The organism is Zongyangia sp., from assembly GCF_965361945.1.
On record NZ_CBDTOK010000066.1, the window covers coordinates 1 to 54301 of the forward strand.

At 52.9% G+C, this 54301-nt stretch carries 58 protein-coding genes; 23 read left to right on the forward strand and 35 right to left on the reverse strand.

Going from position 1 to position 54301, the window contains the following annotated elements:
- Positions 1–169: 169 nt before the first annotated feature.
- The 13 genes from ACZ25G_RS04110 to ACZ25G_RS04170 all read right to left on the reverse strand — a co-directional run bounded on the left by ACZ25G_RS04110 (position 170) and on the right by ACZ25G_RS04170 (position 12472).
- On the reverse strand, positions 170–487 hold the full coding sequence (locus tag ACZ25G_RS04110; RefSeq protein ID WP_463681639.1) for a hypothetical protein: 318 nt from the start codon (positions 485–487) through the stop codon (positions 170–172).
- 130 nt (positions 488–617) lie between these two features.
- Positions 618–2735, reverse strand: coding sequence for a polyribonucleotide nucleotidyltransferase (locus tag ACZ25G_RS04115; protein ID WP_191481884.1), 2118 nt, complete (start codon positions 2733–2735; stop codon positions 618–620).
- A 221-nt stretch (positions 2736–2956) separates the two neighbouring features.
- On the reverse strand, positions 2957–3220 hold the full coding sequence (gene rpsO, locus ACZ25G_RS04120) for a 30S ribosomal protein S15 (RefSeq protein WP_191481934.1): 264 nt from the start codon (positions 3218–3220) through the stop codon (positions 2957–2959).
- Positions 3221–3389: 169 nt separating this feature from the next.
- Positions 3390–4346: a bifunctional riboflavin kinase/FAD synthetase gene (locus ACZ25G_RS04125; protein ID WP_463681640.1), complete on the reverse strand. Its 957-nt coding sequence runs from the start codon at positions 4344–4346 to the stop codon at positions 3390–3392.
- A 1-nt stretch (position 4347) separates the two neighbouring features.
- Entirely contained in the window at positions 4348–5241 is an 894-nt protein-coding gene (truB, locus tag ACZ25G_RS04130) for a tRNA pseudouridine(55) synthase TruB (RefSeq protein ID WP_463681641.1), read from the reverse strand.
- Positions 5242–5244: 3 nt separating this feature from the next.
- Positions 5245–6216, reverse strand: a complete 972-nt coding sequence (locus ACZ25G_RS04135) for a DHH family phosphoesterase (protein ID WP_463681642.1) — start codon at positions 6214–6216, stop codon at positions 5245–5247.
- Positions 6217–6237: 21 nt separating this feature from the next.
- Positions 6238–6582, reverse strand: a complete 345-nt coding sequence (gene rbfA / locus ACZ25G_RS04140) for a 30S ribosome-binding factor RbfA (RefSeq protein WP_191481888.1) — start codon at positions 6580–6582, stop codon at positions 6238–6240.
- An 82-nt stretch (positions 6583–6664) separates the two neighbouring features.
- Positions 6665–9454, reverse strand: a complete 2790-nt coding sequence (gene infB / locus ACZ25G_RS04145) for a translation initiation factor IF-2 (protein ID WP_463681643.1) — start codon at positions 9452–9454, stop codon at positions 6665–6667.
- 72 nt (positions 9455–9526) lie between these two features.
- A complete protein-coding gene (locus tag ACZ25G_RS04150; RefSeq protein ID WP_463681644.1) occupies positions 9527–9838 on the reverse strand; it encodes a L7Ae/L30e/S12e/Gadd45 family ribosomal protein in 312 nt (103 codons plus the stop codon).
- Positions 9831–10100 (reverse strand): RNase P modulator RnpM, encoded by a 270-nt coding sequence (gene rnpM, locus ACZ25G_RS04155; RefSeq protein ID WP_191481891.1) that lies wholly within the window; start codon positions 10098–10100, stop codon positions 9831–9833. Before rnpM ends, ACZ25G_RS04150 begins: the two co-directional genes overlap by 8 nt.
- A gap of 87 nt (positions 10101–10187) precedes the next feature.
- A complete protein-coding gene (gene nusA, locus ACZ25G_RS04160) occupies positions 10188–11261 on the reverse strand; it encodes a transcription termination factor NusA (RefSeq protein ID WP_463681645.1) in 1074 nt (357 codons plus the stop codon).
- Positions 11258–11755, reverse strand: coding sequence for a ribosome maturation factor RimP (locus tag ACZ25G_RS04165; RefSeq protein WP_191481893.1), 498 nt, complete (start codon positions 11753–11755; stop codon positions 11258–11260). The genes nusA and ACZ25G_RS04165 overlap by 4 nt, the downstream gene beginning before the upstream one ends.
- A 174-nt stretch (positions 11756–11929) precedes the next feature.
- Positions 11930–12472, reverse strand: a complete 543-nt coding sequence (locus ACZ25G_RS04170) for a stage V sporulation T C-terminal domain-containing protein (RefSeq protein ID WP_191481894.1) — start codon at positions 12470–12472, stop codon at positions 11930–11932.
- Between the two features lie 550 nt (positions 12473–13022).
- Between ACZ25G_RS04170 and ACZ25G_RS04175 the strand changes: the two genes are divergently transcribed.
- From ACZ25G_RS04175 to ACZ25G_RS04240, 14 genes are all read left to right on the forward strand, one after another.
- Positions 13023–13721 (forward strand): redox-sensing transcriptional repressor Rex, encoded by a 699-nt coding sequence (locus tag ACZ25G_RS04175; RefSeq protein ID WP_191481895.1) that lies wholly within the window; start codon positions 13023–13025, stop codon positions 13719–13721.
- Positions 13714–14661 (forward strand): L-lactate dehydrogenase, encoded by a 948-nt coding sequence (locus tag ACZ25G_RS04180; RefSeq protein ID WP_191481896.1) that lies wholly within the window; start codon positions 13714–13716, stop codon positions 14659–14661. The genes ACZ25G_RS04175 and ACZ25G_RS04180 overlap by 8 nt, the downstream gene beginning before the upstream one ends.
- A gap of 97 nt (positions 14662–14758) precedes the next feature.
- The gene (gene fumC, locus ACZ25G_RS04185) at positions 14759–16150 is read left to right on the forward strand and encodes a class II fumarate hydratase (protein WP_191481897.1); all 1392 of its coding nucleotides are present in this window, start codon (positions 14759–14761) and stop codon (positions 16148–16150) included.
- 43 nt (positions 16151–16193) lie between these two features.
- Entirely contained in the window at positions 16194–16982 is a 789-nt protein-coding gene (locus ACZ25G_RS04190) for a CoB--CoM heterodisulfide reductase iron-sulfur subunit B family protein (protein WP_191481898.1), read from the forward strand.
- A gap of 16 nt (positions 16983–16998) precedes the next feature.
- Positions 16999–17382, forward strand: a complete 384-nt coding sequence (locus ACZ25G_RS04195) for a 4Fe-4S dicluster domain-containing protein (protein WP_342680556.1) — start codon at positions 16999–17001, stop codon at positions 17380–17382.
- Between the two features lie 12 nt (positions 17383–17394).
- Positions 17395–19392, forward strand: a complete 1998-nt coding sequence (locus ACZ25G_RS04200; RefSeq protein WP_191481900.1) for a 4Fe-4S binding protein — start codon at positions 17395–17397, stop codon at positions 19390–19392.
- Entirely contained in the window at positions 19377–19817 is a 441-nt protein-coding gene (locus ACZ25G_RS04205) for a hydrogenase iron-sulfur subunit (RefSeq protein ID WP_191481901.1), read from the forward strand. Before ACZ25G_RS04200 ends, ACZ25G_RS04205 begins: the two co-directional genes overlap by 16 nt.
- Positions 19805–20776 (forward strand): 4Fe-4S dicluster domain-containing protein, encoded by a 972-nt coding sequence (locus ACZ25G_RS04210; protein WP_191481902.1) that lies wholly within the window; start codon positions 19805–19807, stop codon positions 20774–20776. The genes ACZ25G_RS04205 and ACZ25G_RS04210 overlap by 13 nt, the downstream gene beginning before the upstream one ends.
- A gap of 3 nt (positions 20777–20779) precedes the next feature.
- Positions 20780–21805: a 4Fe-4S dicluster domain-containing protein gene (locus ACZ25G_RS04215; protein ID WP_191481903.1), complete on the forward strand. Its 1026-nt coding sequence runs from the start codon at positions 20780–20782 to the stop codon at positions 21803–21805.
- Positions 21802–22629, forward strand: coding sequence for an FAD/NAD(P)-binding protein (locus ACZ25G_RS04220; RefSeq protein WP_463681646.1), 828 nt, complete (start codon positions 21802–21804; stop codon positions 22627–22629). Before ACZ25G_RS04215 ends, ACZ25G_RS04220 begins: the two co-directional genes overlap by 4 nt.
- A 16-nt stretch (positions 22630–22645) precedes the next feature.
- The gene (locus ACZ25G_RS04225) at positions 22646–23320 is read left to right on the forward strand and encodes a 4Fe-4S dicluster domain-containing protein (protein ID WP_191481905.1); all 675 of its coding nucleotides are present in this window, start codon (positions 22646–22648) and stop codon (positions 23318–23320) included.
- Positions 23321–23333: 13 nt separating this feature from the next.
- Positions 23334–24929 carry an FAD-dependent oxidoreductase gene (locus ACZ25G_RS04230; RefSeq protein ID WP_191481906.1) on the forward strand — a complete coding sequence of 532 codons (1596 nt, stop codon included), beginning with the start codon at positions 23334–23336 and terminating at the stop codon, positions 24927–24929.
- Between the two features lie 24 nt (positions 24930–24953).
- On the forward strand, positions 24954–25241 hold the full coding sequence (locus ACZ25G_RS04235) for a hypothetical protein (protein WP_224771561.1): 288 nt from the start codon (positions 24954–24956) through the stop codon (positions 25239–25241).
- A 27-nt stretch (positions 25242–25268) separates the two neighbouring features.
- Complete coding sequence (locus tag ACZ25G_RS04240) at positions 25269–25511, forward strand: NAD(P)H-dependent oxidoreductase subunit E (protein WP_191481907.1); 243 nt, start codon at positions 25269–25271, stop codon at positions 25509–25511.
- Between the two features lie 181 nt (positions 25512–25692).
- Here the strand turns inward: ACZ25G_RS04240 and ACZ25G_RS04245 are convergent, their stop codons facing one another.
- The 12 genes from ACZ25G_RS04245 to ACZ25G_RS04300 form a co-directional block, all read right to left on the reverse strand.
- Positions 25693–26475, reverse strand: coding sequence for a Cof-type HAD-IIB family hydrolase (locus ACZ25G_RS04245; protein WP_463681647.1), 783 nt, complete (start codon positions 26473–26475; stop codon positions 25693–25695).
- A 47-nt stretch (positions 26476–26522) separates the two neighbouring features.
- Positions 26523–26918: a D-ribose pyranase gene (rbsD, locus tag ACZ25G_RS04250; protein ID WP_463681648.1), complete on the reverse strand. Its 396-nt coding sequence runs from the start codon at positions 26916–26918 to the stop codon at positions 26523–26525.
- 98 nt (positions 26919–27016) lie between these two features.
- Positions 27017–28498, reverse strand: a complete 1482-nt coding sequence (locus ACZ25G_RS04255; RefSeq protein ID WP_463681649.1) for an FGGY-family carbohydrate kinase — start codon at positions 28496–28498, stop codon at positions 27017–27019.
- 51 nt (positions 28499–28549) lie between these two features.
- Positions 28550–29485: a transketolase family protein gene (locus ACZ25G_RS04260; RefSeq protein WP_463681650.1), complete on the reverse strand. Its 936-nt coding sequence runs from the start codon at positions 29483–29485 to the stop codon at positions 28550–28552.
- Positions 29482–30303, reverse strand: coding sequence for a transketolase (locus ACZ25G_RS04265; RefSeq protein WP_342680561.1), 822 nt, complete (start codon positions 30301–30303; stop codon positions 29482–29484). Before ACZ25G_RS04265 ends, ACZ25G_RS04260 begins: the two co-directional genes overlap by 4 nt.
- A gap of 62 nt (positions 30304–30365) precedes the next feature.
- The gene (locus ACZ25G_RS04270; protein WP_463681651.1) at positions 30366–31373 is read right to left on the reverse strand and encodes a LacI family DNA-binding transcriptional regulator; all 1008 of its coding nucleotides are present in this window, start codon (positions 31371–31373) and stop codon (positions 30366–30368) included.
- Between the two features lie 224 nt (positions 31374–31597).
- The gene (locus tag ACZ25G_RS04275; protein ID WP_463681652.1) at positions 31598–32482 is read right to left on the reverse strand and encodes a DUF362 domain-containing protein; all 885 of its coding nucleotides are present in this window, start codon (positions 32480–32482) and stop codon (positions 31598–31600) included.
- A gap of 122 nt (positions 32483–32604) precedes the next feature.
- The gene (locus tag ACZ25G_RS04280; protein ID WP_463681653.1) at positions 32605–33855 is read right to left on the reverse strand and encodes a putative glycoside hydrolase; all 1251 of its coding nucleotides are present in this window, start codon (positions 33853–33855) and stop codon (positions 32605–32607) included.
- Between the two features lie 47 nt (positions 33856–33902).
- On the reverse strand, positions 33903–34496 hold the full coding sequence (locus ACZ25G_RS04285) for an Rnf-Nqr domain containing protein (RefSeq protein ID WP_463681654.1): 594 nt from the start codon (positions 34494–34496) through the stop codon (positions 33903–33905).
- Entirely contained in the window at positions 34497–35153 is a 657-nt protein-coding gene (locus ACZ25G_RS04290; RefSeq protein ID WP_463681655.1) for an Rnf-Nqr domain containing protein, read from the reverse strand.
- The gene (locus ACZ25G_RS04295) at positions 35140–36117 is read right to left on the reverse strand and encodes an RnfABCDGE type electron transport complex subunit D (protein WP_191481922.1); all 978 of its coding nucleotides are present in this window, start codon (positions 36115–36117) and stop codon (positions 35140–35142) included. Before ACZ25G_RS04295 ends, ACZ25G_RS04290 begins: the two co-directional genes overlap by 14 nt.
- Complete coding sequence (locus ACZ25G_RS04300; protein ID WP_463681656.1) at positions 36114–37349, reverse strand: 4Fe-4S dicluster domain-containing protein; 1236 nt, start codon at positions 37347–37349, stop codon at positions 36114–36116. The genes ACZ25G_RS04295 and ACZ25G_RS04300 overlap by 4 nt, the downstream gene beginning before the upstream one ends.
- A 196-nt stretch (positions 37350–37545) precedes the next feature.
- On the opposite strand from ACZ25G_RS04300, the gene ACZ25G_RS04305 reads away from it, so the two are divergent.
- A complete protein-coding gene (locus ACZ25G_RS04305; protein WP_342680569.1) occupies positions 37546–38127 on the forward strand; it encodes an adaptor protein MecA in 582 nt (193 codons plus the stop codon).
- On the opposite strand, the gene rpe is transcribed toward ACZ25G_RS04305, so the two are convergent.
- Entirely contained in the window at positions 38115–38786 is a 672-nt protein-coding gene (rpe, locus tag ACZ25G_RS04310; protein WP_463681657.1) for a ribulose-phosphate 3-epimerase, read from the reverse strand. The genes ACZ25G_RS04305 and rpe overlap by 13 nt on opposite strands.
- 286 nt (positions 38787–39072) lie before the next feature.
- Here rpe and ACZ25G_RS04315 point away from each other — a divergent pair, with 286 nt between their 5' ends.
- On the forward strand, positions 39073–40203 hold the full coding sequence (locus ACZ25G_RS04315) for an aldo/keto reductase (RefSeq protein ID WP_463681658.1): 1131 nt from the start codon (positions 39073–39075) through the stop codon (positions 40201–40203).
- Positions 40204–40502: 299 nt separating this feature from the next.
- Complete coding sequence (locus tag ACZ25G_RS04320; protein ID WP_463681659.1) at positions 40503–40763, forward strand: hypothetical protein; 261 nt, start codon at positions 40503–40505, stop codon at positions 40761–40763.
- On the opposite strand, the gene ACZ25G_RS04325 is transcribed toward ACZ25G_RS04320, so the two are convergent.
- The 4 genes from ACZ25G_RS04325 to ACZ25G_RS04340 all read right to left on the reverse strand — a co-directional run bounded on the left by ACZ25G_RS04325 (position 40751) and on the right by ACZ25G_RS04340 (position 45915).
- Positions 40751–41689 carry an AEC family transporter gene (locus tag ACZ25G_RS04325; protein ID WP_463681660.1) on the reverse strand — a complete coding sequence of 313 codons (939 nt, stop codon included), beginning with the start codon at positions 41687–41689 and terminating at the stop codon, positions 40751–40753. The two genes, ACZ25G_RS04320 and ACZ25G_RS04325, sit on opposite strands and share 13 nt — an antisense overlap.
- A gap of 177 nt (positions 41690–41866) precedes the next feature.
- On the reverse strand, positions 41867–43543 hold the full coding sequence (locus ACZ25G_RS04330) for a S1C family serine protease (RefSeq protein WP_463681661.1): 1677 nt from the start codon (positions 43541–43543) through the stop codon (positions 41867–41869).
- Positions 43544–43655: 112 nt separating this feature from the next.
- A complete protein-coding gene (locus ACZ25G_RS04335; RefSeq protein ID WP_463681662.1) occupies positions 43656–45116 on the reverse strand; it encodes a sensor histidine kinase in 1461 nt (486 codons plus the stop codon).
- A 106-nt stretch (positions 45117–45222) separates the two neighbouring features.
- The gene (locus ACZ25G_RS04340) at positions 45223–45915 is read right to left on the reverse strand and encodes a response regulator transcription factor (RefSeq protein ID WP_463681663.1); all 693 of its coding nucleotides are present in this window, start codon (positions 45913–45915) and stop codon (positions 45223–45225) included.
- Positions 45916–46284: 369 nt separating this feature from the next.
- On the opposite strand from ACZ25G_RS04340, the gene ychF reads away from it, so the two are divergent.
- Positions 46285–47379 (forward strand): redox-regulated ATPase YchF, encoded by a 1095-nt coding sequence (gene ychF, locus ACZ25G_RS04345; RefSeq protein WP_191482128.1) that lies wholly within the window; start codon positions 46285–46287, stop codon positions 47377–47379.
- A gap of 49 nt (positions 47380–47428) precedes the next feature.
- On the opposite strand, the gene ACZ25G_RS04350 is transcribed toward ychF, so the two are convergent.
- A complete protein-coding gene (locus tag ACZ25G_RS04350) occupies positions 47429–47968 on the reverse strand; it encodes a zinc ribbon domain-containing protein (RefSeq protein WP_463681671.1) in 540 nt (179 codons plus the stop codon).
- A 121-nt stretch (positions 47969–48089) separates the two neighbouring features.
- Positions 48090–48863 carry a hypothetical protein gene (locus ACZ25G_RS04355; protein ID WP_463681664.1) on the reverse strand — a complete coding sequence of 258 codons (774 nt, stop codon included), beginning with the start codon at positions 48861–48863 and terminating at the stop codon, positions 48090–48092.
- 260 nt (positions 48864–49123) lie between these two features.
- Between ACZ25G_RS04355 and ACZ25G_RS04360 the strand changes: the two genes are divergently transcribed.
- The 4 genes from ACZ25G_RS04360 (at position 49124) to ACZ25G_RS04375 (ending at position 51993) form a co-directional block, all read left to right on the forward strand.
- Positions 49124–50287 carry an iron-containing alcohol dehydrogenase gene (locus ACZ25G_RS04360; RefSeq protein ID WP_191482125.1) on the forward strand — a complete coding sequence of 388 codons (1164 nt, stop codon included), beginning with the start codon at positions 49124–49126 and terminating at the stop codon, positions 50285–50287.
- An 80-nt stretch (positions 50288–50367) separates the two neighbouring features.
- Positions 50368–50700: a CGGC domain-containing protein gene (locus ACZ25G_RS04365; protein ID WP_463681665.1), complete on the forward strand. Its 333-nt coding sequence runs from the start codon at positions 50368–50370 to the stop codon at positions 50698–50700.
- Positions 50701–50731: 31 nt separating this feature from the next.
- The gene (locus tag ACZ25G_RS04370; protein WP_463681666.1) at positions 50732–51439 is read left to right on the forward strand and encodes a DNA-3-methyladenine glycosylase family protein; all 708 of its coding nucleotides are present in this window, start codon (positions 50732–50734) and stop codon (positions 51437–51439) included.
- Between the two features lie 20 nt (positions 51440–51459).
- Positions 51460–51993: a methylated-DNA--[protein]-cysteine S-methyltransferase gene (locus tag ACZ25G_RS04375; protein WP_463681667.1), complete on the forward strand. Its 534-nt coding sequence runs from the start codon at positions 51460–51462 to the stop codon at positions 51991–51993.
- A gap of 44 nt (positions 51994–52037) precedes the next feature.
- Here the strand turns inward: ACZ25G_RS04375 and ACZ25G_RS04380 are convergent, their stop codons facing one another.
- A complete protein-coding gene (locus ACZ25G_RS04380; protein WP_463681668.1) occupies positions 52038–52610 on the reverse strand; it encodes a class I SAM-dependent methyltransferase in 573 nt (190 codons plus the stop codon).
- Positions 52603–53124, reverse strand: a complete 522-nt coding sequence (locus ACZ25G_RS04385) for an ECF transporter S component (protein WP_463681669.1) — start codon at positions 53122–53124, stop codon at positions 52603–52605. Before ACZ25G_RS04385 ends, ACZ25G_RS04380 begins: the two co-directional genes overlap by 8 nt.
- Positions 53125–53277: 153 nt before the next feature.
- On the opposite strand from ACZ25G_RS04385, the gene rbr reads away from it, so the two are divergent.
- Entirely contained in the window at positions 53278–53820 is a 543-nt protein-coding gene (gene rbr / locus ACZ25G_RS04390; protein WP_191482119.1) for a rubrerythrin, read from the forward strand.
- Positions 53821–53890: 70 nt separating this feature from the next.
- On the opposite strand, the gene ACZ25G_RS04395 is transcribed toward rbr, so the two are convergent.
- Positions 53891–54301 (reverse strand): sodium:solute symporter family transporter (locus ACZ25G_RS04395; RefSeq protein WP_463681670.1); only part of this gene is annotated, 411 nt, incomplete at its 5' end.

Below are 54301 nucleotides of genomic sequence, written 5' to 3' on the forward strand. Positions count from 1 at the left end.
GTATCATAGGTCAGGGTAGAAGTTCCCACCTTGACTACAACCCGTTTTGCTTGTTCAAAACAGTTCACCATTTCATCTCCTCAACTGTCAAGTATACTATTATATATAAATAAGTAGAAGGGCAATTATTCTCTGTGATCAAACAGGATCAGAAGTTTAGGACAAAGCGTCATTTTCCTTTTTGGTTGACGAATGAGTCTCTCCGCAAGGGGCCCCGCTTATTTTTTCTGGCCTTCTCTGCCAGGCCAAGGGCCACCCCGCCTATGGCCAGCAGGGAGAAAAATATAACAGCGATGTCCTGTTCCCTGGTCAGCTTAATCGTTCCGTCACTGTTGGTCTCGATGGCGGAGGTCGTTGTGGTCTGGGGCGCCGTAGTGGATACGGGAGCAGTTTCCTCCTCATATCGAACTGGAGCTGCTAAAGCGGTCTGCGCACCGCCCAAAACCAGCATTATACATAATATGATTCCAATCAATCGCTTTTTCATGATCTTTCCCCTTTTTTGCACTTCGTGTAGACATCATTATAGCACAAATACCCGCTCACGAAAAGAAAATTTATAAGAAAGGCCCCGAAACTTCCTGGTTCCGGGGCCTTTTTTCAGCAACTGCTGCTTATTATTCTTTCTCTTTGTTTTTCTTGGCCTGAATTTCCATCAAGGCGTCCTTCCGGGACAGGTTAATTCTGCCCTGGGAATCAATTTCCGTTACCTTGACAATAATCTCATCCCCCACGGTGACCACATCTTCTACCTTCTCTACCCGCTTGAGATCCAGCTTGGAGATATGGACCAAGCCCTCTTTACCAGGAGCAATTTCCACAAAGGCGCCAAAATTCATCAGCCGGGTTACCCTTCCTTTATAGAGGGCGCCCACCTCCGGATCGTTGGCAATGGTTTCAATGACCTGGACGGCACGGCGGGCATCGTCAATATCTACACCAGAGACAAAGACTTTGCCGTCGTCCTCAATGTCAATCTTGACATTGCACTCCGCGCAGATTCTCTGAATCACCTTGCCGCCGGAACCAATAACCTCACGAATCTTTTCAGGATCAATGGTGAGGGTAAGCATCTTCGGTGCGTATTTGGACAGCTCTGCCCGAGGCTCAGGAATGCACTTGAGCATTACTTCGTTGAGGATATACATTCTGGCCTTCCGAGTTTTCTCAAAGGCTTCTTTTATAATAGGAAGCGTCAGGCCGTCGACCTTGATATCCACCTGGATGGCGGTAATACCTTTCTCGGTACCGCCTACCTTAAAGTCCATGTCACCGTAGAAGTCCTCTAAGCCCTGGATGTCTACCATGGTCATCCAGTCATCGCCGTCGGTAATCAAACCACAGGAGATACCTGCCACCGGCGCCTTGATGGGCACACCGGCATCCATCAGAGCCAGGGTAGAGCCGCAGATGGAGCCCTGGGAGGTAGAACCGTTGGAGGAGAGAACCTCAGACACCAGACGATAAGCATAGGGGAATTCCTCCACCGAGGGGATCACCGGCTCCAACGCACGCTCTGCCAGGGCGCCGTGACCGATTTCGCGGCGGCCAGGACCGCGGCTGGGCCGGGTCTCACCTACCGAGTAGGAGGGGAAGTTATACTGATGCATATATCTCTTGGAATCCTCGCCGTCGATGCCGTCGAGGATCTGAGCATCGCTGACCGGGCCCAGGGTGACAATGGTGAGCACCTGGGTCTGTCCACGGGTGAACATACCGGAGCCGTGGACTCTGGGGATGAGCCCGACTTCGGCATTCAGCGGGCGGATTTCATCCAGGCCTCTGCCGTCCACACGTTTGCCCTGTTTGAGCCATGCCCGGACAATCTGCTTCTGCAGCTGGTACATACACTCATCCACCGTGTCGACCAGCTCTGGATATTCCTCATCAAACTTGGCGTGAATATCTTCAACAATGGGAGCCAATCTGGCATCCCGCTCGTTTTTATCGTCGGTATCCAGTGCCTCTTTGACACGCTCTTCCGCAAATTCTTTGATCTTTTCAAAGAAGTCGTGGTCTACTTCCATAGACTCAAAGGTAAACTTCTCTTTTCCGATCTCCGCCTGGACACCGGCGATAAAGTCTACCATCTTCTTAATTTCCTCATGGCCTTGGGCGATGGCATCCAGCATGACATCCTCAGGCACCTGGTTGGCGCCCGCCTCGATCATGACGATCTTATCTTTGGAACCCGCCACAGTTACCGCCATATCGGAAACCTTTCTCTGCTCCTCATCGGGGCAGATAACCACCTTGCCGTCCACCAGGCCCAGGGCGACGCCGGAAATGGGGCCGTTCCAGGGGATATCGGAAATGGACAGGGCGAAGGAGGTGCCGATCATACCGGCGATCTCCGGAGAGCAGTCCGGGTCAACGGACAACACCGTCATCACAACGGAAACATCGTTTCTCATATATTTGGGGAAGAGGGGACGAATGGGGCGGTCCACCAAACGGGAAGCCAAAATGGCTTTCTGGGACGGACGGCCTTCCCTCTTCAGGAAGGAACCAGGGATTTTACCTACAGCATAAAGCTTTTCCTCAAAGTCCACCGACAGGGGGAAGAAATCGATCCCCTCTCTGGGCTTTTTTGACGCTGTGACGTTCACCAGCACTGTGGTCTCGCCATAGCGCACCAGGACGGACGCGTTGGAAAGGCAGCACATCTTACCGGTTTCAAAGGAAATCTTCTTTCCGGCCAGCTCGGTTTCAAACACGCGGAAATTTTCGAACATGACATGACCTCCATTTTCTGCGAGGCAATCCACCCTGGTTTAGCAATTCATCCGTTACGCAAACCTCCGCTTGCGTCCCCGATGCACTGCTAAAACCATACGCTTAAAAAGCAGGCAACCGCCTCGGATATTCTATTTTCTGCCCCCGGCATCACCGGGAATGCAAAAGGTAAATATGCGTTTGAAGGCAGGTGCAATAAACACCTGCCTTCAAAGCAAAATTACTTACGGATACCCAGTTTTGCAATGATTGCACGATAACGGTTGATATCTTTTTTGATCAGGTAGTTGAGAAGATTTCTTCTCTTACCAACCATTTTCAGAAGGCCTCTCCGGGAATGATGGTCTTTTTTGTTGACCTTCAGATGCTCGGTGAGCTCGTTGATTCTCTTGGTCAGAATAGCGATCTGCACCTCAGGAGAACCGGTGTCACCCTCATGGGTGGCGTTGTCTGCGATGATCTGGGCTTTGACTGCTTTGTCCAGCATAGAAATGCACCTCTTTTTAAAATATTTACCGGTACCATAGAAAAGGGCAGGCACTTCCCCTCAGGGGCTTACTCCCTATTCCATGCATACGGTAGGGCTGTGAGTATAGATAGACTTTCTCCTATCCCACTAACTAGTATAGGATACCATAGAGATGATTTTTTGTCTATATTTTTTGTAAATTTCTTTCCTCTATTCTCCGGTTTTTCAGGTAGGCGCCGGAAATGCGCCGGGCGGCCTCACTGTCCTGGCTGATCTGCTCCTTCAGCTGTTCGATGGAGTCGAATTTTCTCTCCGGCCGCAGGAAGGAAAGCAGCGCTACCTCCACACTTTTTCCATATAAATCCCCATCAAAGTCCAGAATATAGGTTTCAGCCAGGGGATCTTTGACCTCTACCGTGGGCTTGATTCCCACATTGGTGACTCCGGGGCGCCATGCCCCATCCACATAAGCGATGGAGGCGTAAACTCCGAACCGCGGAATAATATGCCCCTTCTCAAAGGGCTGGTTAATGGTGGGAAAATCCAGCTTCCTTCCCAACCGACGGCCGTGGATTACCTTGGTATCCACTGTGAAAAGGCTTTCCAGCAGCCGGTTGGCTTCTTCCATCTCCCCGTCTAAAATCAGGCTCCGGATCCGGGTGGAGCTGACCGGACATCCTCCATCGTCAATATGATCTACCACGCAGACCTCTACCCCGTACTCTCCGCACAGCTGACGAAGGGTGCCGACATCTCCGGCAGCCCCCTTGCCAAAGCGGAAATCATAGCCACAGGCCACATACTTGGCCTGCAGTCCCTTTACCAGAATTTTCTCTACGTATTCTCTGGGGGTGAGATCTCGGAATTGGTCAAAATCAGGACAGAGCTCTATTGCAATGCCCAATTGCGCAAAAATTTCGCTTTTGCGGCGGCCTGACATGATCTCCAAATATCCTTTTTTAGAGGCAGGCTTTTCCCCATGGACCGTAAAGGTAAAGACGCAGGGGGTGAGACCGGCGGATTTTTGTTCCACCACTTTCTGGATCACCGCCCGATGGCCCTTATGAACCCCGTCAAACAGACCCAGGGCCACCGCTGTTGGCGTCTCTATCTGATATTGTAATGTATAGGAAGTAACCAAATTATTGCCTCCCCCAAAATAGCTTTCTGATCCGCAGCTTTCCTTCCTCCTCATCCCGATAGGCAAGTCCGCCAAAGGCGCCGTCTTCCCCGGTAACCCGCAGGTTGCCCTTGGCCTCAGGGCAGGAAATCCTTTCTAAATCCAGTTTGACACCGTTGACAAACTGGCCAAATTGGCGGTTTCCCAACCGCACCTCCGGAAGCTCTTTGAAGGCAGATTCCACCGGCAAAAGCGCCTCTTCCAGTTTCCCCGTGTCAGCCAGTGCCTGGATCTCTTCCAAAGTCAGGCACTGGTCGATGGAGATGCCGCAGGCCATGGTTCGCTCCAGGGAAACCATAGCCGCCCCGCATCCCAGCTTCTCGCCGATGTCGTGGCAAAGAGTGCGCACATAGGTGCCTTTGGAACAGTGGACGTCAAAATCCACCTCATCGCCCTCCATGGAGAGGACAGAAATACCATACACGGTAATAGGCCGTGGAGGGCGTTCTACCGTAATGCCCTCCCGGGCCAGATCGCACAGCTTCCGGCCGCCGATCTTAATGGCGGAATACATGGGTGGAATCTGCATCCCTTCCCCCCGAAAGCTTTCCACCGCTTGCAGAATCTCCGCCCGCGTCGGCCGGGCGTCCCTTTGGGCAAGGATGTTCCCCGTCATATCCTGGGTGTCGGTGGTAACCCCCAGCCGCAGCCGGGCCCGGTATTTTTTATCCTGATCCGGCATCAGGTCGCAGGCTTTGGTGGCTGTGCCGATAAGCACCGGCAGCACCCCTGTGGCCATGGGATCCAGGGTGCCGCTGTGGCCAATGCGCCGGGTCTTGGTCATCCCCCGCAGCTTCGCCACCACATCAAAGGAGGTGAAGCCCTGAGGTTTGTTCACACAGAGGATTCCGTCCATTGACTATCTGCCCTCCATCACTGGGGCCAGGGCCAACAGGACCATCTCTTTGGCATGGGCCAAATCCTCCGCAATAAAGCAGCCGGCAGCCCGGGCATGGCCGCCGCCCCCTAATTTGCCGCATAGTTGGGATGCATCAATTTCCTCCGATGTGCGAACGGAAATTTTGTAGCCGCCTTCCTTTTCCCGGAAGGTGACCCCAACCTGTACCCCTTCAATCTGACGGGGAATGGCGGATATACCGTCCAGTTCGCTGTCACTGATCCCCGTCTGCCGAATCGCATCCAGGGATACGACGATGAAAGCACACCGGTTGTTAAAGTGATACTCCATAGAGGAAAGGGTCATCTGCTCCATCCGGATACGGCTCAGGCTCTTGGTGTCAAACATGATCCGGTTGATCATCCCCGCCATGGCCCCTTTATCATAAAGGTCCGCCGCGATCCGATGGCTGCGGGCAGTCACGTTGGTATAGCGGAAACAGCCGGTATCGGTGGAAATCCCGGTATAGATGGCCGATGCCATCACCGGGTCCCATGCTACCCCCATTGCTTCGATGACCTCATAGATCACCTCAGCGGTGGCGGCGCTTTGGTCTTCCAAAAGGACACGCTCCGCATAAAATATGTTGGAGGGGTGGTGATCGATGCACAAATCCACCCGGTCTTTATAGGGAAGAAGTTTTTCCCCAAAGAGCTGGGTATCGGCAATATCCACCGCCACAATCATACCGGGGGCAAACTCTTCTTCCAGGTAGTCCTTGGTCATGTAGCCGTACCGCTCCGAGATCGGGTCAGAACACAAAACCTTTGCCCGCTTTCCCAGTTTTTTCAGCGCGTAGTAAAGCCCGAAGGCGGAACCCAAGGTATCCCCGTCAGGATGCTGATGGCAGAGAATGTAAAAATCCTCCCCCTGCCTGAGCATCGACGCTACATCTTCCACCGAAATTCTCTTTTGATCCTTTGTCTTTGTCATGGCTGTCCTTCCCTCCGGCAATTACTCATGATCCAGCTCCCGCAGCAGGCTGGAGATGTGGGCGCTGTGCTCTATGGAGTCATCCGGGATAAACTTAAATTCCGGGGAGCAGCGCAGCTTCAGCCGGAGATTGATCTCCCGGCGGATAAAGCCTGCTGCGCTCTTGAGGCCTTTGACGGCCTCCTTGGCCCCTTCTATCCCATCCATAGAGCTGACGTAAACCTTCACCTGGGACATATCCTTGCTCATTTCAGTACGGACAATGGTAATCAGTCCGCTGATGCGGGGATCCTTGAGGGAACGCATAATATCGGTCAGCTCTCTCTTGACATCCTCACTGATTCTGTCCACTTTGTATCCTGCCATCTCTTTCACTTCCTTACTGGCCCATAGAGAGCCGATGAGAAATTACCAGCAGGCAAACTGCCTGCTGGTAACCAGTTCCTTGTTATTCTCTGTATTCTTCCACGACATATGCTTCAAATATGTCGCCTTCTTTGATGTCGTTGAATTTCTCCAGGCTCATACCGCACTCGTAACCGGAAGCAACCTCTTTGACGTCGTCTTTAAACCGCTTGAGGCTGTCGAGCTTATCGTCGGCGATGATGATGCCATCCCGGACGATACGGATGTTGGCGCTGCGGGTAATCTTGCCCTCCAACACATAACATCCGGCCACGGCGCCAACATTGGAGATCTTGTACACCTGGCGCACCTCTGCACGGCCCAGATCCACATCCTTGTATTTGGGGGCCAGCATGCCTTTCATGGCGGATTTAATCTCCTCAATGGCATCGTAGATAATACGGTAGAGACGGATTTCCACCCCATCCCGTTCCGCTGCGTCCTTGGCTACCGGGTCGGGACGGACGTTGAAGCCTACGATAATGGCGTTGGATGCATCGGCCAGCATAACATCAGATTCGCTGACCGCGCCCACAGCGCCGTGGATCACCTTGACCCGCACCTCGTCATTGGAAAGCTTCTCCAAAGATTGGCGGACTGCTTCCACCGAGCCCTGGACGTCGGCTTTGATGATGATGGGCAGCTCCTTGACCTCGCCCTGCTCGATCTGGGAGAAGAGATTGTCAAGGGTGACCTTCTGATAGGTGCTAAACTGTTCTTCCTTCAGCTCATGCTTACGCTGTTCCACCAGTTCCTTGGCCAGTTTTTCGTCCTCAACGCAGTTGAAGATGTCTCCGGCAGACGGCACCTCAGAAAGGCCGGTAATCTCCACCGGAACAGAGGGGCCGGCTTCGGTCACCTTGCGATGGCGGTCATCCAGCATAACCCGGACATGGCCCAGGGCTGTGCCCGCGATGATGACATCGCCGGTGTGAAGGGTGCCGTTTTGCACCAATACCGTGGCTACAGGACCCCGGCCCTTATCCAGCTTTGCCTCAATCACAGTACCCTTGGCAAGGCGGTCGGGATTGGCCTTCAGCTCTTTCATATCGGCAACCAGCTGGACCATTTCCAGCAGGGTATCGATGTTTTCGTGGGTTTTAGCAGAAACCGGGACACAGATGACGTCGCCGCCCCACTCCTCTGGCACCAGCTCGTACTCTGTCAGCTCCTGTTTCACCTTTTCGGGATTGGCTTCCGGTTTATCCATCTTGTTAATGGCCACAATGATGGAAACTCCCGCCGCTTTGGCATGGTTGATGGCCTCCACCGTCTGAGGCATGATGCCGTCATCAGCGGCTACCACCAGGATGGCAATATCGGTAACCTGGGCGCCGCGGGCACGCATAGAGGTAAAAGCCTCATGGCCGGGGGTATCCAGGAAGGTGATGTATTTATCGTTAATCTTCACCCGATAAGCACCGATGTGCTGGGTGATACCACCGGCCTCGGTGGCGGTGACATCAGAATGACGGATAGCGTCGAGAAGGCTGGTCTTTCCGTGGTCAACATGGCCCATAACCACCACAACCGGGCTTCTCTCCTGGAGGGAATCGGTGTCGTCCTCGCTGTCGTCGATCAGACGTTCCTCAATGGTGATGACTACCTCTTTTTCTACCTTGGCCCCGAAATCCATGGCCACTAGGGCAGCGGTGTCGTAATCAATGGTTTCGGTGACAGTGGCCATGACCCCAAGGCCCATCAGTTTTTTGATGACCTGGGCCGCCGGCACCATCAGCTTGGAAGCAAGCTCTCCCACCACAATGGCTTCGGGAAGAACCAGATGCATCTGAGGCCGTTTCGCCCGTTCAGCCTCGATGCGGCGGAGCTTCTCTGCCTCCGTCTCCTTTTTGCGTCCGTATTTTCCACGCTGGGCACTGCGCTGGTTGATCTTCTGCTTTTTCTGCACATTATCCCGTGTGATGGCGGAAGCAGGAGCAATCTGCTCATAGTGCTCGTTGTATTTATCTAGGTTGACCTGGGCTGCCCGCATATCTACATAGCGGACATTCTTATCCTTATCAATGGTAGAGACATTGGAGTTGGTTCCCGCAGTGGTCGGAGCCTGACGCTGGGGCAGCTGCTTATTCTGCGCCGGGCGCTTGGTTCCCTGCTCCCCTTTCTGGAAGGGGCGGCCATTGCCTTGATGGGCCGGACGTCCGCCCTGGCGGCCATCCTGAGAAGGCCGGCCACCCTGGTAATTGGGACGGCCACCCTGCTGACCGCCTTGGAAGGAGCCGCGGTTGTTCTGCCGGTCACCCTGATAGGCTGGGCGTCCACCTTGCTGATTTCCTTGATAAGGCGGGCGGCTTCCCTGCTGGCCACCTTGGAAGGAACCGCGGTTGTTCTGCTGGCCGCCCTGATAAGTTGGACGGCTCCCCTGCTGATTTCCCTGATAGGGGGCGCGAGGCCGTTCCTGCGCATCGGAGCGGGGAGAAGCTGGCTGCTGGGCACGGGGTGCCGGAGCCGGCTTTTCCTCCTGGGTCTTCTGGGGAGCCGGCTGAGCTGGGGCGGCAGATTTCTCCTCCGCCTTGGCCGGAGCCTTTGCCTCCGCTGGTTCTGATTTTGCCGGGGCGGGAGCCGGCGCCTTTACTGCCGGTTTTGCCGGGGCCTTCGGCGCTTCCTTTTTAATGCCGGATGCAAAATAGGCATTAAAGTCCTTCACCTGATTTTTCTGTGTAAAATACTCAAAAACAAGATTTAGCTCCTGTTCTGTCAACGCTGTCATATGTTTTTTAGGGGTATCGAAATGTTCACCGAGCAGATCGATGACATCCTTGCTGGGGACATTCAGGTCTTTTGCGACCTCGTGGACTCTGTACTTTATGATCACTGGGCGTTACCTCCTTGTCATTGCGGCCACCGTTTTACATCTTCTATCTCTCTCCTGGCAAAGGCCAGCATCCTAGCCATCCAACGGCTTTAACATCTGCCGGATACGGTCCGCCATTCCCTGGTCCAACACTGCCAACACGCCGGAACGCTTGGAAACGGAAAACCAGATTTCATCCATCGTCGCCGGAATCGTTCTTCGCTCAACGCCTGCCCGGCTGCAAATCAAGTTGATTTCCTTCTCTGTCTTCGGGGACAGATCGGATGCACATAGGACAAGCCCTGTCCGCTGTTTCAGGACCGCTTCTTTTACTACATCAAACCCGAGAGCTAACCTGCCCGCTCTTTTGGTCAGCGAGAGGAAGGATAGCAGTTGTTCATTCACTTGCCTGCAGTTCCTCCTCCATCTTTTGGTACACTTCATCGGGAATGGCGCAGGAGAAGGCTCTTTCAAAGCCCTTTTGCTTCCGGGCTTTCTGGAAGCACTCCAGGTTTCTGCAAACATAGGCGCCCCGTCCCGATTTCTTTCCGGTGAGGTCGAGGAAGATTTCGCCCGCATTGGTTTTGACCACCCGGACCAATTCCTTTTTGGGCTTCATCTCCCTGCACCCGGTACACATACGCATGGGAACTTTTCTGGCCTGCATAACATCCTCCATCCTTTGACATCCATCAAAAGCTTTCGTTTTTCTTTGCTCTCTATCGCATCGCCGGAAAACCGGCGGAATTCTCCTTTATTCCTCCTCTACCGGAGCCGCGGGTTCTGGCACCGGGGCGCTTTCGCTGCGGATGTCGATTTTCCATCCGGTGAGCCGGGCAGCCAAACGGGCATTCTGCCCCTTGTTGCCGATCGCCAGGGAAAGCTGGTTGTCAGGCACCACCACATGGCAGATCTTCTGCTCCTCGTCCTCTATTTCCACACTGATGACATCAGCAGGAGAAAGGGCAGCGGCAATAAACTCTGTGGGATCTTCGCTGTATTTGATGACGTCGATCTTCTCGCCGCCCAGTTCGTCGACAATCTTGGCCACCCGCACGCCTCTCTGTCCGATACAGGCGCCTACGGCGTCCACATTGGGATCTTTGGTGTGGACCGCAATTTTGGTCCGGGAGCCAGCCTCTCTGGAAATGGCCTTGACCTCCACCACGCCGTCGTAAATTTCGGGAACCTCCATCTCAAAGAGCCGTTTGACCAGCCCTGGATGGCTCCTGGAAATCATGACCCGGGGGCCTCTGTCGGAATCGGCCACTTCCACCACGTAAACCTTGATCCGGTCTCCTTCGTGAAGTTCCTCTCCCGGCACCTGCTCGGATTTGGGCAGGACCGCCTCATTTCTGCCGATTTCCAGGGTAGCAGTCCCTCTGCGCTGATCGATGCGCTGGACAATGGCGGTGACAATCTCCTGCTCCTTGTTCTGGAACTCCTGGAGCATCTGTCCCCGCTCCGCCTCTCGGATGCCCTGACGGATGACGTGCTTGGCGGTCTGGGCGGCGATACGGCCAAACTGCTTGGTCTCCAGGGGAATATTGACTACCGATCCCACCTGAGCCTTTTTATCATACTGGATTGCATTCTCCAAAAGGATTTCATTGGCGTCGTCTTCCACCTGGTCCACTACGTTTTTGACGATGGCCACATCAAAGACACCTTTGTCGGGATTGATGTCAACCAGCACATTTTCCACCCCAGCGTGGTCTCTCTTGACGGCGATAACGATGGCATTGCTGATCTTTTCCAGCAAATAATCCGCCGGTATGCCCTTTTCCCTCTCCAAAAGCGACAGGGCCTCAAAAAACTCGGTGTTCATTCTCCGCTTCCTCCCATATCAAAATCGTCATAAAGTCGTATAAATGCCGTATCCGCCTTTTTGACGGAAAAAACAGTCTCGTTCTCTAACCGCATGGTCACAGTCCCATCCTCATAGGACATCAGTTCTCCTGTGAAATCCCGCTGGCCATCCACCGGACGGATCAGTCTAACATTAATTTTATGTCCCAGGAACTGCTTAAAATGCCAATCCTTGACAAGATCCCGCTCCACGCCGGGAGAGGAAACCTCCAGATAATAACTTTGGGAGATAGGATCCGCATCGTCAAGGAGCTTGTCGATCCCCCTGCTGACCCGCTCGCAGTCGTCAATGTCAACTCCGCCCTCTTTGTCGATAAAGATGCGCAGGTACCAATAGGCCCCCTCTTTTTCAAAGCGGACATCCCACAAAGTCAGTCCCATATCCCGGATTACCGGCTCTACAATACCGGTGACAATCTGGACGGTCCCACCGCCCGAACTTCCCTTCGCCAAAAAAATCACTCCAACATAAAGCAAAGAGTGGGAAAACCCACTCTTCACCTTCACTCTATTCTTACTTTAAATAGAATACACTGAAAAACGCCTACTGTCAAGGTTTTTTCACCCTTGGAATCCCCATTTCCGCCGTTTTTTACCCCGTTTTTACCGAAACTGAGCTATTTTTGCCTATTCCTCCATTTGTTTGCCCAAAAATGCAGCCGCCGCCTGGATGAGTTTGATCTCGCTGTCCCCTACGGCCGCTGCCGGTTCGCTGGCCAAAAACATGACGGTGCCCGATACATCCCCTCCAGAGAGGATGGGGATGGCGACGCTGGCATAGCGCTCCACCCCTTCTACCGGCTGCAGCCGCTTCTGTTCCTTAGAGGTATAGATATACCCCCGTCTTTGTTCCATAATATCCTCCAGGGAGGCGGAGACACGGCGCTCGATCATCTCCTTCTTGGGGATACCGGAGACGGCAACCACGTGATCCCGATCGCTGACGATGACAGGGTGGCCGCCAATTTTATAGAGCACGTCCGCGTACTGCCCCGCAAAGGAGGCCAGCTCTCCGATAGGCGAATACTTCTTAAAGATGACCTCTCCGTCGTTGTCTGTATAAATTTCAAGGGGATCCCCTTCCCTGATCCGCATGGTTCTGCGGATTTCTTTGGGGATGACCACCCGGCCTAAATCGTCGATCCTTCTCACAATACCTGTTGCCTTCAATTTATTTTACCTCCTGAAGATTTATTTTTATGATTCTGTGGTTAGTATCCTCCATTTGGAATTTTCTATGCATCCCCAAAAAGAAATTTCCACATCGGATTACGATTTAAAAATCAGGAGAAATTCTTTCCATTGCTATCTACCTTATTATATAGTAAAATCTATGAGCGGCAGTTATCCTTAACTGCTCCCAGGGATTTTATTGCAAAACCCATTATTTTTACCTCATTTTCCATACTTTAAAAATCTTTGTGAAAAAATCGACAAAAATAATGGTGTTTTCTCCACTTTTTTCTTTTTCTACGTAGATGTAGTTTTTTTCGAAACCACTTTTCATCCGGCAGAATCTATGTTATAGTATGAATATACGAAATTCGATGCTTTTTGTTCCCTTTCATAGCTTTCGCTTGATTTCCCATGAAGTGGTTTTTCAGCTCATGCGGAAGATTTTTTTGCTTTTTATCGATATTTATTTATCGATAAAAAGCGTGCTGATTTCCAATTGGCGAACAAGGGCATCTGAAATTCGCGGAAGGAAAGGAGTGTGTCCATGGCTTCCAGCAGCATTTCCCGGCTGACGCTGCAGAGGCTTCCCACCTATCTGTCATACCTAAAAGGTCTTCCCGAAAGCAGTCCGCCCAACATTTCCGCGGCGGCAATTGCGGCAGGGCTAGGCCTAGGAGAAGTTCAAGTCCGGAAAGATCTCGCTTCGGTCAGCGACGCCGGAAAGCCACGAATCGGTTACCTGGTTTCTGATCTAATCCGGGATCTTGAGCAGTTTCTAGGGTATGGCACCTGTAACCGCACCGTCCTGGTGGGGGTGGGAAATTTAGGGCTCGCCCTTCTCTCTTACTCCGGCTTCGCGGAATACGGTCTTCATATTGTCGCAGCCTTTGATGTTAACAAAGCACTGATTGGCAATACGGTGGACCAAAAGCCGATTCTGCCGGTGGAAGATCTTCCCGCTTTTTGCCGGGAGTCTGGTATCCAAATTGGTGTGCTGACCGTGCCGGCTGCGGCCGCCCAATCCTGCTGTAATGCCCTGGTGGCTGGCGGGGTGCGGGCGATATGGAATTTTGCCCCTGTCCATTTGCAGGCCCCTCCCGGCGTACTGGTCCAGCGGGAAAACATGGCTTCCTCCCTGGCGCTGCTCTCCTACCACTTAAAAACACAGAGCGGTTATCCGGGAGAAACAAGAAGAAACGGCCGTCAGTCTGAAAAGGAAATAGGAGGAAAAAGAAATGGGTAAAAAAGTAACTATTATCGGCGCTGGTAGCGTCGGCTCGACCATCGCCTACACCATGGCAGTAAATGGCATTGCCACTGAGGTGGTCATGATCGATATCAACGAGTCGAAATCTATGGGTGAGGCTCTGGATATCCGGCAGGGCGTTCCCTTCTGCCCCCCAATTTCGATTTATGCCGGCAGCTATCCTGACGCAGTAGACTCCGATATTGTCATCCTGACATCCGGTATCGCCAGAAAGCCCGGTCAATCCCGCCTGGAACTGGCCCAGGTCAACGTTGACATTACCAAATCCATTGTGGCCGAAATCGTAAAGTATGCCCCCAATGCGGTGTATATCATCGTCAGCAACCCGGTTGATATTCTTACCTATGTATTTACCAAAGTCTCCGGTCTGCCTGAAAAACAGATCATTGGTTCCGGCACTATTCTAGATACTGCCCGTCTCCGCGCCCGTTTGGCTGAGTATTTTTCCATCAATCAGCAGAATGTTCATGCCTATGTTTTCGGTGAGCACGGCGATTCTTCCTTTGTCCCCTGGTCCGTAGGCAGTGTCTCTAATATTCCCATTGATAAGTACAGCGAATGTCTCACAGAGAAAGACGTCGTTATTCCCAAGCTGGTACATAGCGAAGTTGAAAATTACATCCGTAAGTCCGGAGCTAAGATCATCGAGCGCAAAGGCGCTACCTTCTATGCCGTGGCAGTTTCCGTATGTCATATCTGCAAATGCATCTTCAGCGGCGCTGACACCACCATGACCGTATCCAGCATGATGCATGGCGAGTACGGTATTGATGATGTATGTCTAAGCACCCTGAGCATTGTCGGAGCAGGCGGACTGGCCGGAAAATTGATGATCCCCCTGACCGATGAGGAAACCGCGCTGCTTCACAAGAGCGCCGACAACCTGAAGGCTGTCCTGAAAAATATCAACATCTAAACTTTCAGAAAGACCGGCAAACGGGCGGCCACCTGCCGCCCGCTGGCCGGTACTGTAAGTTTTGTTCTGATTTTATATAGGAAAGCGAGCGATAGAAATGGAACAGAAAAAACAGGAGTACCGGATCGAGCACGATTCCATGGGCGAAGTCAAGGTGCCTGCGGATAAATATTGGGCAGCACAGACCGAACGCAGCCATGAGAATTTCCTCATCGGCGTAGGAATCGAAACGATGCCCCGGGAGATTACCCATGCCTTTGGCATCCTGAAAAAGGCTGCCGCTCAGGCCAATCACGCCCTGAAGCCGGAGAAGATGACCGACGAAAAATTGGCGGCGATTTCCCAGGCTTGCGACGAGGTCATCAGCGGCGCTTTGAACGACCACTTCCCTCTGGTCGTCTGGCAGACCGGCAGCGGCACCCAGTCCAACATGAACGCCAACGAGGTCATTGCCAACCGCGGCAATGAAATTGCCGGCAAAAAGCTGCTGCATCCCAATGATGACATCAATATGAGCCAGTCTTCCAATGACACTTTCCCCACCGCCATGCATATTTCGGCGGTCCTTGCCATTGAAGACAAGCTCTTCCCGGCCATTGACCTGCTGGTTTCCACCTTCCGCCGTTTGGAAGAGGAAAACCGCGGCATTGTCAAAAGCGGCCGCACCCATCTCCAGGACGCCACCCCCATCCAGTTCTCCCAAGAGATCAGCGGCTGGCGCTCCTCTTTGGAAAAGGACAAAAAGATGCTGGAACTGGCCCTGCCCGAACTCAAGGAACTGGCCTTGGGCGGCACGGCTGTCGGCACCGGGCTCAATGCCCCTGCCGGATTTGACGTAAAGGTGGCAGAAGCTGTGTCCGCTCTGACCGGCAAGGACTTTATCACCGCACCTAACAAGTTCCACGCCCTCACCAGCAAGGACGAGCTGGTCTTCGCCCACGGGGCTCTGAAAGCCCTGGCGGCTGATCTGATGAAGATTGCCAACGATGTGCGCTGGCTGGCCAGCGGACCCAGGGACGGCCTCGGCGAGATTTTCATTCCGGAAAACGAGCCCGGCTCCTCCATCATGCCCGGCAAGGTCAATCCGACCCAGTGTGAAGCTGTCACCATGGTTGCTGTCCAGGTCATGGGCAATGACGTAGCTGTGGGGATGGCCGCATCTCAGGGTAACTTTGAGCTCAACGTATTCATGCCGGTGTGCATTTATAATTTCCTTCAGTCGGCCAGACTGCTGGCGGAGTGCATGGTTTCCTTTAACAACAACTGTGCTGTGGGCATTACCGCCAACCGGGAAAAGATGCATCACAACCTGCATAATTCCCTGATGCTGGTCACCGCGCTGAATCCTTACATCGGCTATGAAAACGCTGCCAAAACGGCGAAGAAAGCCTATAAGGACAACATCTCCCTCAAAGAGGCCTGTGTTGAGCTGGGCTTCCTGACGGCAGAAAAATTTGACGAGGTATTCCATCCGGAAGAGATGGCCTAACACCCTCGTCCAGTAAACTTTCACGATAAGGGAAGGGAATCGTATGATATTCAGTTATTATCCTGGCTGCACGTTGAAAAACAAGGCCCAGGATTTGGACCGGTATGCCCGCCGTTCGGCGGAAGCCCTGGGCTTTACGCTGGAGGAACTGCCGGAGTGGCAGTGCTGCGGCGGCGCCTATTCCATGGCGCAGGACGAGATTGCCAGCAAACTGGCAGCCGTTCGGGCTCTCAATACCGCCAAAGAACAGGGCCGCACCCTGGTCACCCTGTGCTCAGCGTGCCACAACGTGCTCAAACAGGCCAACCATGACATGAAGGAAAACGAAGAGTTTTCCCAAAAGGCCAACAACTATATGCAGCTGGATGAGCCCTATCAAGGGGAAGCCGAGGTGCTTCATTATCTGGAAGTGCTGCGTGATGTGGTCGGCTTTGACAAACTGGCCCAAGCGGTGAAAAATCCGCTGACCGGCAAACGGATCGGCGCCTATTATGGCTGCCTGCTGCTTCGTCCCGGCAAGGTGCTGCAGATGGATAACCCGGAAAACCCAAAGATCATGGAAGATCTTATCCGTGCTTTGGGAGGCGAGCCGGTTATCTATGCCAACCGGAATGAATGCTGCGGCGGCTATGTGACCATGGAGGACAAGGCCCTTGCCAGCAAAAAGAGCACAGCGGTGATGGAAAACGCCGCTGAGATGAAGGCCGACATGCTGATCACCGCATGTCCCCTGTGCCTATACAACCTGACCAAGAATACGCCGGAGCAAAACCGGTTGCCGGTGTTGTACTTCACCGAGCTTTTGGCGGAAGCCTTAGGCGTAAAAGACTGAGAAGGGAGCGCGAAATATGAGCAAATATGATAAAGAACAAGTTCTCCGCTCCAGCGGCGTCAACGTTTTGAAGTGTATGCGCTGCGGCAAATGTTCCGCCACCTGCCCTTCTTACGATGAGATGGAATACCATCCCCATGAGTTTGTCTATATGGTGGAAAAAGGCCAGATCGACAAGCTGATGGCTTCCCCATCCATTTACAAATGTCTTTCCTGCTACGCATGTCTGGAGCGTTGTCCCCGCGGCGTGGAACCCGCTAAGCTTGTGGAAGCGGTACGCCTGCTGGTCATCCGCCAGCAGGGGCAAAACCATTTGAAGGCCGATGATATCCCTGCGCTGCTGGACGAAGATCTGCCGCAGCAGGCCATCGTAACCGCCCTTCGCAAGTACAGCAAATAAGGAGGAAACAAAATGCAAAGAATTGGCGTGTTTGTCTGCTGGTGCGGTAGTAATATTGCCGGCACTGTAGACGTCAACGCGGTTTCAGAGGCCTTGGCTCACGAGCCCGGTGTCGTTTACTCCATCAACTACCAATATATGTGTTCGGAAGCGGGACAGAATCTGGTCAAAGATGCCATCAAGGAGCATCAGCTCACCGGTGTAGTCATCTGCTCTTGCTCCCCCCGTATGCATGAGGCGACCTTCCGGAAGGCGGCAGCCTCTGCCGGACTCAACCCCTATATGGTCGAAATCGCTAACATCCGCGAGCAGTGCTCCTGGATTCATAAAGATATGCCCACCGCAACAGAAAAAGCCATTATCCTGGGCCGTGCAGCCATTGCGAAGGTACAGCTGAACACCCCCCTCATCGCTGGGGAAAGCCCGGTTACCAAGCGTGCGCTGGTCATCGGCGGCGGTATCGCAGGCATCCAGACCGCGCTGGATATCGCCGATGCCGGCTTTGAGGTGGACATTGTAGAGAAACAGCCCACCATCGGCGGCAAGATGACCCAGCTGGATAAAACATTCCCCACCTTGGACTGTGCCGCTTGTATCCTGACCCCCAAAATGGTGGATTGCGCCCAGAACGATAACATCAACATCTACGCCTTCAGCGAGGTGGAAGAGGTCAAGGGCTTTGTGGGCAACTTCACGGTGAAGATCCGGAAGAAAGCCCGGTATGTGGACGAGACCAAGTGCACCGGCTGCGGCCTCTGCACCGAAAAATGTCCTCAGAAACGGGTTCCCAACGAGTTTAACCTGGGAATGGATAACCGCAGGGCTGTCTATATTCCCTTTGCCCAGGCCGTTCCCAAAATTGCCACCATTGACCCTGACTACTGTAACATGCTCAAAAACGGCAAGTGCGGCGTCTGCGCCAAGGTATGTACCGCTGGGGCCATCGACTATAAACAGAAAGATCAGATCGTAGAGCGGGAATACGGCGCCATCGTTGTGGCCACCGGATATAATCCCATCCAGCTGGATCAGTTTGAGGAATATGCCTACTCCCAGAGCAAGGATGTTGTCACCTCCCTGGAGTTTGAGCGTCTGACCAACGCGGCAGGTCCTACCAACGGCACCCTGCTTCGTCCCTCCGACGGCAAGCATCCTCACACCATTGTATTTGTCCAGTGTGTTGGCTCCCGTGACACATCCGGTTGCGGCAAGCCCTACTGCTCCAAAATCTGCTGCATGTACACGGCCAAGCATGCCATGCTGACCCGTGAAAAATACCCGGATACCGATGTCTATGTATTCTACATTGATGTGCGTACCCCTGGTAAGAACTTTGATGAGTTCTATCGCCGGGCGGTGGAAGAATATGGCGTCCATTACATCAAAGGTATGGTAGGAAAGGTAACGCCCCGTGCCGACGGCAAATTGTCGGTACAGGCTTCCGACCTGATCTCCAACGAACAGCTTCATATTGACGCCGATATGGTGGTGTTGGCCGCCGCTATTGAGCCCGATAAGAGCGCCCGTTCCCTGGGGACCATGCTCACAGCCAGCATGGATACCAACGACTTCTTTACCGAAGCTCATCCCAAGCTGCGTCCGGTAGAAAGCCCCACCGCTGGTATCTTCCTTTCCGGCACTTGCCAGGGTCCCAAGGATATTCCGGAGACCGTTTCCCAAGCTGGCGCGGCTGCGGCCAAGGTCATCGGACTTCTGGCCAAGAACAAGCTGACCTGCAACCCCTGTGTGGCTCATTCCGACGAATTGATGTGCAATGGCTGCTCGTCCTGCGAAAAGGTTTGCCCCTACGGCGCTATTACCTATTTGGATAAAGAGTTTGTCATGCCCGACCGGACCACGGCAATCCGCCGCGTAGCTTCGGTCAACGAGGCTGTCTGCCAGGGATGCGGCGCTTGTACCGTAGCCTGCCCGTCTGGTGCAATGGATCTGAAAGGCTTCTCGAATAGCCAAATTATGGCGGAGGTGGATGCAATATGCAACATGAAGTAAAAGAATTCAAGCCCAAAATCGTCGCATTTTGCTGCAACTGGTGTTCCTATGCAGGCGCGGACCTGGCGGGAACCAACCGCCTCAACTATCCCGCTGATGTCAAGATCATCCGGGTTCCCTGCTCCTGCCGGGTCAACCCCATGTTTATCCTTCGCGCTTTCCAGCGGGGTGCTGATGGTGTAATCCTCTGCGGTTGCCATCCCGGCGACTGCCATTACACCACCGGCAACTACTATGCCCGCCGCCGCATGACCCTGCTGTTCTCCATGCTGGACTATCTGGGCATTGAGAAAGAGCGCACCCGTGTGGAATGGGTTTCCGCTGCGGAAGGCGCCAAGTTTGCTCAGACTATGAATGAATTTGTTGCCGCCGTGACCAAACTGGGCGAGAATAAGAGATTGGAGGATCTGAGATGCAAGAAGTAATCATTGCAAAAGCCAAGGAACTGCTCCAGAACTCCACCGTCGACCGTGTGTTGGGCTGGAAAACCGGCGAGTTTGTCTATGACGTAACCCCTGCTGTCTTTGAGAGCGTAGAGGAGATCGACAACGGCTTTGTCGCCAACGATTTCTGCGGAAACAACCTTTCCAAATATCTGATCAAGGAGTCCCGCAAGCCGGGTAAGGTCCTGGTCTTTTTGAAGCCCTGTGATACATACAGCTTTAACCAGCTGATCAAGGAACACCGCATTGTGCGGGAAAATGTGTATGCAGTGGGCATTCCCTGCGACGGAAAAACCGACGGAGAAGCCCTCAAAGCCAAGGGCATCAAAGGCATTCTGGGCATCTCCTCCGAGGGCGACCAGTTTGTGGTAGATACCCTCTACGGTGAGCAAACAGTGGCCAAGAAAGACGTGCTGCCGGAGCGCTGCCTCAACTGCAAGAGCAAAAAACATGTAGCTTACGATGAGCTCATCGGAGAAGATGGTGAGGTACTGGACAGCCATCGCTTCGATATGGTAGCCAAGCTGGAGGCTATGACTCCCGACGAGCGCTTTGAGTTCTGGCGGGGCGAGCTTTCCCGCTGCATCCGCTGCAACGCCTGCCGCAATGTATGTCCCGCCTGCTCCTGTGAAAAATGCGTGTTCGACAACGACGCTTCCGGCATTGCTCAAAAGGCTGCGGCTGATAGCTTTGAAGAAAACATGTTCCACATTATCCGCGCCTTCCATGTGGCGGGCCGCTGCACCGACTGCGGAGAATGTTCCCGTGTCTGCCCTCAGAATATCCCGCTGCACCTGCTCAACCGGAAATTTATCAAGGATATTGACACCTTCTACGGCGATTACCAAGCCGGCGCCGATACCGACAGCCGTGCTCCCCTCACCAATTATACCGAGGGCGATGTAGAGCCCGGCATTGTATATGAAAGGGAGGGAAAATAAGCCATGCTGAAACTTTCCCTTGCAAAATTAGACGACCTGTTTGCCGCTATTTCTGCTGACCGGGCCCTTTACCTGCCGGTGGACGATGCAAGCGGTCAGGCCAAATATCAAAAATGGACCGAGGGCGCAAAACTGAGCCAGGCCCTCAACACCGTGCGCAGCGCCAAAGATTTCTTCTTCCCCCAGACCGAAAACTTAGTTGACTTTAAGGTCAAGGGCAAGGAAATCGAGATCATCGACCCCCGCACAGAGCATGACGATTTTGTCATCTTCGGGGTTCGCGCCTGTGACGCCCGCAGCTTTTCCATCCTGGACAAAGTCTTCCTGGCCGATCCGGTGGACACCTACTACCAGTCCCGTCGGGAACACGGTATTGTGGTCAGCATGGCCTGTACCCGTCCTGAGGAAACCTGCTTCTGCACCAGCTTTGGCATTGATCCCACCCGTCCTGAAGGGGATGTCAGCTGCTGGATGGATGAGGAGAACCTCTACCTCTCCGTTTTGACGGAAAAGGGCCAGCAATTTGTCGATCTGGCTGCCGGCCTGCTGGAAGAAGGCGGCGATGAAGCGGTAGCAAGTCAGCAGGAAGCCACTTCTGCATTGATGAAAAAACTGCCTCTGGCCAGCTTCTCTACCCAGAGCTATGGCGGCGACGTCCTTCTCAAGGTTTTCGATTCTCCCAAGTGGGCCGAGCTTTCAGAAAGCTGCCTGGGCTGCGGTACCTGTACCTTTGTTTGTCCCACCTGCCAGTGTTATGACATCCGGGACTTCAACACCGGAAACGGAATTACCCGCTTCCGCTGCTGGGATTCCTGCATGTATTCCGATTTCACCAAAATGGCCCACGGAAATCCCCGCTTGACCCAGCTGGAACGTTTCCGCCAGCGCTTTATGCATAAGCTGGTCTACTTCCCCGCCAACAATGACGGCGAGTATGGCTGCGTCGGCTGCGGCCGCTGCCTTGCCAAATGCCCGATCTCCATGAATATTGTGAAGGTCGCGAAAACACTGGAGGGAGATACCAAATGAACGCTGAAACTTTAATTCCCAAGATTGGCGTCGTGACCGATATCCGCATCGATACACCTGACGTCAAAACTTTCCGCGTTGTTGGCCTGGACGGCAAAAAGGTCTTTGACCACATGCCCGGCCAATGCGCTATGCTCTCCATCCCTGGGGTAGGCGAAGCAATGTTCTCCATCACCTCTTCCCCTACCAACACGGAATTTATGGAGTTTAGTATTAAAAAATGCGGTTGCCTGACCAATTGGCTCCACGCCATGGACGTTGGCCAACAGATTACCATCCGCGGGCCTTACGGTAACAGCTTCCCGGTAGAAACCGCCCTCAAGGGGAAGGACCTTCTCTTTATCGCCGGCGGTATCGGCTTGGCCCCCCTGCGCTCCGTTATCAACTATGTGCGCGATAACCGTGCCAATTACGGCAGCATTCAGATCGTTTACGGTTCCCGCTCTAAGGATGACCTGGTAGACTATCGGGAAATCCTGGACGAATGGATGGCCGACGAGGGCGTTGAGGTCAACCTGACCATCGACCGTCCCCAAGAAGGCTGGGATGGACATGTGGGATTTGTCCCCAACTATGTCAAGGAGCTCCAGCCGGATCTAAACAAAACGGTGCTCATGTGCGGTCCTCCGGTAATGATTAAATTTACCCTGCAGGGCCTGAAGGAGCTCGGCTTCCAGGAAACACAGGTATACACCACCATGGAGCTGCGTATGAAGTGCGGCGTTGGCAAGTGTGGTCGCTGCAACATCGGCAGCAAGTATGTGTGCAAAGACGGTCCGGTATTCCGCTTTGACCAGCTGGACGAGCTTCCCAACGAGTATTAAAAAGGAGAGTAGCGCAATGGAAACAATGGTTCATATTTTTCTCATGGGAAAACAATATGAAGTTCCCTCCAATCTGACCATTATGAAAGCGATGGAATACGCAGGCTACCAGCTGATCCGCGGATGTGGATGCCGCAACGGCTTCTGCGGCGCCTGCGCCACCATCTATCGTATTAAGGGCGACCGGGAGCTGAAAGCCTGTCTGGCCTGCCAGACCAAGGTAGAAGATAACATGTATGTCGCTACCCTGCCCTTCTTCCCCCTGGTCAAGCAGGTGTACGATATCGAAAAGGTATCTCCCACCCAGCAGATTATGATGCAGCTGTATCCTGAAATCTATGCGTGTATCGGCTGCAATGCCTGCACCAAGAGCTGCACCCAAGATCTTAACGTTATGCAGTATATCGCCTATGCTCAGCGCGGCGACTTTGAAAAATGTGCCGAGGAGTCCTTTGACTGCGTCATGTGCGGTGTCTGCTCCTCCCGCTGTCCGGCCGGAATCTCCCATCCGCAGGTAGCCATGCTGGCCCGCCGTCTCAACGGTAAATACCTGGCTCCCAAGTCGGAGCATCTGGAAAACCGGGTCCGCGAGATCAAAAACGGCGACTTCAAAGAGCTGCTGGAAGGCCTGATGCAGAAGCCGTTGGAAGAAATGCAGGAACTTTACAACCACAGAGATATCGAGAAATAAGGAGGGCCAGTTCATGTATACAAAAGAAATGCTGGAATCCATGAAAAAGGTGGAGGCCAACCGCGAGGCCAACGCTGTGCTGGAGCCCAGAAGAATGACTGCGGAAGAAAAGGACACCCTCCTGAAAACCTATCATCCCGACTACAGACAGGAAGAGTTTGATGTCCTGGCCATCGGCCCCAATAAAGGGGAAAAGGTGCCTAAGGAACTGGCTGCCCTGCTGCAGGCCAACAGCCGAATCCAGCCGGATCAAATTGATCTAAGCCATGTGGATTACGACGTGGATGTGCTGATCATCGGCGGCGGCGGCGCCGGCGCATCTGCTGCCATCGAGGCTGACAACGCCGGCGCGAAGGCGATGATTGTTACCAAGCTGCGGATTGGCGACGCCAACACCATGATGGCAGAAGGCGGCATCCAGGCGGCTGATAAGCCCAATGACAGCCCGGCTGTCCACTATCTTGACGCATTCGGCGGCGGCCATTTTGCCGCTAAACCGGAACTGCTCTATAAACTGGTCACCGAAGCACCTGAGGCTATCCAGTGGCTCAATGACCTGGGTGTGGAATTTGACAAAGCACCTGACGGCACCATGATTACCACCCACGGCGGCGGCACTTCCCGCAAGAGAATGCATGCAGCTAAGGACTATTCCGGTGCAGAAATCATGCGTACCCTCCGGGATGAAGTGCTCAACCGTGAGATCCCTGTTGTGGACTTTACCGCTGCCATCGAGCTGATCCTGGATGAAAACGGCAAAGCGGCTGGTGCTGTTCTGCTGAACATGGAAACGCAGGAGATCCTGATCGCCCGGGCAAAGACAGTGGTCATTGCCACCGGCGGCGCTGGACGCCTGCATTACCAGGGCTTCCCCACCTCCAACCACTATGGTGCAACCGCTGACGGCCTGGTACTGGCCTATCGTGCCGGAGCCAAACTGCTGTATCCGGATACCCTGCAGTATCATCCCACCGGCGCGGCCTATCCGGAGCAGATCTTCGGCGCTCTGGTTACGGAAAAGGTGCGTTCCCTGGGAGCGAAACTCATCAATGTAGACGGCGAGGTCTTTATGCATCCCCTGGAAACCCGCGATGTGTCGGCGGCCTCCATCATCCGTGAATGCTCTGACCGCGGCAAAGGTGTTGCCACACCGGAAGGTACCGGCGTATGGCTGGACACTCCTATGATCGAGCTCAAAGGCGGCGAAGGCACCATCGAAAAACGCATTCCGGCTATGATGCGTATGTTTGCAAAATACGATATTGATATCCGCAAAGAGCCTATTCTGGTTTACCCCACCCTGCACTATCAAAACGGCGGTATCGATATCTCCAGCAACGGCCAGAGCAGCATCGAAAACCTGTTTGTGGCAGGCGAGGCTGTCGGCGGTATCCATGGCCGCAACCGGCTGATGGGCAATTCCCTGCTGGACATCATTGTATTCGGCCGTAACGCAGGCCGCAACGCTTCTGCCAAAGCGAAAGAAACCACGGTAGGCGCCTTGACCCTGGCCCACGTGGACGCTTACGCCAAGGAAATGAAGGAAGCTGGTATTACCAGCGATATGGTCTCTCCGAAACTCCTGCCGGATTATCGGAGAAATAAATAATTTAACTACTGGGAGGAAGCAGTTATGCCTTCTGTTGCAGAAATTTTTGAAACGATTATGATTATCAGCTTTGGAATTTCCTGGCCTCTGTCCATTGTCCGTTCGGTCCGTTCCAAATCTACCAAGGGTAAAAGTTTGCTCTTTATGTGTTTTATCGCCTTCGGTTACGTTTGCGGCATTATCGCCAAGTGCATGACCCAGACCTACAACCTGGCATTCTGGTTCTATTTCCCCAACGTCATCCTGGTCTGCACCGATATCGGCTTGTACTTCCGCAACCGGGCCATTGAACGCCGTGAGGAAAAACACTAATTTTCTTTTAGGGGAGGCACTATCCTAATGACAGTTACAGTATGCTTAGGAAGCGCTTGTCACGTAAAAGGTTCCCATTATGTATTGGAGACGTTGCAGCGCTTGGTCAAAGAAAATCATCTGGAGGACCAGGTCCATATGGCTGGGACCTTCTGCACAGGGAATTGCCAGAAAGGTGTCTGCGTCACCATTGACGACACCCTCTTCTCCTTTTCCCCGGATACCACAGAAGAGCTTTTTAAAAAAGAAATCCTTTCCAAGTTGAAGTAACACAACGAGGAAATGCCGTCTCGCCCAGGGATGGATGGTAGAGGTAAGGCGGCAAGCGTTTTGGCCATCTATACTTTATTGTGTCATACGCCATCAGACAATCACAAAAAGCCTGGAGAAATCGTAATGATTTCTCCAGGCTTTTGTTCTATAAGAATCCTTATTCAAAGTCCCAGTTCCTCTAAGGCATAGTAGATGCCATCGTGATCGTTGTCCTTCGTAACCCGTCCGACCTTTTTCCGGATATCCTCCGGGCATTTCCCATGGCGGTGCCGTAACCGGCGGCCTCCAGCATCTCCAGGTCATTGTAGTTGTCCCCGAAAGCGATGGCCTCCCGAATGTCTACCCCCCAGAAACCGCAGAGCCAGCGGACAGCCTTGGCCTTGTTGACCCCTCCGGCCATGACCTCCAGAAGGATTTCGGAGGATTTGACAATGGAAAGCTCCGGGAAAGCCTTTTTGAGCTGCTGCTCAATCCCCAGGATCTTCCCCGGCCCGCACATGCACAGGATTTTGTGTACCATAGCGTCCTTGGGTAGGGAGTCCATGGTTCCCTCCCTGGCCTGGGCCTTTACCGCGTCCTCCTCCGTTTTTACCCGGGGGTCGTCCTTGACCTTGACAATCCAGTCATCCACCGAGTAGACACCCCAGCTTGCATCCAGCCTGTGGCCCTCTATGTAGTCTAGGACGGCTTTTGCCTGGCCATAGGTCATGGCATGCTGATGGAGAGGTTTCCGTTCCTCATCCAAAATCAGCGCCCCACTGTATGCAATAATGGGGCTGCGAAAATCATTTTCTTCCAGGATGTGATAGATACCAGATGGGCTCCTTGCCGAAACAATGACGAAGGGGATCTTCCGCTCTTTCAGCCTCCCGATGGCCTTTCGGGTCAGCTGGGTCAGTTCGTTCTCCGTATTCAGCAAAGTCCCATCCACATCAGAAAAAACAACCTTGTATTGGGCCACTAAGTTCCCGCCTTTCCGGTTTTTAATTGACGGGGATTCCGTCACCTCTAGAATACCACACCTGCCCGCAAAATAACATTGGCAAAAGAAGAAAATTCTCCGGTGCGGATGGCAAATTTCACATTCTGGCTCATGGCCTTTAGTTCCTCGTGAGGCATGGTGTCATAGGAAAGTCCCGAAAGGGTATTTTGCAGCAGGGACCAGATAGCGGGATTTGCCCCCTGGGTTTCCTCGGCGACAAAGTAATGCTCAGCGCACATTTCTTCCATGACCGCTTCAAACACCTGGGCAAAGGTGGGGACCCCCTTGGTCACCGCCAAATCCACAATGGGCACCCCCTTGGGGATGGGCATCCCGGCGTCGCCGATCATCACCAGGTCCTTGTGGCCCAGCGCCGCAATCATACCAGACAGCTGGCTGTTGAGTATACCTGTTTTTTTCATCTGTATGACCCCTCTCTTTTCTGACAGTAATACATGGGGGCCGCAGACAGCGGCCCCGCTTTATTCAAGCTATTTGGTCTTTCTTTTCCAGCGGGCGGTTATTTCGTCAGGACGACAGAAAGGGCTTTGTCCCAGCCGGCCCGCTTTTTCGCCCGGGTGGCGGCATCCATTTGCGGCAGGTAATCCTGCCGGGTCATCCGCTCAAAGACCTCCTTGGTGTAGACGCCCAAAGCGAGGCCGGCGGTATAAGCCGCGCCCACGCCGGAAAGTTCCTCTACACTGGCCACCCGCACCGGGATGCCTAAAATGTCGCTTTGAAACTGCATGAGATAATGATCCCGGGAAGCGCCGCCATCCACCCGAAGGGAATCAATCGAGATGCCGGACTCTCGGCTCATGATACCGATAATATCCGCAATCTGATAGACAATGCAGTCCTCGGCAGCCCGGACAATCTCGTTTTTTCCGGTAGTCCGGGTCATGCCATAGATCACCGCTTTGGCGTCCGAGTCCCAATAGGGAGCGCCTAGGCCGGTGAAGGCGGGAACCAGATAGGTTTCATCCTCCTCGTTGGCGGCCATGGCGGTTTTCGACGCCTCCTTGGGGGAGGAAAGGAGCCCTAGGTCCTCCACAATCCACTTCATCACAGCACCGGTATAGTTGATATTTCCTTCCAACACATATTCCACCCGGCCGTCCATCCCCCAGGCGATGGAGGTCACCACCCCGCTGGCGCTGAGCATAGGCGTCTCGCCGATGTTCATCATCACCGAGGATCCTGTGCCGTAGGTTGTCTTAATCATGCCCTTTTGCAGGCAGCCCTGGCCAAACAGGGCCCCATGGGAATCCCCGATGACCCCGTGGATGGGGATGGGATGGGGCAGGAAGCCCTCAAAATCCGTCTCTCCATAATTTGCGTTGGTGTCGCAGACCTGGGCAAGACATGCCGTGTCAATGCCAAAGAGGGAGCAAATATGCTCATCCCAGGTGAGGTCAAAGATGTTAAACATCTGGGTGCGGGAGGCGTTGGAATAATCGGTTTTAAAGGATTTCCCGCCGGTGAGCCGAAAAACCTCCCAGCTATCCATGGTGCCCATACACAGCTCCCCTGCCTGGGCTTTTTCCTTGACACCGGGGACATTCTGCAGAATCCAAGCCAGCTTTGCCGCTGAAAAATAGGGGGAAAGATTGAGCCCTGTGGCCTTTCTGATCTCCTCGGCACGGCCTGCTTTCTCAATCTCTTTGCAGATGGCCTCTCCCCGGGCGCACTGCCAAACAATGGCGTTGTAAACTGGTTTTCCCGTGCCGCGGTCCCAGGCCATAGCGGTTTCCCGCTGATTGCTGATGCCGACCCCTACAATAAGGCTTTTATCAATCCCCGCCTTTTCTACCACTGCCTTCACCGCCTCCACGGTGTTGCGGTAGATTTCTTCGGGATCGTGTTCCACCCAGCCCTTTTCATCAATGATCTGGCGGTGGCTTTTATCGCTGCGGCAGATCAGGTCCCCCTTGTTGTCAAAGAGCAGCGCCTTGGTCCCAGCCGTGCTCTGGTCAATAGAAAGGATATACTTTTCCTGCATCGCGTCATCCTTCTTTCTGTCTCTATTGGGTCTTTCACCCTCAAATGGCGGCTATTTCTCCATCAGCTTCCGCGCTGTTTTGGCAATTCCTTCTTTGTCCAGGCCATAGTAGCCGAAAACCTCCGCTGAGTTTCCTGCAATAGCCGGCTCGTCAGGCAGCGCCATATTGATAACCTTTTTGGGGCAGTGTTCCGATACGATCTGGCAGACCATAGAGCCCAGTCCTCCGAAAATGCTGTGCTCCTCCACCGTAATGATGGCCTGGGTCTCCTCTGCCGCCTGGATTACCGCCTCTTTATCGATGGGTTTTACGCTGTACATATCCAGTACCCGGCAGCTGATGCCCTCTGCCTCCAGCATTTTTGCCGCGTCCAGGGAAGGCTTCACCATTTCACCGGTGGCGATGATCGCGATGTCATTGCCCTCATGGACACAGGTGGCTTTATCCATAACAAAGGGGACGTTGCCCTCTTCGTAGACATCCTCTACCGCGTTTCTTCCCACCCGGATATAGGCAGGCTTATTGTCTTTGAGCAGCTCCTTGATGAGAATCTCGGTTCGCAGCCGGTCGCTGGGCAGGTAGACCCGCATATTAGGCACCGCCGCCAAGGCCGCGATATCTTGGGCGGAGTGATGGGTCATGCCGAGAGAGCCGTAGCTGATACCGCCGCTGATACCGATGAGCTTGACATTGGTATTGGAATAGGCCACATCCACCTTGCACTGCTCAAAGCTACGGGTGGAAAGGAAGCAGGCCGGGGAGGCCGCAAAGGCTTTCTTTCCGCAGGAGGCCAGGCCTGCCGCCATCGAGACCAGATTCTGCTCAGCAATGCCGGCCTCCACAAACTGGTCGGGGTGGGCATTGGCAAAGTTTGTCAGGGAGGCGGAACCTCTGGAATCACTGCAAAGGACCACAATATCCTTATCTGTGTTGGCCGCTTCCACCAACACGTCACAAATCACCTGTTTGTTTGCAATCTTGCTCATAGCGCCTGTGCCCTCCTTGCCTGTAACTCTTTCTTCGCCGCCGCATATTCCTCCGCGTTCGGCACCTTATGATGCCAGGGTGCTTTGTTTTCCATAAAGGAGACACCATAGCCTTTGGTGGTCTCCGCAATGATGACGGTGGGTTTTCCCTTGGTCGCCTTGGCTTCGGTTAGGGCTTTATCCAGGGAGTCGATGTCGTTGCCATCACAGACAATGGCGTGCCATCCGAAGGATTCCCACCGGGTTTTCTGGTCGTCCTGGGTCATGACATCCTCCGTACATCCCGAAATTTGCAGACGGTTGCGGTCCACAATGGCCGTCAGGTTATCCAGCTTGTAGTGGCCGCCAGCCATGGCGCCTTCCCAGACGGAGCCTTCCGCCAGCTCGCCGTCTCCCATGACGGTGTAGACCCGGTAGTCCCGTTTGTCCATCTTGGCGGCCAGGGCCATTCCTACACAAACCGGCAGCCCGTGGCCCAGAGAGCCGGAGCACATCTCAATGCCGTTAATCTTGTTGTTGGGGTGACCGATATATTTGGTTTTGAATTGAGATACCGTTTCTAGGTCGGAGTAAGGGAAGAATCCCCGCTCGGCGAGAACACAGTAGAGCGCCTCCACCGAGTGGCCCTTGGAAAGGACAAAACGATCCCGATCTGGGTCGTTTACCTTCTCCGGCCCTACATTCATGTGCTTAAAATAAAGGGCTACCAGGATGTCGGTGACGCTCATGTCTCCTCCGATGTGTCCCGCTTTTGCCCGATAGATCACGTCCAGCACATGCTCCCTGATCTCAAAGGACTTAGCTTTTAAATTTTCCATCTCCATTGCTCCTTTTTCTCGGAGGTTTTTGCAGCCTCCGGCATTGTCTTGTGGAAAAACATCTATTTTTGCAGGGGCGCCTTAACGCTCTCCCGCTCAATATACTCGGTTCCAATCTGGATTTTGTTCACAATCTTGCTCTGGGACTTAATTTTATCCAGCAGCCGTTTTACCGCCATCTGTCCCATCTCCTGTTTAAAGACCCGGATGGTGGATAAGGGGGGCGACGATATTTCACAGAAGGGCAGGTCGTCAAAACCGATGATGGAAATATCCTCTGGAATACGGCAGCCTGCTTCTTTCAGCGCTTTCATTGCTCCCAGCGCAATGATGTCGTTGTCCGCAAAATAAGCGGTGGGAAGCTGAGGATTCCTTTCCAAAAATCGGGCCATATCCTTATAAGCGCCCTCCATGGTGGGGGTGAGTTCCACGGTAAAGGCTGGGTTAACTGCAATTTCCGCTTCTTCATGGGCCCGGCGGTATCCAGCCTCCCGATAGCGGAAGTTCTGAATCCGCATGCTGGATTTTAGATACCCGATCTCCCGGTGTCCCATTTTGATCAGGTGGCCCACAGCATTGCTCACCGAATCAGTGTTATTGATCAGGACCGTGTCAAATTCCATCTGCTCAAAGCTGGCGTCCAGAACCACCAACGACGCCACCGCCCGATGAAAGACCTTTACATCCTCTTCCCCCATTTCAGTGGCCAGCAGCAGGATGCCGGAGTTTGGGTCAGAAAGAATCTGTTCCAGATGGCTTTCAAAGTCTTCACTGTGTTCATTCAGGTTACAGATCACAGTGTCATAACCCGATGCCCGGCACTCCTCGTTGACCCCTTCGGTCAGGGAGGAAAAGAAAGGGGTATCCGACAGAACCCAGCCGTGTTTTTTATAGACCACCAGCTTGATACTGGTCATCCGATTTTCACTGAGATAGCCGGATTCCCGGGCCAGTTTCATAATCAGTTCCGCCGTGTCCTTGTTCACGCCCTTTTTTCCATTGAGCACATTGGATACTGTGGCGGGAGAAAAGCCGGACATTTCACTGAGTTGTTTAATACTGATTTTCATCCTGCCTCCTCCTTTCATCTGTAGTATAAAACTTTTATATAAATATTTCAATAGATATTTTACCAATAATCTTATATTTTATGAAATATCATCTTGTATAATTTGCTATTCTTTGTGTTTTCTCCCCAATTTTATGGTTTTTGAGTATAAAATCAAAAAGAGCATCTAAATTTTTATATAAAAATTCAGATGCTCTGTTCATTCAGATCGTTTCTCAGCCTATATTAGTCCAGAGAAATAATTTCATATTCTCGGCTGCCCAGGTCATGCTGTGCCGCAGCTTCTACTGTGTGGATACCATGGCGGGAATCCATGCGTTCAATCAGCGCCGCTTTACCCGGATCATCAGAATGAATGACCGCGTCATAGCACGCCTGATCTACCGCCACTGGATCGATGGAAGCAAAAATTCCAAGATCCGCCATCTCCGGCTCTGCTGGATTGGAGTCACAGTCGCAGTCCACACTCAGGCGGTTGGCTACATTGATATACAGCATATTTTCCGCGCCCTTGTAGTCAATCACTGCCTTGCAAGCATCAGCCATGGACTCCAGGAAGTGATCCTGGGGCGGAAGGTTGTCAAATAAAACCGCCGCATCTGTGGTCACCCCAGCTGTATGGATATAGGTTTTTCCTCGGGTGGAGCCGATACCGATGCTGATATTTTTCAGCGCCCCGCCAAATCCGCCCATCGCATGCCCCTTAAAGTGGGACAAAACCAGGATAGAATCATAGTTTGCCAGATGTTCTCCTACAATGTCTTTGTCCAGGTGAAATCCGTTTTTCACAGGGATATCGATCTCCCCAAACTCATCCAGAATATCGCAGGGAGCCATAGCTTTAAACCCATGCTCTTCAATGGCCTTCCAATGCTCTTTAGGATCCATCCGCCGGCCGTTGTATGCGGTGCAGCATTCAATAATTGTGCCATCCAGCAGATGCACCAGCTCTCCAATCAGCTCCGGATGAAGGTAGTTGTGCCCACCGGGCTCACCGGTGGAAATTTTTACCCCAACTTTACCGTGTAATTGGGTGCCCAACGCCTCGTAGATCCGGATCAGGCTTTTTGCAGTAATTTCTTTGGTGAAAAATACTTTTGCTTTTTCCATTTTGCAGACCTCCTTGACGATTTACGGGAAAACGGATGTTGTCGCGGATCAAAAGGCGTTTTCCCTCTTTTCATCCTTATTTTTCCGCCGGACAGCCTCGCAGGCTGCCAGTGTCCACCCGGCTATTCCGCCGGGAAGGTTCCGGTGGGGCTAAAGAGAAGATAGTCCTCCAGCTCCTGTTCTGTCAGTGCCCGCAGCTGTTCGGAGATATCCTCCCTGGTGTAGGTTTTGTTCTGGTCCTCGGATAATCCATCAGCTGTGTAACATTGGACAAACATGGTTAGGTTTGTCCCCTCCGGCACAATTGTCTTGATTTGAGCTGCCGCCATTGTCAAAGCCTGGTAGGGGGATCGGGCCGGAGAAGCGAGGGTTTCCTCCCCTATTGTCAAGGTGGAGCCAAAAGAGGCCGGCATGGCGTTGACCAGAAGGTTTTCCGCTCCCAGCGTTGCCGGGTTGACCCCGCCATAGGCGGTTTGATCGGTGGCAAACAGGGATGCGCCGGTGACATACAGTCCCACCTCTATACCAGAAGGCTCCAGGGCGGCAGTCAACGTGGCAAGATAGTTTTTCAAGCAAGCGTCCCGGGTGACGGTATCCGCCGTCTCCCCATAGGTTGCATACTCCGAGCCCACCATGGTGGGGAAGTAATATCCATCCAGTACAATCTCTTTGATCCCCATCCCCGCAAGTTCAAGAGAGATGTCGGTAATGTATTTCTGGGCGCTCTCAGAGTAGGGGTTCATCCAGTTTTGTCCCCCATTCTCCCTTGTATCGGTGAGCCACAGGGTTTCGGTTCCGTTATATTTGACAGCCATGTCCGTATAGGTCCGCGGGGCGATGGGGTCGACCCAGGTATGGATGCGGGCTACCGGCGTCATATTGTAGCTTTCCAGGGCTGCCAACACGGTGGGCAAATCCACCGCGCTGGAGGAAATCGCCCCTGCGCCCACTGCTTCTGCCACCGTGGATTGGTATAACAGATAACCATTGGCATCCTTCAAATCCATCATCACCCCATTGGCTCCCATATCCACTGCCGACTGGAGGAAAGCATCTAGCTGGGTGGCGTCAGCCATGATCGCATGGGGCAGATAAACCAAATGCTGCGCCGAAGTCTCCTCGGGCACAGGTTCCTGAGACTCACTTTCTGAATCACTGGTCACCGGTGCGGAGGGAGTGCTACTGGATTCTGTGGGCAGGGAAGAAGAAATATTGCCGGTAACCAAATTATACACCGGCTGATACAGGCTCCAGCCCAAAAATGCCAGAACGCAGCATCCTACCACTGTCAGTACAATGGACAGCGGCGAAGGACGCCTACCCCGCCCTCGGTACATTCTGGTATTGCGCTTGATTTTATAAGGCTTTGACATAGCAAAAATCCTCCCTTACTGCTACACAGATGTCGAAGTAAACCAAATCAGCTTGGAAGCTGATGGCCGATCAAGCCATAAAAGGCCAGGGAAAGGATACCGATATACAAAAGGGTGGCAGGCAGTCCCCGGAAGGAGCGGGGCAGTCTGGAAAGTTCCAACCTCTTTTGTCCCTCACAGATCAGCAGAGCCGCAACGGTAAAACCAATTCCCGTGCCGAGGCCAAATCCAATGGTCTGGGCAAGGTTGAAGTTTTGATGGAGCGCTACCAATATGGCGCCCAAAAGAGCGGAATTAAAGGTAGCCATAGGCAGCATCTTCCCAATACGGTTCTGGACCTTTGGGAAAAAGCGCCCTATGGTGAGGTATATGATGGCATAGACAATGCCAATGCACAGTACAAAGACCAGCGGCTCTAAATATAGATAATATGGGGTCATCTGCAGCAGGATATTCGCCGGATAGCACAGCAGCGATGAAAAAAATGTGATGACCGTGAGTACCGCTCCAAAAAGCATGGTGCTCCGGGAGGAACGCATCTCCATCAAGGCGCGGCTGGCGCCTAATGCCCGGGTAAAAACGGTGTTCTCCGCGAAGATGGCGGTCAGCGCCAGGAGGAAAAACTGAACAACGGCCTCCATTTATTTCACCTCCCCTGATGAATCAGACCGGTGATAGATCCTCTTGTTAAGCAGACGATTGAGAAACTGGGCGAAAGCCGCCAAAAATGCCACCAGGATAAACCCGGCAAAAGGCAGCAATACAGCTGGTGTCCTCTGACTCAGATTTAAGGACACACCCCAGATACTGCCGGCGCCGATGATCTCCCGGATGGTGGACACCACACATAGCACCACACCAAAGCCAACGGTATAGCAGCTTCCGTCAATGAGGGCACGGACAGGCTTATTCTTCCGTGCAAACCGCTCAGCCCGGGAAAGCAGTACCGAATTGATGACCAGGATCGGCAGATAAATTCCCATCAGGTCAACGCCCAAAGGATGAACCAGGCGCACCAAGGCAAGAGCGGGAATAAAAAATACCGATGCAATCAGTGCATATGCCACCGAACGCAGCCACCGGGGCACGCTGTTTTTGATAAAAGAAGCCGCCACCAGGGTGGGAACGGTCACAACGAAAAAGGCCAGGGTCATTGCAACAGCATTTTTCAGGGAGGTTGTGACCATAATAGCCGGAGCTAGGGCGAAACCACAGATCAGCACCGGATTGCGATAGGTCATCCCCTCAAACAGCCGCATTTTTTCTCTGCTTTTCTTCAGATGACTACGAATCGCCATGCAGCCGCCTCCTCCCATATGCAACCAACCGTCCCATTTCCCGATCCAATACATTAGACAGGGCGTTCATAATGAGCACGGCAAACACCAGTCCCTGTTCAAAGCCTCCATAATAGCGGAAGAACATAGTGACCACGCCTGACAAAATGCTATAGGCCCATCGGCCAGGCACCGTTTTAGGCCCGGTCACCGGTTCAGTGACTACAAAGACGGCGCCAAACAAAAGGGTACCGGAAAAGAGCTCATAGATTACAGAGTATCGAGGGCTTCCTCCAATCCGCGGGAAGAGGAGCGCGCAAGCGGCACAGGCCGCTACAAAGCCCAGAGGAATCCTCCAGTCGATGTTCTTGCGATAGAGGAGGAAGAGCAGGCAGGTCAAGATTACCACGATGTTGGTAGCGCCCATGGGCCCCGGATAGTTGCCGAGGAGCATCTGCACCGGGTCATGGGCGGGCAGTCCTCCCAGCTTGAGGGTGAAAGCCGTGCTTTCTACCAATGGAGCAGACACACTGCCTACCAGTTCCAGCTGGGAGAAGGGGGTGGGATAGGTAAATACACTCTGTGGGAAGCTGATGGCCACAAAGGCAAACCCGCCAGCTGCCGGGTTAAAGGGATTGTTTCCCAGGCCTCCAAAGGGGTGCTTAAGCACCAGGATGGCAAACAGACAGGCCAGCACAACGATAAAGTAGGGCACCGACGCCGGCATCATCAAAACCACAATCAGCCCTGTCACAATAGAAGACAGGTCCTTGGGGTTGGGCATCTTGCCCCGGATGGCATAGCCGAGCATATCTGCGGCATAGCTCACCGCCGCCGCTGTCACCATCAGCAGCGCCGCCCGCAGTCCATAATAGTAAAAGGCCATGACGCACAGCGGCAGCAGGGCGATGATCATGTCCCCCATGATCACAGCAGTAGTATCCCTGGACTTGAGCTGTGCTGTCAGCCGTATTTTCTGTTTCACACGCTTTCCTCCCCTTTTTGAGGCAGGTCCTCACCGAGCACTGTCTGGATATAAGACGCAACATCTATATTCGATGGGCATATATATGAACAAAGACCGCATTTGGTACAACGCTCCAGACCGAGCTGCTGATACCTCTGGTTTTTTCCCGTAATGTAGCGGTAGGCAAGATAAGGATTTATTCCCGCTGGGCAGGCTTTCACACACCGGCCGCAGCCAATACACTCGTAGTGGGTGCGTCTGCCGTCCTTAGCATCCGCGATCAGGCAATTCATCCCAAAAGATACCGGCGTCTGGGTATCGGTCAGCCGGTATCCCGCCATAGTACCCCGGGTAATGAGCCTGTGTGGTTCTCTGGCCAGTCCGCAAAAGCGCAAAACCTCCCCGACCGGAGTTCCCAAAGCCACCTCCACATTGCCAGGATTGGCGATGGCATCCCCGGCCACAGTGAGGAACAGGGAACTGTGGGGCTTTTCATAGACCACAGCCCGGTAGAGATGGATCAGGGTATTGGAGGAGATGGAAACCACCCGCATGCCAGGATATTTCTTCCCGATCTCCTGTTCCAGCCTGGGGCGGGCCGGATAACGGCCTTTCATCCTGACCACCGGAATCTTTTCCAACTCTTTGGGAATGCGCTGGTCACTGCTCCCGATTTCTCCATAGATGGCAAAGCAGATTTCCGCCGCACCCAGAGCCTTTTGGGCCAGCCGCAGGCCGCCTGCTGCCTCTGCTGTCAGCTTAAACAAGGGGCCCATATGGTTGGAAATCATGGGCTGGTCATCGATAGCGTTGCCGACCACCACCAGCTTCCGTTTATCCTGGGCTTGCTCCAGCTTTCGGTAAAGGAACTCCCCGTCGAGATCGTCGACGACGGAGCATTTTTTTGCATAGGCGATGATCCGTTCCGGCTCCACCGTTTCCTCGTCATTCTTTTTCATAATCTGGCGCTGGGTCGGGGTAACCGTGTTGCGCAGCACCGCATAGGTGTGCTCTTTATCAAAAGAAGGGGTTAGGATATCCTCTACCTCTGCGTCGATGGGGGAAAAAACCGCCTGGTTCCCTACGGTAAACGCCGGCTCATCAATCCGCACCTGGTCACCGCGCTGGAACACGGCCCTTTGGGGCAGCCGCAAATATACCATCTTGGGAAACACATAATGTGCAATGGGTCGGGATAAGGCTGGTTCCTTGGCCTGATCCAAAAAAACTCCCTTTTTCCTAAATTCCATGAAATTATCTGCACCTCTTTTGTCCCCGCCTTGCGGCAGGGTGAATCAGTGGGTGTTGCACCCGCCCGGGGCAGGTGCCGGCCGCTTCACGGCCTTTCCTCTGTATCCTGGCCCATCCCCTGAAAGCGGGCCTTCTGTCTCATCTATGTCGCCATAGACGCGGTTTCCTTCTGGAATCCGCCGGAGGTTTTCTCACATGAATATACAACTCATCAGCAAAAACAAGCTCAAAGTCACCCTTAGCTGCGAGGATCTCAAAGGTCTGGGCATCTCCTACGATTCCCTGGACTATAGCGATCCCCACACCAAGGAGGTTCTCCTTCATATCCTAGGCAAAGCTAAGTCCCAGGCAGGCTTCTCACCGGGACGGCAGAAGCTCTTCATCCAGGTCTATCCCAGCAGCCAGAACGGCTGCGTCATCTATTTTACCCCGCTCTTTGACAAAAGCCCTACCATCCGGCGCTATCGGGTCAAACACACCATTGGCGAACCCGCGATCTATCGCTTTTCCCAGGTGGATACCGTTATCGATGCCTCCGTCAAGCTATTCCGGCAGATGGGGCACCGGGTCTACAAAAGCTCCCTGTACCGCCTGGGCCAAAGCTACTATCTAGCCATCTATCCCCTGGATGGCCCAAGGGGAAAAACCGCTGGTTTTCTCAGCGAATACGCGCCCTTGGCCGGGCGGGGCAGCTTGTTTGTTTCCTATTTGGAGGAACACGGCCGGGTCATTGTGGAAAACAGGGCCATTGACATCCTGTCTTATTACTTGTCATAAGCAGCTTCCGCGGCCCGGCGGAGGTTGGCAACTCCCGCTTTATAATCCGCCTGCTTAAACAGAGAGGAGCCTGCCACCAATACGTTGGCTCCCGCCTTGGCCACCAGGGCCGCCGTATCGTCGGCGATGCCGCCGTCCACCTGGATATCCAGTTCTGTTTTCCCTATCGCGTTCGCCATATCCCGCACCTGCCGGATCTTGGGAAGCATGTCCGCCATAAACTTCTGGCCGCCGAATCCCGGTTCTACCGTCATCACCAGCACCATGTCCACCAAGGGCAGGAGCTGCTCCAGGACGGAGGCCGGGGTTTTTGGCTTAATGGAGATTCCTACCTCTTTGCCAGCTCCGCGGATGGCGTCAATCACCTGCTTTGGATCGTCATCAGACTCAAAGTGGAAGGTAATCCGGTCGCTGCCCGCCTTGACAAAGTCAGGCAGATATTGCAGGGGATTGGTAATCATTAGATGCACATCAAACATCATGGGCAGCTTGGGCCGCAGGGCAGCCACCACCGGCGCCCCAATGGAAATATTGGGGACAAAATGGCCATCCATCACATCCACATGGAGCATGTCAGCCCCTGCTGCCTCCATGGCTTTGGATTCCCGCTCCAAATTAGCGAAGTCACAGGCTAAAATCGACGGCGATATTTTAATCATATCCATACCCCTTTTCCCGCCGGTAACCCGGCGGTTTTTCTATGGTGTATCCGCCGATCTCAGGCATTGGATACCCCAGATGGCGATAAAACTCCATGATACTATCATCTTATTTATTCTAAACCAAGGGCCCCGCAAACGTCAACCTTTCCCCCGAGAAAAAGCTCCCTGGTTTCAATAAATTCATATTTGTGTTATACTATATTTACAGAAAAAGTGGATTTATGAATCCCGGGACAGGCCCTGCCTATGCACACACATTTATTTGATGAAAGGAGTTCCCTTTATGGAAAAAAAGCCTATCGCCTCCATGGACGCCTCTCCCTCCCTGCTGGGGTTTGGCTGCATGCGCTTCCCTAAGCTGGAAAACGGGAAGATCAACCGGCCCGAAGCGGAGAAAATGTTGGATTATGCCTATGCCCATGGGGTCAACTACTACGATACCGCCTATATGTACCACGACGGGGAGTCTGAACAGTTTATCGGTGACTATCTGATGCAGAAATATCCCCGGGACAGCTTCTATCTGGCCAGCAAACTGCCCATCTGGTTCTGCAAGACCCCGGATGACATGGAACGCATCTTCAACGAACAATTGGCCCGATGTCACACAGACCACTTTGATTTTTATCTGCTTCACAGCGTGGACCAGGAAAAATGGGCTCAGATTGAGGAGTTTCACGCCTATGATTTTGTCCAGAAAAAGAGAGAAGAAGGCAAGATCAAATACATCGGCTTTTCCTACCACGATGATCCCAAATACTTAACCGCTATGGTGGAGGCCCATCCCTGGGATTTTGTCCAGCTTCAGGTCAACTACCTGGACTGGGAGATGCAGCGGGCAAAGGACAGCTATCAGATCCTGGTGGACCATCATATCCCCTGTTGGGTTATGGAGCCTGTCCGGGGCGGTTATCTGGCCACCCTGCCTGATGTGGCGGAGGACGTCTTCAAAAAATATGAGCCTACAGCATCTGCGGCATCCTGGGCGGTCAAATGGGTGGCCTCCCTGGAAAATGTAAAGGTTGTCCTCTCCGGCATGTCCAGTATGGAGCAGGTGGTGGACAATGTGGCGCAGTTTGAGCCCTTCGTCCCCATGACAGATCAGCAGTACAAGGTTATTGACGAGGTGGTGGAAGCCATCCACAGTGTCAAAACCGTTCCCTGCACCGGCTGCCGGTACTGCATGCCCTGTCCCGCCGGGGTGGATATCCCCGAGGTATTTAAAATCTATAACACCCTACAACAGCGCAAGCGTTCCTCCCCCACCAAACTGATCTACACCAAATTCCTGCCGGAGGAAAAACACGCCAAAAACTGCGTGCGGTGCGGGCAGTGTATGGAGCATTGTCCTCAGCACATTCAAATTCCTGATCGTCTGGAAGAGGCGGAAAATGCCATCAACGCCCTTCCCTAACCTTGCAAAAAAAGCAGCCCTGCTGGGCTGCTTTTTATTTCACTTTATCATAAGAAACACCGTTTCCTAGAAAAGAGATCCCGCGGGAAGGACGTTTGCCGGCAAGGCGCCGCAGGAAACAGTCTCTCTTTTTAGGGCGGTGTTTCATCCTATTCCTCAGCAGCCGGACACCCTAGGGCGTCCGGCGCTCCTTATGGTAAAAGCCAAGCCGGGTACCCAGCCCGGCTGAAAAGTGCCCTCAGGAACTGGGCATCTGACATTTCGCGGCAATTGGGCAGTAGACACGGACAGGATATAAAATGCAGCAAAGCCTGTGGAACCCGCTTTCTGATTCCGCCGCCCTTTACTACGCCGCCACCTCAAATGCCAATATCATCTTATGCGTCCGACTGGTTTCTGCCCCTGCATGGCCTTCTTCTTCCTTTTTCGAATCCTTCTTTTTGCAGGGCAAAATCTCTCAAGGGCCTGAAAGCCAAACAAAAAAGGCGCGAAACTTTTCTAAGAAAAAAGTTTCGCGCCTTTGCTTTCCGGCTTTCATAGGCGCCGGTCAAATAAGCTGAACTACCATAACCACCAGCGGCAGCGTTACAATGGATAGGATGGTGGTCACCGCCACCAACTGACCGCCATACGCCGCGTCCTGATTGTATTGCTTGGACATAATACTGGCCATGGCCGCCGTAGGACAGGAAGCGGTAATCAGGTTGATGATTACTACCATCTCTGCTCCCTCAAACCAATGCATGACCCCTGCCAGTTTGTAGATAAGGATGAGTAGTAGAGGGATGAAAAGCAGCCGTACCGCACAGACCCCATACATCCCCTTGTTGCGGAACATCCCCTTCAGCTTTGTTCCAGCGATGAACGCCCCACAAGCCATCATTCCCAAAGGCGTATTCATAGAGGCCACATATTTGATGGCGGGGCCAATGGGATTGGGCAGATGAATTTGGAAACAGAACAGCAAAACGCCCACGATCACGCTCCAGATACCGGGATGCAGCAGGATCGAACGCACCTTGGGCCGATGGCCTTCCCCCTGAAGCTCCATGGCGCCTAGGGAAAAGGCAAAAAGGTTAAAGGTTGCCAAATAGGCCGTTGCAAAAATGACCCCCTCATCACCCATGGTAGCCTGCACCAAAGGCAGCCCCATAAATCCGGCGTTGGAATAAACCGCTGCAAATCGCTCCACCCGATATCGTGGGTCCTCCCTTTTCCGGAAAAGCAACTTGGCCACTACAATGGCCAGGATATGGCTGAAGATCGCCAGGCCAAAAGCAAGAATAATCCCCTTGATGATCCCTGTATCCATGTCCACCTGGTAAACATCGATGGCCAAACAGGGAACCACAATGTAGATCAGTAGATCGGATAGCTGCTTGGAACCCTTCTCACTGATAATATTCCTTTTGACACAAAAAAAGCCCACTCCAATGAGTAGGAACATAACGAGTACCTGCTGCATGAGCACCCATGAAAGCTTCAATGTCTTTCCCCCATCCTTTGTATTGCTATATTGCTTTTTTATTTTACAACAACCGAGCTTCAGGGACAACCCAAACCGAAAAAAGTAGCATTTTCCCTAAAAACCTTTCTCCTCTCGCCCTTTTTCTTGCCCCGAGCGATTAAAAAACCTCGCATCCGCAGATGCGAGGTTTTCCGTTTAAGACTTTTCTCCGCTTTGGGCTGTAGGCACCAAATCAGGCAATGCGTTTTCCACATCCTCCTGCAGCTCTACATTAACTTCAAACGTCTTTTGAGAGCCGGTGCTGGTCTTCCGATAGATAGTCATCCGAATGGTCTGACCAGGTGTCAGCCCCTCCAGTGCCGTGGCCACGTCAGAGTTTGAGTATATTTCCTGTTCGTTAATTTTGGTGATGATATCTCCTACCATCAGATTCTTTGCCGCCGCATCGCTGTCAGCTTCGATGGAAATGATGCGGACTCCCTGAGGGACATCGTTGAGCTTTGACAGCGCCTCGGTCACCGGCTGTACCGTAATACCAATCTTCACCCGTCCGGTTACCCGGCCGTTTTCCTTCAGTTCGTCGATGATAGGCTTTGCTTCATTAATAGGGATGGCAAAACCGATCCCTTCATAGTCCACATTGCTGACTTTGGCGGAGTTAATCCCAATGACCTGGCCAAAACGGTTGATGAGGGCGCCTCCGGAATTCCCCGGATTGATGGCCGCATCGGTCTGGATATAGGTGATGGCATTGCCAGTGCCGTCAGAGCTTTTCACCACCCGGTTGAGTCCCGAAATAATGCCTTCGGTGGTGCTGCCTCCAAACTCAATGCCGCCGGGGTAACCGATGGCCACCGCCTTTTCCCCTACCTCAAGTTGGTCAGAGTTGCCGAATTCCGCATAGGACAGATTCTCCGCTTCAATCTTCAGCACCGCTAGATCAGTCTTGGTGTCAATTCCCACCAACTGGGCTACGTAGTCCTCGCCGTTAGCCAAAACCACACCAATTTCATCCGCATCACTGACCACATGGGCATTGGTGACAATATAACCGTTAGCGCTCATAATAATACCAGAACCCTCTCCTGCCGCTGTAAAGGGATAAGCCGCCTGATATTTAATCACACCTACCACAGACGGACGTACCTTTTTCTGAATCTGGGCTGTGGTCAGGGAACCGTCTTCCGACAAGGTATCAGATACATCGGGCTTATTTTCCAGCACTAGGCCGCTCTGGGCATCCGTTTCCCCACTTTGCGGAAGCTGGGCATTGTCATGGGTGCCGCTGCTATCCTCTTCAGAAACCAGACGGTAGACACCTACCCCGGCAAACATCAGGCCGGTGAGCACAAAAACGATGCATAAAATGAAGAGAAAGGCCACAATACCCCGATTCTTCCGGGAGCCTTTGCCCTGTTTTGCCGCCGCTTCATATTCATCAAAATTATAGCGGTAGGGATTGGGGGATACCCGCTGATGATTATTCGCGGTACTTCCGGTAGAACGGTAGTCGCTGTAGGGCTGCTGATAACCCTGCTGCCCGCCGTAATCCGATTGGTAGGCGCCACCGGCGGAGGTACTCTGCCCTCCCTGAGACGGGTTGTGGTAGTAGGACTGATTACCGTAAACCCAACCGGTTTCTTCTTTGGGAGAAGAGGCAGTGTCGTGATTCTCCCTGGAAGAGGGATCTCCGCTCTCGCGGCCCGACCCCTGCCCACCCTGTGCCGCAGTATCAGCATAGGACGCAGTTTCCCACGAGGACGCACCTTGCTCCCAGGAGCTAGAACCCCCTTGGTCGCCCATTTCCCGCGTCTCCCCTTGAGCCTCTTCCTGGGGCTGGCCTGGATAATCGTTTTTTTCAAATTCGTTCATCTATCAAACCCTCCCGAATCAAGGCCGCCGAATGCAGGCGGCTTATCGGTGATTTCCTTTCCTGACCCTATTGTAGCGGCTGATTGTGGACATAAAATAAACAAAAGATCAATCATTTTTCTTTATTCTCATTTTTTTTGAATCTGGCGGCGGAACCGGTAGGCAGAGAGAATACAAATTCGCAGTATTCCCCTTCCACACTCCTGACTAGTATATCTCCTGAATGAAGATTTATAATGGAGCGGACAATATACAATCCCAGCCCCACACCGTTTTTATCCAGGCCACGGGACCGGTCGGATTTATAGAACCGGTCAAAGACATGGGGAATCTCCTCTTTGGGGATACCGGCACCGGAATTGCGCACCGCAATATAGGTCACCGGCCCCGAAACCTCATAGCTGACCTCAATATAGCCGCCTTCATCCGCAAACTTGACAGCGTTGTCAACGAGGTTATAGACCACCTGGTAGATCAAATCCTCATCGGCGCACACCAGCACCCTGGGGCTATCCAATCCCCGGATATCCACATGCTTTTTCTCGATCTGCTGTTCCAGGCTAAAGACCGTCTGGCAGACGACGGCATTAATATCAAAGTCGGTGGCATTGATGGTGGTTTCCCCGGCCTCAATACGGGAAATATTCAGCATGGAGCGAACCATGCGGGAGAGCCTTTTTACCTCGTCTGAGACAATGCGCAGATAATATTTGTGCTTCTCCTCTGGAATGGTACCGTCAATAATACCGTCCACAAAGCCCCCGATGGTGGTCATGGGCGTTTTCAGCTCGTGGGACACATTGGCCACAAAAGAGCGGCGGGTGGATTCTGTCATGGCCAGGGAATTTGCCATGTTATTAAAAGCAATGGCCAATTGGGCGATCTCATCATTGCCCTCCACCGGTACCCGCACTGTAAAGTCGCCCTTGGCAAAGCTGCGGATGGCCTGGGACATCTGGGCCAAAGGCCGGGTCATCCGTTTTGTCACAAAATAAATAATGACAAAAGCCAACAGAAGTACCGCCACCGAACTAACGGCAAACATTTTCAGCATATTCATTAAGAAATCACTGAGGCTTTGAGCCGCGGTAGAAGCAAAAATAGCTCCCACCACCTGATTTTCTTCTGTCAATAGCGGAACTCCCACCGTGTAGTAGCGGTCGGTGTAAATACCGCCCAGTTTTCCCATCTCCGAGTAGGACTCACCGTTTTTGATCCGGTTCATAATGCTTTGGGCCATAAGGTAGGTGGCATGCTGGCATGAATCCTCCTCGGTACAGACCAAAGTCTTTCCATTCAGGTCGGTCAGAAAAATCTCAGCGTCAATGGCGTTTCCCATCATCTCATAGCCCTGGAGGATGGCCGTTTGGCTGATATACTGATAATCGTTGATCTGATAGTTTTCCATGGTGATTTCCGCCGCGTGGCTGGCGTTTTTATAGAGCAGGTCCAGCTTTTCGTTTCGAAAATTTTGGGAGGCGAAAATGAGAAACAGCCCGCCGAGAACGGTAATGCACATCAGGATGATGATGGCGCAAACCGAAAAATAACGGGTAAATACACTTTTCTGCAAGCTTTCCCTCTCCTTTCCTCTGTCTATACCCATGGAAGTGGCCAGAATGCCTGGCTCTTTTTAGAGAAACTACAGGCTGTACCGTCCTTTGGTACAGCCTGCACGGTTATTCTTTGACCTCAAATTTGTAACCGACACCCCATACGGTCTTCAGGGACCACTGGTCAGAAACACCCTCCAGCTTTTCCCGCAGCCGCTTAATGTGTACGTCCACCGTTCTGGAATCACCGTAGTACTCAAAGCCCCAGACCTCATCCAGCAGCTGATCTCTGGTGTAAACGCGGTTGGGATTGCTGGCCAGGTGATAGAGCAGCTCCAGCTCCTTAGGCGGGGTATCCACGATTTTGCCGTCCACCTTCAGCTCATACTTGGTCATATTGACCACCAGCTTATCATAGCGGACTTCCTTGACATCCCCCTCTGAGGTATTCTTCCCTGTGCGGCGCATAACCGCCTTGATCCTTGCAACAATTTCTTTGGTATCAAAAGGCTTGACCACATAATCGTCGCCCCCCAGCTCCAGGCCCAGGACCTTATCAAAGGTCTCGCCCTTGGCAGTGATCATGATGATGGGGCAGTTGGATTTTTTCCGGATTTCACGACAAACCTGCCAGCCATCTAAACCCGGCATCATGATATCCAAAAGCACCATGTCAGGGCTTTCCGCATTGAATTTGGCGATGGCTTGGGTCCCATCGTTGGCAATGCTCACTTCGTAGCCCTCTTTTTCAAGATAAAGCCGCAACAGCTCGCAGATATTCTTATCGTCGTCGGATACTAAAATTTTTCCCATGGACATGATTTCAACCCCCAATGATCGTCATCTATTTCACTCTGCAACAAAAGCTTCATTGATGGCCCGCTCCCGCCTATAACGAGGCTAAAAGACAGACCGTTTGCAGCGCTATTTATGGCAAGGCACCGGGCCTTTGGCCATTCGCCGCTATCCTCCCATCTCGGTATGTAGCTTTTTGCTGAACTGATATTTCTATTATACAATAAAAATACCCGGAATAGTGAATAATTTTTTAAGGAATCCTCGATTTCGGATGAACAGCCCTTGCCCCTCATCCAAATAGCGGGTATAATGATAATGTTTTATCAGACGCCTGCTATGAGGATGCCTGATCCAGCAAAATCAATGCAACGATAGATTGGAGCAACTTGTATGAAATTAGGAATTGTCGGCCTCCCTAATGTGGGAAAAAGCACCCTATTTAACGCCATTACCAATGCTGGCGCAGAATCCGCCAACTACCCTTTCTGCACCATCGAACCCAATGTAGGAGTAGTGGCCGTCCCGGACAAACGTCTGGATGTGCTGGCCGAAATGTATCATCCGGATAAATATACCCCCGCTGTCATCGAATTTGTGGACATTGCCGGCCTTGTCAAAGGCGCTTCCAAAGGTGAGGGACTGGGCAATAAGTTCCTTTCCAACATCCGGGAGGTGGACGCCATTGTCCATGTGGTCCGCTGCTTTGAAAGCACCGAGATCATCCACGTCAACGGTGAAATTGGTCCCGCCCGGGATATTGAAACCATCAACCTGGAACTGATCTTCTCCGACATCGAACTGGTGGAACGACGGATCGACAAAGCCCTGAAGATGGCCAAAGCTGATAAAAAATATACCGCCGAGGCAGAACTGTTCCAGCGGCTGAAAGCCCATCTGGAGGAGGGCAAATCCGCCCGTGCCTTTGCCTGTGACGAGGAGGAAAAGGAGCTTATCTCCACCATTCCCCTGCTCTCCAATAAGCCTGTCATCTATGCGGCCAACCTGTCAGAGGACGATTTTATCGGCGGACTGGACAACCAACAGTATTTTGCCCAGGTCAAAAAAATTGCCGAGGAAGAAGGCGCCGGGGTTCTGCCCATCTGCGCCAGCATTGAGGAGGAAATCTCCGATATGTCTCCGGAGGACAAGGCCATGTTCCTGTCCGAATTGGGCCTGACCCAGTCGGGCCTGGATCGTCTGATCCAGGAGTGCTACAGCCTACTGGGTCTGATCTCCTATCTCACCGCCGGCAAGCCGGAGGTCCGTGCCTGGACCATCACCAAGGGGACCAAAGCGCCCCAGGCGGCGGGTAAAATCCACTCCGACTTTGAAAAAGGCTTTATCCGGGCTGAGGTCGTGGCTTTCGACGACCTGGTGGCTTGCGGCAGCATGACCGCTGCCAAGGAAAAGGGATTGGTCCGCTCCGAAGGGAAAGAATACGTCATGCAGGACGGCGATGTGGTCCTTTTCCGGTTTAACGTGTAAAACTTGCGAAGTATAAAGAAACAGCGCGGAGAAAATCTCCGCGCTGTTTTTATTTGGGGAATGTAACACTGTGGCTGTCAGAAAGCTGGATGGTATCCTGCTGAGGGACGGTATCCTGCCAGCTTGCGTTATCCCAGTCCCAATCGTACTGGTAGTAGTATTCCTCCGTATGCTGAACCGCCCAGTTAACGATGGCGACCAGCCCCACAATAATAGAAATAATCACCGCCATGGCCGCGATCACAATGGCCACGATGACACCGGTATGCTTTTTAGGCGGCTGATAGTTAACGGTGGGGAAGTTGGGATTGGGATACGGGCCGCCTGCGCCAGCTCCTGGCGCTCCTCCATAAGGGTTATTCTGACGGTTGCGCTGGGTATAGTAATCATAAGCTGTACCTGGCATCGGCCCGAATGCTGCACTAGGCTGATTCTGTGTATAAGGGGGAACATTGTGCTCCCCACCGTTCTGATTGGCCGGATCTGGGCCCGGAGGCGGAGTTTGGGTATCTGGACGAAGCTTGGCCTGGCACCGGGGACAGAAATTATACTGCTCTTCCACCTCTGCGCCGCACTGCGGACATTTCATAGGGCTCACACCTTTCTCCCCCTGGGGGGATAGTTTTCTCAACACCGGGCCCGGCGTCCCTCACTCCAGGGTCCCGGTGAAAATTTTGCTTATTATACCATGTTTTTTCCCAGATTTCAAATCAGGAAAAATCTCCCTGCTCCTGCCTTTTTCGCTTCTGGGCGCGGAAATACAGGATGCTGAGGATGAGGCTGCCGGCGAAGATAAAGCCGAAGAATCCGGCCGCGATCTGGTAAAAACTGATAAAGCCGTTGTTGACATCGGCGGTGGAAACAGCTGTGTCAATGGCCAAGGCACACACAATGTCGCCCCTCGCATCCTGGATGGGGATATAGGAGGTCACCGTCGAACCCCGGTTGGCATTTTGGGAGACCGTGTTGGTGGAGGCCAGAGGCAGCGCGCCGCTGTAGACCTGCTCTAAGAGCCGGGCGGCCTGCCTGGAAATCTCCCGGGGCAGGTAGCTGCCCCCAATGGGGATATAATCGGTATTGGCGATGAGGCTGGGGGAATACTGAGCATCCAGCAGCACATGATAGCCATCGTCTTCCTTGTAAATAACATAGAGGTATTTATACCCGTTGACATCCCGAATCTCCCCCAAATACTCACAGAGGGAACGGTAGGTATCGTTGACCTGCCCGTTTTCGATAAGGCCGCGGATATCATCAAGGGCAAAACGTTTGAGACTGGCCGCAATCCCGCGGCCGGTATCCACACTGCGGCTCCCCAGATTTTCCAGGTTGCTGGTGCGGATGCTGGAGGCAAGGGTGAGGGAGACAATCCCCATGGTCGCCGACACAATCACCGAAATAATCAAAATGGCGGCAATATTGATTCTTCTCTTTGGTTTCATCTGAACAACTTCTAATTCTTTTTCCTTTTTCCGGCGGAACAAGATAATCCCTCCTCTTCCTCATTACTTTCATTATACGGGGAAAAACGGGTGCGTCAAGAAAAAAGCTATATTTTTCGAAATCAAAGCCGTTTCCTCCTTGTGAAAAATGGCGGGCTGGAACTGGTTTCATTTAGACATTGATACAAAGTTGTCCTAAGGGGAGGGCAAAAGGTTTACATTTGCGGGCAATGGAATATAATTGAGGTTGGAGCCGGCCCTATCTTCCGGCTTTGAAATGCTGCAAAGAAAGGACGTTTTTTATGGTTAATTTTAACTTTTATAACCCTGCCCGTATCATCTTTGGCAAGGATACGGAGAAGGAACTGCCTGCGCAGATTCAGAAATTTGGTTCCAAAGTCCTGCTGCATTATGGCGGCGGCTCCATTAAAAAAATCGGATTATACGACAAGATTGTAAAGATTTTAAAGGACGCCGGCATCCCCTTTGTGGAGCTGGGCGGCGTTCAGCCTAACCCCCGCCTTTCTCTGGTTTATGAGGGCATCCAGCTGTGTAAAAAAGAAAATGTGGACTTTATCCTGGCGGTAGGCGGCGGCAGCACCATTGACTCCGCCAAAGCCATCGCCATTGGCGTTCCCTATGACGGGGATGTATGGGATTTCTACGACAACAAAGGCGAGCCGAAGGAGATCCTTCCTGTGGCCTCTGTCCTCACCATTCCGGCAGCGGGCAGTGAATCCTCCGATGGCTCGGTCATCACCAACGATACCCTGAACCTAAAGCATTCGGCGGGCTGTGAGCTGATGATCCCCAAATTCACCATCATGAATCCGGAAAACACCTTCTCCCTGCCTCCCTACCAGACCGCTTGCGGCGCTACCGATATTATGGCCCACTTGATGGAGCGTTATTTTACCACCGTCCCCAATGTGGACGTGTCCGACCGGCTTATTGAAGCCACCTTCCGCAGCATGCTCTACAATGTGCCCAAGGTCCTGAGAAACCCCAACGACTACGACGCCAGGGCGGAGATCATGTGGGCTGGCACTGTGGCCCACAACAATCTCTATCAGATGGGTAGAATCCCCGACTGGGGTTCCCACAATATTGAGCATGAGCTCAGCGCCATCTATGACATCGCCCACGGCGCGGGATTGGCCATCGTCTTCCCCGCTTGGATGAAATATGTCTATAAAACCGACATCAAGCGCTTTGTCCAGTACGCTGTACGGATGTTTGACGTAGATCTGGCCTTTGCCGACGACGAGGAGATTGCCCTGGAAGGTATCCGCCGTCTGGAAGCCTTCTCCAAGTCCATCGGCATGCCCACCCGCCTGGCCGACATCGGCATTGGCGACGACCGCATCGATGAGATGGCGAAAAAGGCTGTCATGTACGGTCCTATCGGCAAATTTAAACCTCTCTATGAGGAGGATGTGGCTGCTATCCTTCGGCTGGCACTGTAAGCCCAAAGCCCATTCATCCCCTCTGCTTTGGAGCAGAGGGGTTTTTTATAGCAGCATAGCAAAAGAAAGGATGGGGACTTATGAAAGTGGGCATTCTGCGTTGTATGCAAACCGAGGACTTTTGTCCTGGAACTACGGATTTCCGTATGATACAGCAAAAGCAAGGCGCTTTTCATGAAGTGGACGAAGATATTGAAATCATAGGTTTTATCAATTGCGGCGGATGTCCTGGAAAAAAGGCGGTGCTACGGGCTCGGGAGCTGGTGAAGCGAGGGGCTGATACCATCGCCTTTGCCTCCTGCATCCAGAAAGGCACACCCATTGGGTATCCCTGTCCCTTTGGGAAGAAAATGCGGGAGTTGATCGTTCAAGACCTTGGCGACAGCATCCGCATTTTGGATTACACCCACTGAGAAAAGCATTGGGAAAGGAAGAAAATCGCCTATGTACTTCCGCTATGGCGACAAGGAAACCGGTTATCTCAAAGAAAAAGACCCGAAACTGGGAGAGCTCATCGACCTGATTGGGCCTGTCCAGCGTCAGGTAGACCCGGATCTGTTTTCCTCCGTCGTCCATCATATCATCGGGCAACAAATCTCCACCAAAGCTCAGCAAACCATCTGGCAGCGGATGCAGGACACTCTGGGGCAGGTAAATGCTTCCACCATTTTGGCCGCCGGCATAGAGCGGCTTCAGGGCTGCGGGATCTCCTTTAGAAAAGCGGAATATATCACCGACTTTGCACAAAAGGTGCAAAAAGGCCAATTTGATCTGGAAGCAGTCTGGAAGATGCCCGACGAAGAGGCCATCCAGGCTTTATCCTCCCTCAAGGGCATCGGGGCGTGGACGGCGGAAATGATCCTGCTTTTCTGCATGGAGCGGCCTGATATCCTGAGCTTTGACGATCTGGCCATCCAGCGGGGTCTGCGGATGGTCTATCACCACCGCCGTATCGACCGCAAACTGTTTGAGCGGTACCGCCGGCGCTTCCATCCCTATGGCAGCGTGGCCAGTCTCTACCTCTGGGCGGTGGCGGGAGGCGCAGTGCCGGGGATGAAGGACTACGCACCTAAAAAAGTCTCTCCGCATAAGAAAAATGCAAAGAGGAAAGCCGCTTCTCCCACCAAAGAGGATCTGCCTGGCGCAGATTAAGCGAAAGGAGTGTGACCCCCATGCAATATATCGATACCTATCCCTCCCCTCTCGGCGGCATCACCATGGCCAGCGACGGGGAGTCCCTCACCGGCCTGTGGTTTGACGGTCAAAAGTATTTTGGCGCTACCCTGACCGATTCCCGGGAGGAAAAACACCTACCTGTTTTTCAGCAGGCCAAAAAGTGGCTGGATCTCTATTTCCAGGGAAAAAAACCTCCCTTTACTCCCCCTCTGTCGCCCCAGGGTTCCCCCTTCCGCCAGAGGGTTTGGGAGATTCTCCTGCAAATTCCCTATGGCCAGACCATGACCTATGGGGAAATTGCCTCCCGCATTGCAGAAAAACAGGGTCTGGAAAGCATGTCCGCCCAAGCGGTAGGAGGCGCCGTAGGCCACAACCCTATCTCCATCATCATCCCCTGCCATCGGGTGGTGGGGAGCAACGGCAGCCTCACCGGATATGCCGGAGGCATCGACAAAAAAATTGCCCTGCTCACCCTGGAAGGGGTCGATCAGAGCCGGTTCTTCTCCCCCAAAAGGGGAAGCACCTTATAGAATTTATCCCATCATAAAAGCCTGTCCCTAGAAGGGACAGGCTTTTATTTTTTTCTACCGCAAACTAGATACATTTGCTCGTCATCCACAATCTCTTCCACATCAAACCAAGGCTCCATCAGCTCAGCCAGCTGGGAGGCCTCCATCAGCCCCCGCGAAACCTGGCTGGCACTGCCGCCGTGGATGGAGTTGATCTGTTCCCTGGACTGGGAGTGGGCAATAACCAGCCGTCCGCTGGAAGAAAGAAGGCTGTTTGCCTTTTCCAGCAGCCGTTCCGGCTCTAGAAAATGGGGAAATGCACTGTAAACGATGCAGACATCAAAGGGGCCGCTGGTGTATTCCAGCACATCCTGGCAGATATAGGTTACCCTATCACCGTATTTCTTCTGGGCAATATCAATCATCTTGGGGGATAGGTCAATGCCGGTGACAGAAGCCGGCTCCCACTCCAACAGGAAGGGGGCCAGTACCCCAGTGCCGCAGGCAATATCCAACACGCGGCTTTTCTTACTCAGGTGGCAGCTGTGCAAAATTTTTCGGATCTTTTGGGGGTCGTGGACGGAAACCTCATCCCATTGGGGAGCGAGGGCGTCAAAATATGCCCTGATTTTATTCATTTAAATCCGTCAGCCCCGCTTTCTTCATCACAATAATTACCAGCGGAATCACCACAATCTGGATGACAATGCCAGGCAGTGCCGTAACAAAAGACGCGGTTAAAAAGGCGCTGAGGGTATAGGAATTCCCCGCCAGGCCCATGAGCACCAAATTCGCACAGCCGGATACGGCGCGGCCGGCCAGCATGGCGATGAGGAGGGTCACATAGACATTACATTTTTTGCGGAGCAACCCTGTAACCAACCCATAGGTCAGCAGTTCCAGCGCCATAGCCACCGCTGTGGGATACATGGGCGGCATGCCGGTGAACAGAGAGGAAACCAAAGGAACAACCAGTCCACAGAGGGCGCCAAACTGAGGCCCACACAAAAATCCGCAGAGGAGGATGGGCAGATGCATCGGCAGGAAAATTCCGCCCGAAATCTGGAAGGTGTGGAACACCATGGGAATTAGGATGCCTAGCGCCAACATAAGAGCGGCATAAGTCAAACGTCTGGTGGTATTTTGATGCATGATGGATTCTTTCTCCTTTTTCTTTTGATCTCCCGGGGATCCTGTATAAAAGGATTTCCCTTGGCAATTATAACCTGTGTAGGAAAATCCGTCAATTTTTCCGCAAAATATGGCGTCCTTACAGGCGCGCAACAGGAAAGGATATGTGATGATATGCAGCTAAAAGACAGCAAAACCTATGCAAACCTGCTGGCGGCTTTTGCCGGCGAATCCCAGGCCCGGTGTAAATACCAGATGTATGCCAAAAAGGCGAAAAAAGACGGCTATGAGCAGATCAGCGCCATCTTTGAAGAGACCTCCGACAATGAATACGCCCACGCCTACCAGTGGTATAAATACATCCAAGGCGGCCAGGTGGCGGATACCCAGACCAATCTGGAGGATGCCGCCAAAGGGGAAAACTACGAGTGGACCCAGATGTATAAAGAGTTTGCCCAGGTGGCCCGGGAGGAAGGTTTCAACGAAATCGCCACCCATTTTGAGCTGGTGGCCCAAATCGAGGCGGAACATGAGCAGCGCTATCAAAAGCTGTGCCAAAACATCAAGGATCAGAAGGTATTCAAAAAGGACGACAGCCAGACGGTGTGGGTCTGCCGCTTCTGTGGCCGGGAGCATGTCGGCCCCCAAGCACCCGGCGTCTGCCCGGTCTGCAAGCATCCCCAGAGCTATTTTCAGGTCAAGGCGGCCAATTACTAAAGCTTGCACACAGCGTAAAAAGGCATACCGCAGTTTGCGGTATGCCTTTTCTCTTGATGAAATGTGGAGCTTATACTCCAGCTTTAACTTCGTCAAATTCCTTTTCGATTTCAGCGGATGGCTTCGGTGACAGCAGTGAAACCACCACGATGAATAGGCAGGAGATGATGAAGGCTGGTAGAAGTTCGTAGATATCCCACATGCCGCCTAAAGGACGGATGAGCAGATTCCAGACAAATACCATGACGCCGCCGCTGATCATGCCAGCAATGGCGCCAGCCCGGGTGATTCGCTTCCAGAACAGACTGAGAAGCATCAGGGGGCCGAAGGTGGCTCCAAATCCAGCCCAAGCGAAGCTGACGATGGTGAAGATGACACTGTTCTCATCCAACGCAATCACAATGGCGATAGCTGTCACCGCCAGCAGGGTAATACGAGAAACAATCATAACATGTTTATCGGTAGCCTTTTTATGCATCAG

Coding starts and splice junctions, on each gene's coding strand:
- ACZ25G_RS04255 (WP_463681649.1), bottom strand. CDS start 28,498: ATGCAGGAAAAGTATATCCTTTCTATTGACCAGAGCACGGCTGGGACC.
- ACZ25G_RS04285 (WP_463681654.1), bottom strand. CDS start 34,496: ATGGAGGCCGTTGTTCAGTTTTTCCTCCTGGCGCTGACCGCCATCTTC.
- ACZ25G_RS04265 (WP_342680561.1), bottom strand. CDS start 30,303: ATGGAAAATTTAAAAGCTAAGTCCTTTGAGATCAGGGAGCATGTGCTG.
- rpe (WP_463681657.1), bottom strand. CDS start 38,786: ATGATTAAAATATCGCCGTCGATTTTAGCCTGTGACTTCGCTAATTTG.
- ACZ25G_RS04190 (WP_191481898.1), top strand. CDS start 16,194: ATGATATTCAGTTATTATCCTGGCTGCACGTTGAAAAACAAGGCCCAG.
- ACZ25G_RS04180 (WP_191481896.1), top strand. CDS start 13,714: ATGGGTAAAAAAGTAACTATTATCGGCGCTGGTAGCGTCGGCTCGACC.
- ACZ25G_RS04225 (WP_191481905.1), top strand. CDS start 22,646: ATGGAAACAATGGTTCATATTTTTCTCATGGGAAAACAATATGAAGTT.
- ACZ25G_RS04380 (WP_463681668.1), bottom strand. CDS start 52,610: ATGAATAAAATCAGGGCATATTTTGACGCCCTCGCTCCCCAATGGGAT.
- ACZ25G_RS04210 (WP_191481902.1), top strand. CDS start 19,805: ATGCAAGAAGTAATCATTGCAAAAGCCAAGGAACTGCTCCAGAACTCC.
- ACZ25G_RS04350 (WP_463681671.1), bottom strand. CDS start 47,968: ATGAAATGTCCGCAGTGCGGCGCAGAGGTGGAAGAGCAGTATAATTTC.
- ACZ25G_RS04240 (WP_191481907.1), top strand. CDS start 25,269: ATGACAGTTACAGTATGCTTAGGAAGCGCTTGTCACGTAAAAGGTTCC.
- ACZ25G_RS04305 (WP_342680569.1), top strand. CDS start 37,546: ATGAATATACAACTCATCAGCAAAAACAAGCTCAAAGTCACCCTTAGC.
- ACZ25G_RS04365 (WP_463681665.1), top strand. CDS start 50,368: ATGAAAGTGGGCATTCTGCGTTGTATGCAAACCGAGGACTTTTGTCCT.
- rnpM (WP_191481891.1), bottom strand. CDS start 10,100: ATGCAGGCCAGAAAAGTTCCCATGCGTATGTGTACCGGGTGCAGGGAG.
- rbr (WP_191482119.1), top strand. CDS start 53,278: ATGCAGCTAAAAGACAGCAAAACCTATGCAAACCTGCTGGCGGCTTTT.
- fumC (WP_191481897.1), top strand. CDS start 14,759: ATGGAACAGAAAAAACAGGAGTACCGGATCGAGCACGATTCCATGGGC.
- ACZ25G_RS04220 (WP_463681646.1), top strand. CDS start 21,802: ATGAACGCTGAAACTTTAATTCCCAAGATTGGCGTCGTGACCGATATC.
- ACZ25G_RS04205 (WP_191481901.1), top strand. CDS start 19,377: ATGCAACATGAAGTAAAAGAATTCAAGCCCAAAATCGTCGCATTTTGC.
- ACZ25G_RS04195 (WP_342680556.1), top strand. CDS start 16,999: ATGAGCAAATATGATAAAGAACAAGTTCTCCGCTCCAGCGGCGTCAAC.
- ACZ25G_RS04385 (WP_463681669.1), bottom strand. CDS start 53,124: ATGCATCAAAATACCACCAGACGTTTGACTTATGCCGCTCTTATGTTG.
- truB (WP_463681641.1), bottom strand. CDS start 5,241: ATGGACGGAATCCTCTGTGTGAACAAACCTCAGGGCTTCACCTCCTTT.
- ACZ25G_RS04290 (WP_463681655.1), bottom strand. CDS start 35,153: ATGGCGATTCGTAGTCATCTGAAGAAAAGCAGAGAAAAAATGCGGCTG.
- ACZ25G_RS04340 (WP_463681663.1), bottom strand. CDS start 45,915: ATGTCCATGGGAAAAATTTTAGTATCCGACGACGATAAGAATATCTGC.
- ACZ25G_RS04215 (WP_191481903.1), top strand. CDS start 20,780: ATGCTGAAACTTTCCCTTGCAAAATTAGACGACCTGTTTGCCGCTATT.
- ACZ25G_RS04110 (WP_463681639.1), bottom strand. CDS start 487: ATGAAAAAGCGATTGATTGGAATCATATTATGTATAATGCTGGTTTTG.
- rbsD (WP_463681648.1), bottom strand. CDS start 26,918: ATGAAAAAAACAGGTATACTCAACAGCCAGCTGTCTGGTATGATTGCG.
- ACZ25G_RS04375 (WP_463681667.1), top strand. CDS start 51,460: ATGCAATATATCGATACCTATCCCTCCCCTCTCGGCGGCATCACCATG.
- ACZ25G_RS04280 (WP_463681653.1), bottom strand. CDS start 33,855: ATGTCAAAGCCTTATAAAATCAAGCGCAATACCAGAATGTACCGAGGG.
- ACZ25G_RS04260 (WP_463681650.1), bottom strand. CDS start 29,485: ATGAGCAAGATTGCAAACAAACAGGTGATTTGTGACGTGTTGGTGGAA.
- ACZ25G_RS04370 (WP_463681666.1), top strand. CDS start 50,732: ATGTACTTCCGCTATGGCGACAAGGAAACCGGTTATCTCAAAGAAAAA.
- ACZ25G_RS04135 (WP_463681642.1), bottom strand. CDS start 6,216: ATGACAAAGACAAAGGATCAAAAGAGAATTTCGGTGGAAGATGTAGCG.
- ACZ25G_RS04330 (WP_463681661.1), bottom strand. CDS start 43,543: ATGAACGAATTTGAAAAAAACGATTATCCAGGCCAGCCCCAGGAAGAG.
- ACZ25G_RS04115 (WP_191481884.1), bottom strand. CDS start 2,735: ATGTTCGAAAATTTCCGCGTGTTTGAAACCGAGCTGGCCGGAAAGAAG.
- rbfA (WP_191481888.1), bottom strand. CDS start 6,582: ATGGCAGGATACAAAGTGGACAGAATCAGTGAGGATGTCAAGAGAGAG.
- ACZ25G_RS04275 (WP_463681652.1), bottom strand. CDS start 32,482: ATGGAAAAAGCAAAAGTATTTTTCACCAAAGAAATTACTGCAAAAAGC.
- ACZ25G_RS04200 (WP_191481900.1), top strand. CDS start 17,395: ATGCAAAGAATTGGCGTGTTTGTCTGCTGGTGCGGTAGTAATATTGCC.
- ychF (WP_191482128.1), top strand. CDS start 46,285: ATGAAATTAGGAATTGTCGGCCTCCCTAATGTGGGAAAAAGCACCCTA.
- ACZ25G_RS04230 (WP_191481906.1), top strand. CDS start 23,334: ATGTATACAAAAGAAATGCTGGAATCCATGAAAAAGGTGGAGGCCAAC.
- ACZ25G_RS04320 (WP_463681659.1), top strand. CDS start 40,503: ATGCAGCAAAGCCTGTGGAACCCGCTTTCTGATTCCGCCGCCCTTTAC.
- nusA (WP_463681645.1), bottom strand. CDS start 11,261: ATGAACACCGAGTTTTTTGAGGCCCTGTCGCTTTTGGAGAGGGAAAAG.
- ACZ25G_RS04175 (WP_191481895.1), top strand. CDS start 13,023: ATGGCTTCCAGCAGCATTTCCCGGCTGACGCTGCAGAGGCTTCCCACC.
- ACZ25G_RS04315 (WP_463681658.1), top strand. CDS start 39,073: ATGGAAAAAAAGCCTATCGCCTCCATGGACGCCTCTCCCTCCCTGCTG.
- ACZ25G_RS04235 (WP_224771561.1), top strand. CDS start 24,954: ATGCCTTCTGTTGCAGAAATTTTTGAAACGATTATGATTATCAGCTTT.
- ACZ25G_RS04360 (WP_191482125.1), top strand. CDS start 49,124: ATGGTTAATTTTAACTTTTATAACCCTGCCCGTATCATCTTTGGCAAG.
- ACZ25G_RS04300 (WP_463681656.1), bottom strand. CDS start 37,349: ATGGAATTTAGGAAAAAGGGAGTTTTTTTGGATCAGGCCAAGGAACCA.
- ACZ25G_RS04270 (WP_463681651.1), bottom strand. CDS start 31,373: ATGAAAATCAGTATTAAACAACTCAGTGAAATGTCCGGCTTTTCTCCC.